The 56,073-nt window shown below is 66.6% G+C and carries 60 protein-coding genes (2 of these 60 running past the window's edge); 18 read left to right on the forward strand and 42 right to left on the reverse strand.

Annotation, left to right across the window (positions count from 1 at the left end):
- From V3G39_17285 to V3G39_17370, 18 genes are all read right to left on the reverse strand, one after another.
- On the reverse strand, positions 1-202 hold the 5' end (the start) of the coding sequence (locus V3G39_17285; protein XAS76374.1) for a lysophospholipid acyltransferase family protein. It extends 896 nt beyond the left edge of the window; the window shows 202 of its 1,098 coding nt (coding positions 1-202); the start codon lies at positions 200-202; the stop codon falls past the left edge of the window.
- Positions 195-1,184, reverse strand: a complete 990-nt coding sequence (locus V3G39_17290; GenBank protein XAS76375.1) for an NAD-dependent epimerase/dehydratase family protein — start codon at positions 1,182-1,184, stop codon at positions 195-197. The genes V3G39_17285 and V3G39_17290 overlap by 8 nt, the downstream gene beginning before the upstream one ends.
- Positions 1,185-1,282: 98 nt before the next feature.
- Positions 1,283-1,384, reverse strand: a complete 102-nt coding sequence (locus tag V3G39_17295) for an AURKAIP1/COX24 domain-containing protein (protein XAS76376.1) — start codon at positions 1,382-1,384, stop codon at positions 1,283-1,285.
- A gap of 136 nt (positions 1,385-1,520) precedes the next feature.
- Positions 1,521-1,721, reverse strand: coding sequence for a helix-turn-helix domain-containing protein (locus V3G39_17300; protein ID XAS76377.1), 201 nt, complete (start codon positions 1,719-1,721; stop codon positions 1,521-1,523).
- Between the two features lie 117 nt (positions 1,722-1,838).
- Complete coding sequence (locus tag V3G39_17305) at positions 1,839-2,966, reverse strand: acetoin utilization protein AcuC (GenBank protein ID XAS78269.1); 1,128 nt, start codon at positions 2,964-2,966, stop codon at positions 1,839-1,841.
- Between the two features lie 83 nt (positions 2,967-3,049).
- Positions 3,050-3,610 (reverse strand): GNAT family N-acetyltransferase, encoded by a 561-nt coding sequence (locus tag V3G39_17310; GenBank protein ID XAS76378.1) that lies wholly within the window; start codon positions 3,608-3,610, stop codon positions 3,050-3,052.
- A 58-nt stretch (positions 3,611-3,668) separates the two neighbouring features.
- The gene (gene proC, locus V3G39_17315) at positions 3,669-4,505 is read right to left on the reverse strand and encodes a pyrroline-5-carboxylate reductase (GenBank protein ID XAS76379.1); all 837 of its coding nucleotides are present in this window, start codon (positions 4,503-4,505) and stop codon (positions 3,669-3,671) included.
- A gap of 10 nt (positions 4,506-4,515) precedes the next feature.
- The gene (locus V3G39_17320; protein XAS78270.1) at positions 4,516-5,466 is read right to left on the reverse strand and encodes a proline dehydrogenase family protein; all 951 of its coding nucleotides are present in this window, start codon (positions 5,464-5,466) and stop codon (positions 4,516-4,518) included.
- Positions 5,467-5,570: 104 nt separating this feature from the next.
- Positions 5,571-6,506: an ABC transporter permease subunit gene (locus tag V3G39_17325; protein ID XAS76380.1), complete on the reverse strand. Its 936-nt coding sequence runs from the start codon at positions 6,504-6,506 to the stop codon at positions 5,571-5,573.
- Positions 6,499-9,120: an alpha/beta fold hydrolase gene (locus V3G39_17330; protein XAS76381.1), complete on the reverse strand. Its 2,622-nt coding sequence runs from the start codon at positions 9,118-9,120 to the stop codon at positions 6,499-6,501. The genes V3G39_17325 and V3G39_17330 overlap by 8 nt, the downstream gene beginning before the upstream one ends.
- Positions 9,121-9,174: 54 nt before the next feature.
- Positions 9,175-9,555 (reverse strand): hypothetical protein, encoded by a 381-nt coding sequence (locus V3G39_17335; protein XAS76382.1) that lies wholly within the window; start codon positions 9,553-9,555, stop codon positions 9,175-9,177.
- Positions 9,556-9,750: 195 nt separating this feature from the next.
- Positions 9,751-10,683 (reverse strand): NrfD/PsrC family molybdoenzyme membrane anchor subunit, encoded by a 933-nt coding sequence (gene nrfD / locus V3G39_17340; GenBank protein XAS76383.1) that lies wholly within the window; start codon positions 10,681-10,683, stop codon positions 9,751-9,753.
- Positions 10,680-11,531 (reverse strand): 4Fe-4S dicluster domain-containing protein, encoded by an 852-nt coding sequence (locus V3G39_17345; GenBank protein XAS76384.1) that lies wholly within the window; start codon positions 11,529-11,531, stop codon positions 10,680-10,682. Before V3G39_17345 ends, nrfD begins: the two co-directional genes overlap by 4 nt.
- The gene (gene fdh, locus V3G39_17350) at positions 11,528-14,782 is read right to left on the reverse strand and encodes a formate dehydrogenase (GenBank protein ID XAS76385.1); all 3,255 of its coding nucleotides are present in this window, start codon (positions 14,780-14,782) and stop codon (positions 11,528-11,530) included. The genes V3G39_17345 and fdh overlap by 4 nt, the downstream gene beginning before the upstream one ends.
- Positions 14,783-14,956: 174 nt before the next feature.
- Positions 14,957-15,463 carry a hypothetical protein gene (locus V3G39_17355; protein ID XAS76386.1) on the reverse strand — a complete coding sequence of 169 codons (507 nt, stop codon included), beginning with the start codon at positions 15,461-15,463 and terminating at the stop codon, positions 14,957-14,959.
- Between the two features lie 16 nt (positions 15,464-15,479).
- Entirely contained in the window at positions 15,480-16,295 is an 816-nt protein-coding gene (locus V3G39_17360) for a sugar phosphate isomerase/epimerase (protein XAS76387.1), read from the reverse strand.
- Positions 16,277-17,218, reverse strand: a complete 942-nt coding sequence (locus tag V3G39_17365; protein XAS76388.1) for a Ppx/GppA phosphatase family protein — start codon at positions 17,216-17,218, stop codon at positions 16,277-16,279. Before V3G39_17365 ends, V3G39_17360 begins: the two co-directional genes overlap by 19 nt.
- Positions 17,219-17,242: 24 nt before the next feature.
- Positions 17,243-17,743, reverse strand: a complete 501-nt coding sequence (locus V3G39_17370; GenBank protein ID XAS76389.1) for a DUF664 domain-containing protein — start codon at positions 17,741-17,743, stop codon at positions 17,243-17,245.
- A gap of 41 nt (positions 17,744-17,784) precedes the next feature.
- On the opposite strand from V3G39_17370, the gene V3G39_17375 reads away from it, so the two are divergent.
- The 4 genes from V3G39_17375 (at position 17,785) to V3G39_17390 (ending at position 21,999) form a co-directional block, all read left to right on the forward strand.
- Positions 17,785-18,579, forward strand: a complete 795-nt coding sequence (locus tag V3G39_17375) for a hypothetical protein (GenBank protein XAS76390.1) — start codon at positions 17,785-17,787, stop codon at positions 18,577-18,579.
- A gap of 20 nt (positions 18,580-18,599) precedes the next feature.
- Positions 18,600-19,997 carry a DNA repair protein RadA gene (radA, locus tag V3G39_17380; protein XAS76391.1) on the forward strand — a complete coding sequence of 466 codons (1,398 nt, stop codon included), beginning with the start codon at positions 18,600-18,602 and terminating at the stop codon, positions 19,995-19,997.
- Positions 19,998-20,062: 65 nt separating this feature from the next.
- Entirely contained in the window at positions 20,063-21,115 is a 1,053-nt protein-coding gene (gene disA / locus V3G39_17385) for a DNA integrity scanning diadenylate cyclase DisA (protein ID XAS78271.1), read from the forward strand.
- 8 nt (positions 21,116-21,123) lie between these two features.
- A complete protein-coding gene (locus V3G39_17390) occupies positions 21,124-21,999 on the forward strand; it encodes an A/G-specific adenine glycosylase (GenBank protein XAS76392.1) in 876 nt (291 codons plus the stop codon).
- Here the strand turns inward: V3G39_17390 and V3G39_17395 are convergent.
- On the reverse strand, positions 21,996-22,496 hold the full coding sequence (locus V3G39_17395) for a gluconokinase (GenBank protein ID XAS76393.1): 501 nt from the start codon (positions 22,494-22,496) through the stop codon (positions 21,996-21,998). The genes V3G39_17390 and V3G39_17395 overlap by 4 nt on opposite strands.
- Before the next feature lie 72 nt (positions 22,497-22,568).
- Here V3G39_17395 and V3G39_17400 point away from each other — a divergent pair, with 72 nt between their 5' ends.
- From V3G39_17400 to V3G39_17415, 4 genes are all read left to right on the forward strand, one after another.
- Positions 22,569-23,363 (forward strand): ABC-2 family transporter protein, encoded by a 795-nt coding sequence (locus tag V3G39_17400; protein XAS76394.1) that lies wholly within the window; start codon positions 22,569-22,571, stop codon positions 23,361-23,363.
- A complete protein-coding gene (locus V3G39_17405; GenBank protein ID XAS76395.1) occupies positions 23,356-24,189 on the forward strand; it encodes an ABC-2 family transporter protein in 834 nt (277 codons plus the stop codon). The genes V3G39_17400 and V3G39_17405 overlap by 8 nt, the downstream gene beginning before the upstream one ends.
- 64 nt (positions 24,190-24,253) lie before the next feature.
- Complete coding sequence (locus tag V3G39_17410; protein ID XAS76396.1) at positions 24,254-25,222, forward strand: ATP-binding cassette domain-containing protein; 969 nt, start codon at positions 24,254-24,256, stop codon at positions 25,220-25,222.
- 10 nt (positions 25,223-25,232) lie between these two features.
- Positions 25,233-25,586 (forward strand): MGMT family protein, encoded by a 354-nt coding sequence (locus tag V3G39_17415; GenBank protein ID XAS76397.1) that lies wholly within the window; start codon positions 25,233-25,235, stop codon positions 25,584-25,586.
- Positions 25,587-25,588: 2 nt separating this feature from the next.
- On the opposite strand, the gene V3G39_17420 is transcribed toward V3G39_17415, so the two are convergent.
- From V3G39_17420 to V3G39_17430, 3 genes are all read right to left on the reverse strand, one after another.
- Positions 25,589-25,894, reverse strand: coding sequence for an EthD family reductase (locus V3G39_17420; protein XAS76398.1), 306 nt, complete (start codon positions 25,892-25,894; stop codon positions 25,589-25,591).
- Positions 25,895-25,959: 65 nt separating this feature from the next.
- Entirely contained in the window at positions 25,960-26,496 is a 537-nt protein-coding gene (locus tag V3G39_17425; protein ID XAS76399.1) for an amino-acid N-acetyltransferase, read from the reverse strand.
- The gene (locus V3G39_17430; GenBank protein ID XAS76400.1) at positions 26,496-29,033 is read right to left on the reverse strand and encodes an ATP-dependent Clp protease ATP-binding subunit; all 2,538 of its coding nucleotides are present in this window, start codon (positions 29,031-29,033) and stop codon (positions 26,496-26,498) included. The genes V3G39_17425 and V3G39_17430 overlap by 1 nt, the downstream gene beginning before the upstream one ends.
- A 188-nt stretch (positions 29,034-29,221) precedes the next feature.
- Between V3G39_17430 and V3G39_17435 the strand changes: the two genes are divergently transcribed.
- The gene (locus V3G39_17435; GenBank protein XAS76401.1) at positions 29,222-30,307 is read left to right on the forward strand and encodes a hypothetical protein; all 1,086 of its coding nucleotides are present in this window, start codon (positions 29,222-29,224) and stop codon (positions 30,305-30,307) included.
- A gap of 15 nt (positions 30,308-30,322) precedes the next feature.
- Here V3G39_17435 and V3G39_17440 read toward each other — a convergent pair whose 3' ends face one another.
- Entirely contained in the window at positions 30,323-31,294 is a 972-nt protein-coding gene (locus V3G39_17440) for a Ku protein (GenBank protein XAS76402.1), read from the reverse strand.
- Between V3G39_17440 and ligD (V3G39_17445) the strand changes: the two genes are divergently transcribed.
- Both ligD (V3G39_17445) and ligD (V3G39_17450) read left to right on the forward strand, forming a co-directional pair.
- Positions 31,284-32,276: a non-homologous end-joining DNA ligase gene (gene ligD / locus V3G39_17445; GenBank protein XAS76403.1), complete on the forward strand. Its 993-nt coding sequence runs from the start codon at positions 31,284-31,286 to the stop codon at positions 32,274-32,276. The two genes, V3G39_17440 and ligD (V3G39_17445), sit on opposite strands and share 11 nt — an antisense overlap.
- Positions 32,269-33,165, forward strand: a complete 897-nt coding sequence (gene ligD, locus V3G39_17450) for a non-homologous end-joining DNA ligase (protein ID XAS76404.1) — start codon at positions 32,269-32,271, stop codon at positions 33,163-33,165. Before ligD (V3G39_17445) ends, ligD (V3G39_17450) begins: the two co-directional genes overlap by 8 nt.
- Positions 33,166-33,282: 117 nt before the next feature.
- Here the strand turns inward: ligD (V3G39_17450) and V3G39_17455 are convergent, their stop codons facing one another.
- The 6 genes from V3G39_17455 to V3G39_17480 form a co-directional block, all read right to left on the reverse strand.
- Complete coding sequence (locus tag V3G39_17455) at positions 33,283-33,618, reverse strand: Lsr2 family protein (GenBank protein XAS76405.1); 336 nt, start codon at positions 33,616-33,618, stop codon at positions 33,283-33,285.
- Positions 33,619-33,768: 150 nt separating this feature from the next.
- Entirely contained in the window at positions 33,769-33,951 is a 183-nt protein-coding gene (locus V3G39_17460) for a lysyl-tRNA synthetase (protein ID XAS76406.1), read from the reverse strand.
- Positions 33,935-34,456: a methylated-DNA--[protein]-cysteine S-methyltransferase gene (locus V3G39_17465; GenBank protein XAS76407.1), complete on the reverse strand. Its 522-nt coding sequence runs from the start codon at positions 34,454-34,456 to the stop codon at positions 33,935-33,937. Before V3G39_17465 ends, V3G39_17460 begins: the two co-directional genes overlap by 17 nt.
- Positions 34,453-35,949, reverse strand: a complete 1,497-nt coding sequence (locus V3G39_17470) for an AlkA N-terminal domain-containing protein (GenBank protein XAS76408.1) — start codon at positions 35,947-35,949, stop codon at positions 34,453-34,455. The genes V3G39_17465 and V3G39_17470 overlap by 4 nt, the downstream gene beginning before the upstream one ends.
- Before the next feature lie 75 nt (positions 35,950-36,024).
- Entirely contained in the window at positions 36,025-36,921 is an 897-nt protein-coding gene (gene panC / locus V3G39_17475; protein ID XAS76409.1) for a pantoate--beta-alanine ligase, read from the reverse strand.
- Positions 36,918-37,808 (reverse strand): DUF2520 domain-containing protein, encoded by an 891-nt coding sequence (locus tag V3G39_17480; GenBank protein ID XAS76410.1) that lies wholly within the window; start codon positions 37,806-37,808, stop codon positions 36,918-36,920. Before V3G39_17480 ends, panC begins: the two co-directional genes overlap by 4 nt.
- Positions 37,809-37,873: 65 nt before the next feature.
- On the opposite strand from V3G39_17480, the gene V3G39_17485 reads away from it, so the two are divergent.
- Positions 37,874-38,842, forward strand: coding sequence for an SAM-dependent methyltransferase (locus tag V3G39_17485; GenBank protein XAS76411.1), 969 nt, complete (start codon positions 37,874-37,876; stop codon positions 38,840-38,842).
- Here V3G39_17485 and V3G39_17490 read toward each other — a convergent pair.
- Both V3G39_17490 and V3G39_17495 read right to left on the reverse strand, forming a co-directional pair.
- Positions 38,814-39,719, reverse strand: coding sequence for a hypothetical protein (locus V3G39_17490; GenBank protein ID XAS76412.1), 906 nt, complete (start codon positions 39,717-39,719; stop codon positions 38,814-38,816). The genes V3G39_17485 and V3G39_17490 overlap by 29 nt on opposite strands.
- Positions 39,712-40,281: a CGNR zinc finger domain-containing protein gene (locus tag V3G39_17495; GenBank protein XAS76413.1), complete on the reverse strand. Its 570-nt coding sequence runs from the start codon at positions 40,279-40,281 to the stop codon at positions 39,712-39,714. The genes V3G39_17490 and V3G39_17495 overlap by 8 nt, the downstream gene beginning before the upstream one ends.
- 57 nt (positions 40,282-40,338) lie before the next feature.
- Between V3G39_17495 and V3G39_17500 the strand changes: the two genes are divergently transcribed.
- Positions 40,339-41,457, forward strand: a complete 1,119-nt coding sequence (locus V3G39_17500; protein XAS76414.1) for a DMT family transporter — start codon at positions 40,339-40,341, stop codon at positions 41,455-41,457.
- Between the two features lie 4 nt (positions 41,458-41,461).
- A complete protein-coding gene (locus tag V3G39_17505; GenBank protein XAS76415.1) occupies positions 41,462-42,622 on the forward strand; it encodes an NADH-quinone oxidoreductase subunit D in 1,161 nt (386 codons plus the stop codon).
- A gap of 16 nt (positions 42,623-42,638) precedes the next feature.
- Here the strand turns inward: V3G39_17505 and V3G39_17510 are convergent, their stop codons facing one another.
- The 9 genes from V3G39_17510 to dacB form a co-directional block, all read right to left on the reverse strand.
- Positions 42,639-43,142: a DUF3180 domain-containing protein gene (locus tag V3G39_17510; protein XAS76416.1), complete on the reverse strand. Its 504-nt coding sequence runs from the start codon at positions 43,140-43,142 to the stop codon at positions 42,639-42,641.
- Positions 43,142-44,044, reverse strand: coding sequence for a 2-amino-4-hydroxy-6-hydroxymethyldihydropteridine diphosphokinase (gene folK, locus V3G39_17515; GenBank protein ID XAS76417.1), 903 nt, complete (start codon positions 44,042-44,044; stop codon positions 43,142-43,144). The genes V3G39_17510 and folK overlap by 1 nt, the downstream gene beginning before the upstream one ends.
- Positions 44,045-44,050: 6 nt before the next feature.
- On the reverse strand, positions 44,051-44,863 hold the full coding sequence (gene folP / locus V3G39_17520; protein XAS78272.1) for a dihydropteroate synthase: 813 nt from the start codon (positions 44,861-44,863) through the stop codon (positions 44,051-44,053).
- 53 nt (positions 44,864-44,916) lie between these two features.
- Positions 44,917-45,504 (reverse strand): GTP cyclohydrolase I FolE, encoded by a 588-nt coding sequence (gene folE, locus V3G39_17525; GenBank protein XAS76418.1) that lies wholly within the window; start codon positions 45,502-45,504, stop codon positions 44,917-44,919.
- Positions 45,482-47,524, reverse strand: a complete 2,043-nt coding sequence (gene ftsH / locus V3G39_17530; GenBank protein XAS76419.1) for an ATP-dependent zinc metalloprotease FtsH — start codon at positions 47,522-47,524, stop codon at positions 45,482-45,484. The genes folE and ftsH overlap by 23 nt, the downstream gene beginning before the upstream one ends.
- A 172-nt stretch (positions 47,525-47,696) precedes the next feature.
- Positions 47,697-48,248 (reverse strand): hypoxanthine phosphoribosyltransferase, encoded by a 552-nt coding sequence (hpt, locus tag V3G39_17535; protein ID XAS76420.1) that lies wholly within the window; start codon positions 48,246-48,248, stop codon positions 47,697-47,699.
- Between the two features lie 4 nt (positions 48,249-48,252).
- Positions 48,253-49,239, reverse strand: a complete 987-nt coding sequence (gene tilS, locus V3G39_17540; protein XAS76421.1) for a tRNA lysidine(34) synthetase TilS — start codon at positions 49,237-49,239, stop codon at positions 48,253-48,255.
- Positions 49,240-49,249: 10 nt separating this feature from the next.
- The gene (locus tag V3G39_17545; GenBank protein ID XAS76422.1) at positions 49,250-50,302 is read right to left on the reverse strand and encodes a zinc-dependent metalloprotease; all 1,053 of its coding nucleotides are present in this window, start codon (positions 50,300-50,302) and stop codon (positions 49,250-49,252) included.
- A 137-nt stretch (positions 50,303-50,439) separates the two neighbouring features.
- Positions 50,440-51,858 (reverse strand): D-alanyl-D-alanine carboxypeptidase/D-alanyl-D-alanine-endopeptidase, encoded by a 1,419-nt coding sequence (gene dacB / locus V3G39_17550; GenBank protein ID XAS76423.1) that lies wholly within the window; start codon positions 51,856-51,858, stop codon positions 50,440-50,442.
- A gap of 103 nt (positions 51,859-51,961) precedes the next feature.
- On the opposite strand from dacB, the gene V3G39_17555 reads away from it, so the two are divergent.
- Positions 51,962-52,552, forward strand: a complete 591-nt coding sequence (locus V3G39_17555) for an inorganic diphosphatase (protein XAS76424.1) — start codon at positions 51,962-51,964, stop codon at positions 52,550-52,552.
- Between the two features lie 26 nt (positions 52,553-52,578).
- Here V3G39_17555 and V3G39_17560 read toward each other — a convergent pair whose 3' ends face one another.
- Complete coding sequence (locus V3G39_17560; protein ID XAS76425.1) at positions 52,579-53,898, reverse strand: MFS transporter; 1,320 nt, start codon at positions 53,896-53,898, stop codon at positions 52,579-52,581.
- 14 nt (positions 53,899-53,912) lie between these two features.
- On the opposite strand from V3G39_17560, the gene V3G39_17565 reads away from it, so the two are divergent.
- A complete protein-coding gene (locus V3G39_17565) occupies positions 53,913-54,824 on the forward strand; it encodes an alpha/beta hydrolase (protein ID XAS76426.1) in 912 nt (303 codons plus the stop codon).
- A 52-nt stretch (positions 54,825-54,876) separates the two neighbouring features.
- The gene (locus tag V3G39_17570) at positions 54,877-55,221 is read left to right on the forward strand and encodes a TraR/DksA family transcriptional regulator (GenBank protein XAS76427.1); all 345 of its coding nucleotides are present in this window, start codon (positions 54,877-54,879) and stop codon (positions 55,219-55,221) included.
- 55 nt (positions 55,222-55,276) lie between these two features.
- Here V3G39_17570 and V3G39_17575 read toward each other — a convergent pair whose 3' ends face one another.
- On the reverse strand, positions 55,277-55,516 hold the full coding sequence (locus V3G39_17575; protein XAS76428.1) for a hypothetical protein: 240 nt from the start codon (positions 55,514-55,516) through the stop codon (positions 55,277-55,279).
- Between the two features lie 68 nt (positions 55,517-55,584).
- Here V3G39_17575 and V3G39_17580 point away from each other — a divergent pair, with 68 nt between their 5' ends.
- Positions 55,585-56,073 carry the start of a LuxR C-terminal-related transcriptional regulator gene (locus tag V3G39_17580; GenBank protein ID XAS76429.1) on the forward strand. 501 nt of this gene lie beyond the right edge of the window, so 489 of the gene's 990 nt are visible here — the first part of the coding sequence; its start codon is at positions 55,585-55,587; the stop codon falls past the right edge of the window.

Genomic DNA, 56,073 nt, shown 5'->3' on the forward strand with positions numbered 1-56,073 from the left:
CGAGCCCGAGCCCGAGCCCGTTGCCGGAGCCGGTGGTAGCGGTGGAGGTGGAGACCGGCCCCGAATCGACGCGATCGACGTCCGGTACGACCTGTAACCGACGGTTGTTGCGCGCTCCGGCGAAGGCACTGCGCGCGGGCCTTCGCTCGGCAGCATTCGTGCCGGCGCTGTCGGACTCTGTGGTCGTGGGTTTGTCAGCCATCTGCTCTCCCTGCGTGGGCGAGCACCGGCAGCCAGGTGCTCGATCCGAATACTGCGGTGAATGCTTCGCGGGTGGTACGGGACGGCGAGAAACCGAATGTCGTGCGCATCGCGCGGGTGTCCATGCCGCGCCCGAACTTGAGCAGGTCCATCTGCCCGGCGTCGAAAGTGCCCACATGGGTTCGCGCGGTCAGCTGCGAGACGATCGGACCTGCCTGGGCGAGCACTGGAAGCGTGGGGCGGCGCGCGATGCGGGCGGCCTGGTGGATGGTCAGCACCCCGTCGCCGGCGATGTTGACGACGCCGGTGAAACCCTTGCCCACCGTCGCCACCCGGATTGCGCCGACGGCATCGTCCAGGTGCAGTACCTGGAAGCGCCCGTCGAAACCCAACGGCGTCGGAATCACGGGCAGTCGGAACAAGTCCGAGAAAGTCGTGCGCAACCTGGGACCGATGACGTTGGCCATTCGCATCACGACGATCTCGACCTCGGGACGGCGGCGACCGAAACCACGCACGTAGGACTCGACCTCGACGGAGTCCTTGGCAAAACCGCTGGGCGGGGTGCGCCGCGCAGTCATCTCCTCGGAGAACATCGCCGGGTCGCGGGGCGATGCGCCGTAGACGACCGAGGAGGACTTGATGACCAGGCGGCGCAGCGATGGAGCCCGCTGGCAGGCAGCAAGCAGCTGCATCGTGCCGATGACGTTGATGTCCTTCTGCGTCGTCCGCCCGCCTGCCTGGCGCTGGGTCGCGATAACGCCGAGATGCACCACGGTGTCGACGTGCTCCTGCTCGATGATCTTGCCGATCATCGGATTGCGAATGTCAGCGCGGACGAACTGCGCACTGCCGATGTCGTGAGCCGGTCGCACGACATCGACGGCCAGCACCCGGTCGATGCTGGGGTCGGTCGACAGCATCTGGGCTGCGAGACCACCTACGACCCGGGACACGCCGGTCACGAGCACGGTAGAAGCCATCCACTCAGCCTACGGGGCGGCGAAAACACTTCGCAGACGGCAAGACCCCCGCCCGCCACGGCTCGCGCCGGGCGTCAGGGGTCTGCGGTGGTGCGCTGCTACTTCTTCTTGTTGCGGCGCTGGTGACGCGTCTTACGAAGCAACTTGCGGTGCTTCTTCTTGGCCATCCGCTTGCGACGCTTCTTGACTACTGAACCCATGCGTAACCGCTGTCCTTCGATGATCGGGAAAGGTGCTTGAAAAAGGCTGTCCGTCAGGCTACGCCATGGATGCCCGCGGTCGTGCATCGAGCAGCGCTGCATCCAGCAGTCAGGGCATCGGGTGGCGGTGCTGCGATCATCCGGTGCCCAGGTAGGACTGGGTCAGGTATGCCGAGACGGCAGCCTCCGGGACCCGGAAGGACCGACCGACGCGTACGGCTTCGAGCTCGCCGCTGTGCACGAGCCGATAGACCGTCATCTTCGAGACCCGCATGATCGCTGCGACCTCCGCGACGGTCATGAAGGTCACCTCACCCACCTTGCCTACCTCCATCATGCTGGCCTCCCCTGTACCTTCCGACCTGGTCCGACACTGCTGCTCGCACCTTAAGGGCTGCATCGCCCGCTGGGAAGCTCGCGCTGCCGATGTCCAGTCGACACGCCGCAAACCGCCTCAGTCGAACCAGATATCGAGACCGTGATCGGGAAAGACCGCTTCCCGGGTCGCCTGTACACACCGGTCGACCGGATCGCTGGGGTCGGCGCCCGTGGCCCACGATTTCCACCAGACCCGCCCGTCCTTCGACCCTTCATCACCCATCCGCGGCGGTCCGGGTCGGCCGCACAGCCGGGTTGCCTCATCGCGCCAGGTCTGCGGGAGCTCGGCGTTGCAGGCAATGGGGCGGTGCGCTGCAATGGCCATCAGGTGGGTCCAGGTACGGGGCACGACATCGAGAATCTCGTATCCCCCGCCACCGAGCGCTACCCAACGGCCACCGGCGACCTCATGGGCCAGATCGTGCATGGACTCGGCCGCGGTCCGCTGACCGTCGACGGACAGCCGCATGTTGGCCAACGGATCCAGGAAGTGGGAGTCGCATCCGTGCTGACTGACCAGCACCTGCGGCTCGAAGGAGCGCAGCAGACTCGGTACGACGGCGTGCAGGGCACGCAGCCACCCGGCGTCACCCACGCCGGGAGGTAGCGCGATATTGACCGCGTATCCCTGCGCGTTCGGTCCCCCCACATCGCCGGCATGCCCCGTGCCAGGAAAAAGGGTGCGCGGACCTTCGTGGATGGAAATCGTCAGTACCCGGGGGTCGTCCCAGAAGATGCGCTCGACGCCGTCGCCGTGGTGCACGTCCAGATCGACGTACGCGACCCGCTCGGCCCCCGCAGCCAGCATCGAGGCAATGCCGACTGCCGCATCGTTGTACACGCAGAAACCTGAGGCCTTGTCGGGCATCGCATGGTGCATGCCCCCGGCGAAGTTCACGCCATGCTGTGCCTGCCCGGACCAGACGGCATCGCAGACGTGCCGGGTTCCGGAAGCCACCAACTCGGCAGCCTCGTGCATGCCTACGAACGCCGGATCATCCTCCGTACCGAGGCCGTAGGCACTGTCCGCCTTGTCCGGATCGGCCGAAGCGGCCTGAACTGCCTGGATATAGGCCCGACTGTGGACGGCATCGAGCAGATCCGCTGAGGGCGCCGGGGGCGTCTGGATCGACACACCGGGGGTATCGAAGACACCGAAATCGCGCGCCAGCGCGGCTGTCAGCGCGAGGCGGCGAGGATCCATCGGATGGTGGGACCCGAAGTCGTACCGCGTCAACCGCTCGTCCCACACGATCCAGGTGGATGCGGGTGCGGGCGGGTGAGTACTCACGAGAGCGAGCTCGGCACCCCGCTGGCGTCGCCTCCGACGGAGTAGACCATGGCCATTTCGTTCTCGGGGTCCTCCAGTTCGGCCGGCTCTACACCATCGGGAACCCCGGTGACCTCCATCGGACGACGAGCGTCCGTGGGGCGGAAACCAAAGCTGCTGGCGAAAGCAACGCCGCGGCCGTTGTCGGTGCCGACCCAGTAGACGACGAACTCGAAGGAGTCGGTGGCGGCCTGATCGACGCCCGCCTGCACCAGCTTCCAGGCCACGCCCTGGCCACGCAACTGTGGGGTGACCCACAATCCGAAGAGCTCGCAGGCGCGCGGGTCCTCTTCGCTGGCACGCCCCACTGAGACCACGCCGAGGACGTCTTCGCCGCGCTGAGCGACCATCCGTCGGGATCTGGTGAGCCGACGGCGCCAGAACGCGTCGTCGAACTGGCGCTCCTGGGCTGCGCTGGCGGCGAACGCATTGGGGCTGTCGGCGAGCGCGGCAAGCCGCACATCGCGGTAGATCTGCCAATCCTGCTCATCGAGGACCCGAACCGTGATGTCAGTCATGGCTGTACTGTCCCACGCTCGCCGCCCCCGTCGCGAACACAGATCGACGACGACAAAGTCATGAACCGCCGGCGAGTTCCGCGGACCGGTGAGCCGCAGACTCGATCGCTGTGAGGAACGCAGCCCGCACCTTGTTGTCGTCCAGTTGCCGCAGGGCAGCCATCGTCGTGCCACCCGGGCTGGAGACCTGCTCGCGCAGCACCGTTGGATGTTGACCGGTTTCCTTCAGCATGGTGGCGGCGCCGTACACCGTCTGGACGACGAGCTCGGTGGACGTGGCACGCGGTATCCCGAGCAGCACGCCCGCCTCGATCATCGCCTCGACGACATAGAAGATGTAGGCCGGTCCGCTACCGCTGATCGCTGTCACCGCGTCCAGATAATGCTCGGGCAGGGAGATGACCTTGCCGCAGTCACTCAACAGCCGGGTGGCCGTCGCGAGCTGGTCGGTATCGCAGTGTGCTCCCGGGCTGACCGCCGACATGCCCTGGTCGACCAACGCGGGCGTATTGGGCATTACCCGCGCGACACTCGTGCCGTCCGGCAGGTGAGACTCCAGGAACGCTGTGGTGATACCCGCCGCCAACGACACCACCAGGGTCTGCGCGCCGAGCCGTGGGCCGATCTGCTCCAGTAGGGCGCGCATGTCCTGCGGCTTCACCGCAATGACGAGCGTGCCTGCGGCTGCTGCGGCTTCCTCAGCGGGCAGTGCCTGCACGCCGTACCGCCCGGTCAATGCCTCGGTGCGCGCCTCGCTGCGATCACTGATCAGCACCGTGGCTGCGTCGCGGCCGCCACGCAACCACCCCGAGAGCAGCGCTTCGCCCATCACCCCCGCACCGAGGATCGCGATGGTGTCCGCGCGCGCAGGCACGCTCGATACCTGCTCACTCATCCGCGCTCATTCATCCGCGGCTGACCAGGGATCGCGCGAAGAAGGCGACGTTGGCGGGGCGCTCGGCGAGGCGACGCATGAAGTAGCCGTACCACTCGTCGCCGTACGGGATGTAGACGCGCATCTGATGTCCGGCGTCGGACAGTCGCTGCTGCTCGGCGGTGCGGATGCCGTAGAGCATCTGGTATTCGAAGGAGTCCGAAGCCCGCAGGTACCGGTCGGCGAGCGAGCCCGCGATCTGCACCAGTCGAGGGTCGTGGCTGGCCACCATCGGGTAACCGTCACCCTGCATCAGGATCTTCAGGCAGCGCACATAGGAAAGGTCGACCTGCGACTTACTCTGGTAGGCCACGCTGGACGGCTCGTCGTAGGCGCCCTTGCACAACCGGATCCGGCTACCGGCGGTCGCCAGGTCACGGCAGTCGGCCTCGGTACGGTGCAGATATGCCTGCAGCACCGCACCGACCCACGGGAAGTCCGCGCGTAGATCGCGCACCCCTTCCAGCGTGGCGTCTGTTGTGGTGTGGTCCTCCATGTCGATGGTGACCGTGGTGCCGGCAGCCTTCGCCGCAGTGCAGATCTGCTGCGCGTGCTCCAGGCCGATCTTGTGCCCGTCGTCAGGTAGTGACTGGCCGACCGCACTGAGCTTCACACTGACCTCGACACCGCCGTTCTCGGTGAGCCCGGCATCCTGCAGCGCCGCCAGCAGGGTCAGGTAGGCATCGCGGGTGCCGCGGGCCTGCTCCAGGTCGGTGCAATCCTCGCCGAGGAAGTCCAGGGTGCCCAGCAGCCCGTGATCCTGTAGCTCGAGGCTGGCCCGCACGGCTTCCTCGGTGCCCTCACCGGCAACGTAACGACGCACGACGTCACGGGTGACCGGCGCCTTTTGGACCGTCCGACGCATGGTGTCGTTGCGGGCCAGGCCCAACAAGCCAGCTCTCAGAGTGGCGCTCGGATCGATCACTGGGTGCTCCTAGCAGTCTCGCCACAAGGGCGGGCGGCGTCGCGCGCACTCCGCGCGACCATGCTCAATCTAGATGCTCGCAGTGACATGTGACACGGCGGTCAGCTCACGATGTCCTTGCGCCCGAAACGCCACCATGCGAGCGCGAAGAATACTGACGAGTAGACCAACGCGACGCCGGCGCCGCGGATCATTCCGTCCCAGTTCACGGCTGGTCCCAGCGCGTCCAGCCACGAGTATTGGAAGTGGGTCGGAAGGTAATCGCGGTAGGAGCCGAGCGCTGTGATCGCGTCCAGGATGTTGGACACCACCACGAGCAGCACCGACCCCCCGACCGCGCCCAGCGGTGCATCGGTGAGCACGCTGAGCAGGAATGCCAGCGCGGCCACCAACAGCGACTGCAAGCTGGCGTAGCCCACGACGATCAGTAGTCGCCAGATGCCCTCTGCGGTGCCGAAGCTTCCACCGAGCGGCGACTGGGCGGGCGCCCATCCGAAGAACACTCCACCGATCAGATAGGACCAGATCGGGATCAGCAGGTTGGCACCCAGGCTGAGCGAGAGGGCGACGATGAGTTTCTGGCGCAGTAGTCGCGGGCGCGGGACCGGTATCGCGAGCAGGTAACGCAGCGATGACCAGCTGGCTTCGCTGGCGACGGTGTCGCCGCAGAAGAGCGCCACGATGACTACGAGCAGAAATGCGGCAGAGGCGAATTCGCAGTAGAACGCGAAGTTGCCCGCACCCGCGCTACCGAGGTCGATGAGCGCCGAGCCGGAACCGCCGCCCGCCCCACCCCCAGAACCGCCGGAGCCACCACCGGAGCCGCCGCTTCCGTTGTTGACCTTGAGCGCGATCGCGATGATCACCGGCAGCACGAGGAGCAACAGGGCCGACAACTGGGTGCGTCGACGACGTAGTTGTCGCACGAATTCCACCCGCAGGGCAAGGGTGGCTCCCGGGCGGAAGGAGTCCGGCTGCACCGGAGGTAGGTGCGCAAGGCGGTCGCTGACCCCGCGCCGAGTGGCAGCGTCACTCATTGCTCATCACCCTTTCGTCGTCAGCTTTCCGCTCGTCGGTTCTTCCTTCGTCACCGACCAGTTGCATGAAGACCTCTTCCAGCGAGTGACGTGCGGAGATCGGCTCGGCACGGATACCGGCTGCGGCGAGCGCAGCCATCGCGCGTTCGGGCTCGTCCACCGCCAGCTGGGTTGGCCCGGCGACGGCGCCGACGATCTCGCTCACCGAGCCGCTGGTCACCAGCCGGCCCTTGTGCATCACCACGACATGGCTGCAGGTCTGCTCGACCTCGTCCAGCAGGTGACTGGACAGCAGCACCGTGCGCCCTGTCTCGGCGTACCGGCGCAGCACTTCGCGCATCTCGATGATCTGCGGCGGGTCCAGTCCGTTGGCCGGTTCGTCCAGGATGAGCAACTCGGGCAGGCCGAGCATTGCCTGAGCTATGGCTAGCCGCTGCCGCATGCCCTGGCTGTAGGTCTTGACCCGGCGTTCGATCGACGCGCCGAGACCCGCGATCTCCAGCGCTGTCTCGAAGTCGGCTTCGTCGTCCGGGCGACCGGTCGCAGCCCAGAACAGTCGCAGGTTCGCGCGGCCGGACAGGTGCGGAAGCAGACCCGGCCCTTCGACGAAGACGCCGGTGCGCGACAACACCGACGCGCCCGGCTCGATGAGCTCACCGAAGACCCGGATCGATCCCGACGTCGGGGCGATCAGACCCATCAGGGTGCGCAGCAGTGTCGTCTTGCCCGCGCCGTTCGGGCCGAGCAGGCCGACGATCTGGCCGGGTTCGACGCGGAAGGTGACATCGTCGACGGCCCGGTAGCCGTCGGCGTACTCCTTGCTCAGGCGTTCGACGCTGACCGGAATGTCAGTCAGCGCGGGGTCGACCACCCGACGGTGCCGACGTCGGTAGCCGGCGACGAAAGCGCCGATGAGGAACAGCGCCATCGCGAGCAGACCGGCGATCAGCCAACCCCACGGGTGCGCTGCGCTGCGGGTCTGCCCGGTCACGGTCGCGAGCTGCAGCTGCGAGTCGGCGAGCGCGATGTCGTACCCGCGGGCGGTCGCCGGCAGCTGGTAGGCGAGGTCGGTCGTGGCGACCCGCACGACAAGCCGATGCCCGGCGGGCACCTGCTGCACGATGCCGGGCAGCGTCACGGTGACGTCAGTGGGCGTGCCCGGTCGCAACCCGGTGAGACGGATCGGCGCGACCAGGCCCGAGGGCAGCGTGTCCTTGCCGTCGGGCGATATGTCGTGCAGCGAGGCGAAGAGCGTGGCGTCGGTCGTCGTTGTCGTAGTGATGCGCAGCCGCACCGTGGACGAACCCGCGACCAGCACACCCGCGCGCAGCGGCGCACTGGGGAAGGACGCGAACTGACCGGGGACGTTGCTCAGTCTGCCTGCTCCGGTCAGGGCAGCCGCCTGGCCCAGCAGACCGCCGATACCGGGGACCGCTGTGATGGCCGCGGGGCTGCCGCCGGCGGGTGCGTAGATCGTGGTGGACGCACCGGCGACGGTGACCGGCTGCTTCTTCGCCGCGCCGTAGCCACCTCGGACCCTGACGGTCTGGTCGATGCTCTGGCCGTTCTGCGCGGACAGCGCGGCGCCGGTGAGCGATACGTCGAACGAGCGGTCCAGGGTGCCCTTGCGCATCAGGACCGGGTCGAACCACTTCTCGAGGTATCCCACCAGGTCGCCGGTGTTCGTGCCGCCATCGTGGCCACCGCTGCGCCAGATCACCTTCACCGGGGTGCCGGTCCTGGCGATCCCTCTGGCATTCGCGTCAGCCTGGCCGAGCGGGAACAGCGAATCCTGCTCGCCCTGACTCAGCAACGTCGGGGCCTTGATCTTGTCCAGCACGGTGGCCGGGCTGGAGGCGCGCAGCAGCTTCAGGATCGCGGCATCGGGGACACCGCTGGCTGCGGCCTTCTGGTACGCAGAGCAGACGTCGGGTGCAAACCGGCCGCAACCGTTCTTACCGCCCACTGCGCCCGCACCGAAGAGCTGACCGGCCCACAGCTTCTTGAAGACACCCGGCGGCTGTCCCTGCGCCCCGTTCGGGAAGAGGGCCGTGCCCAGGTCGTTCCAGGTGATGTCGGCGCCGACCGCGTCGACCCGCTGGTCGTATCCGGCGAGCAGCAGCGCCAACCCGCCACCGTAGGACCCCCCTGCGACGCCGACCCGTGGGTCACCTGGCTTGTCCTTGATGACCTGCGGGAGGGTCGCGAGATAGGAAACCATCCGCTGCGCATCAGCGACCTCGTACTTCGGCGCATCCAGGTGGATGAAGCCACCCGAACGACCGAACCCCCTTGCTGTGTAGGCAAGTACGACATAGCCGTGCGCTGCGAGGGATTTCGCCTCGCCCGCCAGCTCGGTCTTGGAACCGCCGAAGCCGTGCGCTAGCAGGATCGCCGGCGCGGGTGTCTTGGCGGGCAGGTACAGGGTCGTGTCGAGCTTTACCGGCGTGTTGCCCTCAGGTGTGCCCGTCATGAACTGCGACCGGGTGGCGATCTGCGGGTCGCCGGGGCGGAGCGCGAGGAACGCCGCGGCTGCTACGACGAGCACCACCAGCGCCGCGAGCAGGGCACGGACAGTGCGCGATCGGGGCGGCCGGATGTGCGGCAGCTTCATCGAATAGCCACCGAAGTCATGGCCCCAGTAAAGACGGCGGGCCTGTGCCCGCGCTCAGCAGGTGTCGTTGTGCCAGAGCTCGCCGAGTTTGACCCACTTCTGACCGGTCTGGTCAAGCTGCGGGTTGTCGTAGGTGTAACTGGCGGAGCCGTGCGTTTCGTCGGTGATTGCGCCGATATAGGAACGGATCGTCTGTCTGCCGTGTTTCTTGGCCGCCGTCCGGAGTTTTGCTGCGAACCTCACGTGCCCGACCACCTTGCGACAGCGGGGGCTCACCGAATCCCATGCGCCGGCAACGTCACCCGCGTTGTATGCCAGCGCGTAGCTGAGAACGGAATTCTGCAGGTCCATCGGCGTGCGCTTGGCAGGCGCCGTCTTCGGCGCCACCGAGTTGGTCGGCACGGGTGCGCGATCACGACTCGGAGGAACGGCCATGGGTGCGCTGTTGCCCACCGCGCAGGCACTGAGCGCGGCAGTCACGGCTAGGCCTATGGAGATCTGACGAATCCGGTGACCGGTTGATCGGGCTGGCATGGGTATCCCCTCGGAGGTGGCATTCGATGCGATCCGAGGAAGCTACTGGCGAAAGGTACCCCCGTGCAGGAGCCCCTGTGGACAAACCAGTCGACGTCAGCCGGCGGCGTGCGCCGGTGTGCGGTCACCGGCCTCCATGCGCTCGCGCTGCGGCAGCACGACGTACTTGGGGTCCAGCGTCGAAGCCCGACCGGCCTCGAAGATACCGAAGCGCGTCAGGGCGGACCCGGCCAGCAATGCCGCCCCACTCACGGCACTGCCCCAGCGGCTTCGACGCCCGAAGACGGTGGCTCCGACGGCTCCCGCGATCGTCGCGATCTTCGCGGCCCGCATCAGCGCGCCCGCCCTGTCCTGGCCGAATGTCTCACTCACGAGGCCGGCGTTGCGAGTCATCGTCTCGGTCATCACAAGTTCGAGGGCCGCTCCGCCGAGCGCGAGGCGCTGGGCCGGGCCGGCCTGCGCAACGGGCGCCACGAGCAGCCCGAGTCCACCGGCAGCAGATGCAGCCGAACCGACGAAGAGGAACGGCAACTCGCGCCATACCTCGTGCCATGCGGGTACGGCGGTGTCAGCGATGAGTACTGCGGTATAGGACGCCACACCGGTCCCGAGGACCGCTGCGCCCACGCCGGACGCCTGCCCGATGCGCGGCACCCGACCGGTCACGTCGCTGAAGGCGGCGACAGCCGCGAGCGGCGTGTACCCGGACAACAACCACGAGCCCATGCTCATCGGCGAGGTCCACTTCGCGACCCGCAGCATGTTGACAAACCGCGCCGGCCGGCCGAGGTCATGCACGAGGGCACCCAGGGAGGCGCTGATGGCCACGACAGCACCGACCCGGCTCACCCGCGCGAGCGCCGGGCGGCCGGTCAGTGCGGCACCGGCAGCCAACCCTGAGGATGCACCCGCGAGTCCGCCCGCAAAGAGGTACCCCGCGATATCCGGTGCTTTCCAGGTGGGCTCTTTGAGGATCGGCCGCCCGTAGTACGACGTGAACTCCGGCTCCGGATCGCGACGCGGGCTCATCGGCGCCCGCCGATGAAGGACACAGCCACGCCGGCCAGGAGCGCGCCCGCAGCCAACCCGGCCTGCTTCCACATGGCAGGCAGGTCACGGGTGGTGACGACCGGGTCCGGTGGCAGTCCGTAGACCTCCGGCTCATCCAGCAGCAGGAAGAACGCACCCGTGCCACCGACCCCGTCGTCGGGTGAGTCGCCGTAGAGCCGCGCCTCGGGCACCCCCTGCTCATGCAGCTCCTCGACCCGTGCAGCGGCCGTCAGGCGCAACGTGTCCAGCTCGCCGTACTGGATCGACTGGGTGGGGCAGGCCTTCGCGCAGGCCGGCTCGCCGCCGTCGCCGAGCCGGTCGTAACACATCGTGCACTTGAAGACCCGACCGTCGTCCTTGCGCTGGTCGATGACGCCGTACGGGCACGCGGACACGCAGTAACCACACCCGTTGCAGATGTCCTCCTGCACCACCACGGTGCCGAATTCGGTGCGGAAGAGCGAGCCGGTCGGGCATACATCCAGGCAGGCGGCGTGGGTGCAGTGCTTGCAGACGTCCGAGGACATCAGCCACTTCATCCCACCGTGTGCGTCGGACTCGGGCACACCGGAGCCGGGCGGGCTGGTCTCGGTCGCCGGGATCGATTTCTCGATGAAGGCGACATGCCGCCAGGAGTTGGCGCTGAGGTCGGAGGTGTTGTCGAACGACTCCCCGGTCAGATCCAGGGCGCCGTCACTGGGTATGACATTCCACTCCTTGCACGCGACCTCGCACGCCTTGCAGCCGATGCAGACGGTGGTGTCGGTGAAGAACCCCATCCGTGGTTGTCCAGAGGTGCCCGGCATACCTAGATCTACAGCGGTCATTTCGGGGTCACGCCTTCCATTCCGGTGTGCTCAGTAATGCCTGCCCGCTGTCGGTAGGACTCGACCAGCTGCGGTAGCGCCGCACCGCGCGGTCGCCGCCCGGGCCGGATGTCGACCGTGAGCGCCTTCGTCTCCTGGATGTGCACGTTCGGGTCCAACGCGATCGAGGTCAGCTCGTTCATCGCGTCGCCAGTGGTCAGCCCGTTGCCACCCCAGTGGAACGGCATGCCGATCTGGTGCACGATCCGGCCCTGCACCTTCAGCGGCTGCATCCGCCGGGTCACCATCACCCGCGCCTCGACCGCCCCCCGCGCCGTCACGATGGTGGCCCAGTCGTGGTGCTTCAGCTTGCGCTCGGCAGCCAGCTCCGGCGAGACCTCGCAGAAGAACGCCGGTTGCAACTCCGCCAGGTAGGGCAGCCAGCGCGTCATACCGCCCGCCGTGAAGTGCTCGGTGAGGCGGTAGGTCGTTGCGACGTAGGGGAATACGTCGGCGCCCTTGTCCTTGCCGCTGGGGTGGTAGCGGTTGCCCTTGTGGGAGACGACCTGGCGGACCGGATTGCGCTGCTGGGTGTAGAGCGCATTCTCGAACGGGCTGTCCTGCGGCTCGTAGTGCGTCGGCATCGGCCCGTCGACCAGGCCGGTCGGCACGTAGAGCCAGCCCTTCCCGTCGGACTGCATGATGAACGGGTCGTCTCCGCGGATCGCCTCGACACCGGTCGCGCCGTCAGCGGGGCGATAGGTCGGCGCCTTGGTGGCCTCGAAGTCGGGCACGTCGTCGCCGACCCATTTCTCCTGCTGCGAATCCCACCAGATCAGCTTTTTGCGCTCGCTCCAGGGCTTGCCGTCCGGGTCGGCCGACGCGCGGTTGTAGAGCTCGCGCCGGTTCGCCGGCCACGCCCACCCCCACTCCAGCGACGAAATGCTCTGCTGCGTATGCGGCTTGCGGCGGGCCGTCTGGTTGACGCCATCGGCGTACGCGCCGGAGTAGATCCAGCACCCGCAACTGGTGCTGCCGTCGTCCTTGAGCTCGGTGTATCCCGACAGCAGATTGCCGTCGGCATCGCACCCGTTGATCTCGCGCAAGACGGCGGCCGCGCTGGGGTCGTTGTACTTGCCCTCGGTCGGGTAGTCCCAGGTCAGGTCCAGCACCGGGGCATCCATCTCATCGGTGGAGCCAGCCAGCTTCGCGCGGATCAGCCGACCCAACTCGTGGATGAACCACAGGTCACTGCGTCGGTCACCGGACGGCTCGATCGCCTGCTCGTGCCACTGCAGCAGCCGGTTGGTGTTGGTGAACGTGCCCTTCTTCTCGGTGTGCGCGGCGGCCGGGAAGAAGAACACCTCGGTGTCGATCTCGGCGGTCTTCAGCTCGCCGGTCTGGATCTCCGGGCCGTCCTTCCACCACGTCGCGCTCTCGATGAGCGAGAAGTCGCGCACCACGAGCCAGTCCAGATTGGCCATCCCACGTCGTTGCATGCCGGCGTTCGCGGATCCGACTGCGGGGTTCTCACCGAGCAGGAAGTAACCCTTGCAGGTGCCGGCGAGCTGGGCCTGCACCGTCTCGTAGGTGCCGTGGCTACCGGTCAGCCGGGGCAGATAGTCGAAGCGGAAGTCGTTGTCGGCGGTCGCCGCGTCTCCCCACCATGCCTTGAGGAGACTGACCATGTAAGCGGGCATATTGGCCCAGAAACCCTGCTGCCCGGCGTCCGCCTGCAGGAAGTCAGCCAAGTTCTCGTGCAGGTGCGCGTGCGGCATCGGGATGTATCCCGGCAACAGATCGAACAGGGTGGGAATGTCGCTGGAACCCTGGATGCTCGCGTGCCCGCGCAGCGCCATGATGCCGCCGCCCGGTCGGCCGATGTTACCCAGCAACAACTGCAGCACTGCCGCAGCACGGATGTACTGCACGCCCACCGTGTGATGGGTCCACCCGACGGCGTACGCGAACGCGGAGGTGCGCTCGCGCCCGGAATTCTCGGTCAGCAGGTCAGCCACCTGGTGGAACAGGTGCGGCGGCACGCCGCAGATCTCCTGCACCATCTCCGGGGTGTAGCGCGCGTAGTGGCGTCTGAGCACCTGGAAGACGCAATTCGGGTCTTCGAGCGTCTCGTCGCGCCGCCAGCTACCGCGCAGGTTGCTACCCGAGCTCTGTGACTCCGCACGGCCGGCTTCGGAGACGCTTGCGCCGCCGTTGGTGATGTCGTCGTATTGCTTGTCCCGCTCGCCGGAGGCCGCCGCGACCTCGGCGCCGTCGTACTGCCAGGTCTTGCCGTCGTAGACCCGCGAGTCGGCGTCCATCCCGGAGAAGAGCCCGTCGAGGTCCTCGGTGTCCTGGAAGTCATCCCGCAGGATTGTGGCCGCGTTGGTGTAGTTGACGACATAGTCGCGGAAATACCGCTCTTTTGTGAGCACATGGTTGATCAGCGCGCCCAGCCAGACGATGTCGGTGCCGGCCCGCAGCGGCACGAACACATCGGCCATCGCGCTGGTGCGCGAGAACCGCGGGTCGACGTGGATGATCTTGGCGCCGCGTGCTTTGGCCTCCATCACCCACTGGAAGCCGACCGGGTGCGCCTCGGCGAAGTTGGATCCCTCGATCAGGATGCAGTCGGACCGCTGCAGATCCTGCAGGTAGGTCGTGGACCCACCTCGGCCGAACGACGTGCCGAGGGCAGCGACGGTGGAGCTGTGGCAGATGCGGGCCTGGTTCTCGACCTGCACGATGCCCAGGGCGGTGAAGAGCTTCTTGATCAGGTAGTTCTCTTCGTTGTCCAGGGTCGCGCCACCCAGGCTGGCCACACCCATCGTGCGGCGGGTGCGCTTACCGTCGGACTCCCATTCCCAGCCGTCCTTGCGAGCGGCGATGACCTTGTCGGCGACCTTGTCCATCGCGACGTCGAGGTCCATCCGCTCCCAGTCGGTGCCGCCCGGGCGCCGGTAGAGCACGTGCTCCTCACGGGAGTCGCCGGTCGTCAGTTGCAGCGTGGCGGAACCCTTGGGGCAGAGCCGCCCCCGGCTGATCGGCGAATCGGGGTCACCCTCGATCTGGATGACCTTGTCGTCCTTGACGAAGACCTGCTGCCCACAACCGACCGCGCAGAACGGGCAGATCGATGGCACCACCTTGTCGGCGGTCGCTGTCCGGGGTTGCAGCTCTTCGGTCTTACGCGATTTCGCGGCGTCGCGACGCGCGCTGTGGTCGCGGGTCGTCAGTTGCCGCAGTGCCGGCCACGGAAGAGAAGAGGACATTCAGAGGGCTCCCATCGCATACAGAACTGCGGATTGGTCGAGACCCGGCCAGGACCGGAACACGACTTGATCTCACTGTGCCACAGGAATTCTCGCTATGGGTGAGCTGGGAATTCGGTGATAACGCCCACCGCGTGCGGCACCCTGCGCCGGATGAGGCTGAGCCCCTGGGTGCTAGATGGGGCTGCCGGTGATCGCCAATCGTGGCAGTCGCCCGGTTTTTGCCGACTTGCGGCGAAGGTCGACCGTGACCACCCACAGCAGGAATACGTGGTGTCGCAGGGGCACTGAGTCCACCAACCACAGCTGTCGCCGATCGGTCAGCCTGCCCGCACTCTCGCTGCGACCGAGCACCTGTTTGTCGAGAGAGACCTCGAGGGATCGACCGGACCCTTTGAGGACGTAGACCCCGGCGGCGGTCTGGACCTCCCAGCGAGGGAACAGCGCGCCGTGTTTCTCTGCGGCCATACTCGGTTCATCCGGCTCGCTGGACCCCGCGCAGGCCCTGGTCGCGAGGATGTCGCCACCGAACGCCTTGGTGAAGGCCCATTCCTGCCCGTCGAAGCGGGCGGTGGCGCGCTCGCGCATCATCGTCTCGTCGAAGTCGCCGATCTGCTTGCCGTTCAACAGCAGCCGGTTATCGCCCCATCCGCTGCCCCACGTCAGCACACGTTGATTCATGACGAAGACGGCGTCGTCAGGCGGGGGCAGCGAAGTTGAGACGGGCAAAGACAAGCGCCTCCGCCAGGTCCAGTTCGCGCTCGGCCTCGTCCAACTTGCGGGTGCTGACCTCCAGCACGATCGACCCCTCGTACCCCTGCCCCGCCAGCGTCTCCAGGAACTGGGCACACGGCTGAGTGCCGCGCCCCGGCACCAGATGCTCGTCCTTGAACGATCCCGAACCGTCCGCCAGGTGCACGTGCGCCAATCGCTGCCCCAACGCCTCCTGCATCGCCATCGCATCCGACCCGGACGTCGCCGTGTGCGACAGGTCGAGCGTCACGTGCGCGTAGTCCAGACCCACCGGATCCCACCCCGGCAGATACGCCTGCATCTCCCGCGCGCGCGCCCGCCACGGGAACATGTTCTCCACCGCCAGTTGGATATCTGTCTCTTCCTCCCGCTGCGCGACACCCTGCACGAATTGCGCCGCATAGTCCCGCTGCCACCTGAACGGCGGGTGCAGCACGACCGTGTCGGCGCCGACCTCCTGCGCCAACCGCACCGAGTTGTCGACCTTGTCCCATGGCTCGGTACCCCAGATTCGTTGCGTGAGTAGCAGCGTCGGCGCATGAATCGATACGACCGGCAGTTGGTAGTGATCGATGAGACGCAGCAGCGCGCCACCCTCCTGACTCACCGGGTCGTTCCAGACCATTATCTCGACCCCGTCGTATCCCAGCCGGTCGGCCAGATCGAAAGTGGCTGCGACGCCCAGCGGGTACACCGAGGCGCTGGACAGCGCGATCTTGGCGTTCGGAATCCGACTGATGCTCACTGCTCGGTGTCCCACCCGTTGATGGTGTCGAGGCGGCGCAGAATGACGCCCTCGCGCAGCGCCCACGGGCACAGGGTCAGTTGCGACACGTTGAGCAACTCCATCGCACCCTCGATCACCATCGCACCGGCCAGCATCTGGGCGGACCGACTCTGCGACACACCCGGCAGGTCGGACCGCTGCGCGGCGCTCATGGCGGCCAGCTTCGGCACCAGCGCGGTCAGGTCCGATCGGGTGAGCGTCCGCAGCACGTACGGGCCCTCCTCCTTCGGCGCAGCCCCGCAGATCCGCGCCAGCGACCGGATGGTCTTGCTGGTGCCGACCACCTGATCGGGACTACCCACCCGCGACACGTCACGCAGGTTGCGCGCGATCTGGGTGCGGATCCGTTTGCGCAACTCGCGAAGGTCTTGCGGCGACGGGGGATCCCCGTCCAGTGACCGGGTGAGACGTCCGGCACCCAACGGCAGGCTGATCGCGGCGTCCGGCACCTCATCCAGTCCGTTGGCCAATTCCAGCGATCCCCCGCCGATGTCGATCATCAACAACCGACCGGCCGACCACCCGAACCAACGGCGTACCGCGAGAAAGGTCACCGACGACTCCTCCTCACCGGTCAACACCCGAAGGTCCACCCCGGTCTGCTTCAGGACGGTCGCCACCACGTCCTCGGTGTTGGGTGCCTCACGGACAGCGCTGGTCGCGAACGCCAGCAACTCCTCGGCGCCCTGGTCCTCGGCGATCTCCTTGCACTCGGCGATGAATCCGACCAGCGCATCGACACCGTCGGGCGCAATGTTGCCGTCGGGGTTCGTGTGCTCGGACAGCCGCAGCTCGCGCTTGTGGGAGGCAGCCGGGATCGGGTGAGCGCCGTAGTGGGCATCCACCAGAAGCAGGTGAACCGTGTTCGAACCCACATCGATCACTCCGAGACGCATGTCGTAAAACTAGCCCGCCGCCGATCAGCCGGTGAGCACCATCCACTGTCGGCCGTCCAGGATCTCGCGCACAGCGTCCAGATGCCCCGCGTGGCACGATGTCTCGACCATCACGTGCAGCATGATCTCGCCGAGGTCATCCATCTGCCAGTCACCGAACAACTCCGTTGGCCACCATGCCGGGCCGGCACCGACCGGCGTGCGTGCGATGACCGCGTCGGAGCGGGCGATTGCCGCCCGGTACCGATCGACCATCCGCACAGCGGGCACGTCCAGCGGCACGACCCAGGCATTCGGCGCGTTCGCGAGGTCATAGTTCTGCCCGGCAACGACCGCGGTGAACCAGAAATCCTCCACATCCATCGCGAGATGCGACAGCATCGACGCCGCTGACCATCCGGACGCCAGCACCGGCTGCCGCAGCTGTTGTTCGGTCAGCCCGTCGACGATGCCGAGCACGTGTCGCCGCTGCGCGTGCAGGTAGTCCAACAGCAGGTCACGTCGCTCGTCCGCTGCTCGGGTCATGGCGACAGTGTGCCCGTCATCACACCCATTAACATCCCTATGTGAGCGAAACGGGTCCGGACATCGCGCGGAGCTGGGTCGAATTCGACAATCCGGACGAGCCCAACGAGCGGTTCCGCTGCGACCTGACGTGGCTCACCTCGGACTGGACCTGTATCTACGGCCGTGGCTGCGAGGGGATCTACGCCGGTCGACCCGACGACGGGTGCTGCACCCTCGGCGCGCATTTCTCCGACAAGGCAGATATCAAGAACGTGCGCCGCGCCGTCAAGGAGCTCGGCCCCGACGAGTGGCAGTTCCACGATGCGGGCCACAGCGATCTCGGGTGGCGCGAGAAGGAGGACGGGGCCACCAAGACCCGCGTCGTCGACGGTGCCTGCATCTTCCTGAACAGGCCCGGATTCCCGGCCGGGGACGGCTGCGCACTGCACCAGCACGCCGTGCTGACCGGTGTACCGCCCCACACGATCAAACCGGACGTGTGCTGGCAGCTGCCCCTGCGACGTACCTTCCGTACCGTCGAACGCACCGATGACACGTCCTACCTGGAGGTCTCCATCGGCGAGTACGAGCGCAGCGGGTGGGGCCCGGGCGGGCATGACCTGGACTGGTACTGCTCCTCCAATCCGCAGGCGCACGTCGGCACCGAGCCGGTCTACGTGTCCGAATCGGGTGAGCTGCGGCATCTGATGGGTGATGCGGGATATGACCTGCTGGCCACCCACTGCGAGGCGCATCTGGCGCTCGTGGCAGCCGCCTCGGCAATGCCCGGCCACCGCTCGCTGCTACCCCTGCTGATGCACCCGGCGACGCTGGCTGCGCGCGGCTGTCGGTAGCAGCACCTACCGTCCTGCGTATGCCGTCCGCCACGACCCGTCGCAAACCGCCCGCGCCGAGCTACCGCTGCACCGAGTGCGGCTGGACGGCGATCAAGTGGGTCGGGCGGTGCGGGGAATGTCAGGCCTGGGGCACGGTGGAGGAAGTCGGCCAGGCCGGGGTCCACACCACCGCGGCAAGCGTGCTCGATCGGCCCGCTGTACCCATCGGTGAGGTCGACGGGTCGCAGGCGACTGCCCGGCCCACCGGAGTCAGCGAATTCGACCGGGTGCTGGGCGGCGGGCTGGTCCCCGGCGCCGTCGTCCTGGTTGCCGGCGAGCCCGGCATCGGCAAATCCACCCTGCTGCTGGATGTCGCCGCGCGCGCCGCGCGCACCCCGCGCAAGGTGCTCTACGTCAGCGGCGAGGAATCCGCAGCCCAGGTGCGGGTACGCGCCGAGCGCATCGAAGCGCTGGCCCGCACGCTCTACCTCGCCAGCGAGACCGACCTCGCGACTGTTCTCGCGCAGGTCGACCAGGTCGCTCCCGAGCTGCTCATCATCGACTCCGTGCAGACGATCGGGTCCGCCGATCTACCCGGCGCCCCCGGCAATGTCGCGCAGGTCCGCGAGGTCGCGGCAGCGATCATCCAGGTCGCCAAGCAACGCGGTATCAGCGTGCTGCTCGTCGGGCACGTCACCAAGGACGGCTCGATCGCCGGGCCTCGCGTGCTGGAGCACCTGGTCGACGTCGTCATCCAGTTCGAGGGCGAACGGCACTCCCGCCTGCGCCTCGTACGCGCCGCCAAGAACCGTTACGGGCCCACCGACGAGGTGGGGTGCTTCGACCTGTCCGACGTCGGCATCGTCGGGCTGCCGGATCCGAGCGGGCTGTTCCTGACGCGCCGCGAGCAACCCGTCCCGGGTACCTGCGTCACCGTCACGCTCGAGGGCCGCCGGCCGCTGGTGACCGAAGTGCAGGCCCTGATGGTCGAGGGATCGCCGGGTAACCCGCGCCGCACGACCAGCGGCATCGACTCTTCGCGGGCGGCGATGATCCTGGCAGTGCTGGACCGCCGCGCCGGTCTGCCGGTATCCCGCAGCGACTGCTACCTGTCCACTGTCGGCGGGGTGCGCCTGAGCGAACCGGCCGCAGACCTGGCGATTGCGCTCGCCATTGCCAGCGGTGTCATCGACCGCCCGGTCGGCAACGACACCCTCGCTGTCGGCGAGGTCGGCCTGGCCGGTGAGATACGCGCCGTGTCCGGGGTCGCCCGACGGCTCGCCGAGGCCTGGCGCATCGGTTTTCGCAACGCCGTCATCCCGGCTGGTTCGCTCGCGGGTGAAGCCGCGCCGGAGGGTATGCGGGTATTCGAAGTGAACGACGTCTCAGAGGCCGTCCGCCTCATCGGAAACGCTGACCTTCGCGCGAAGCAATAGATCGCGCGAAGCAGTGGAAATACTGCAATAGAATTCGGCCTGTGCCATCCCCCGAGGAACAGCTGATGCGCGAAACGCTGGCTGACGCTGCCCCCGGCACTCAACTACGCGACGCCCTGGAGCGCATCCTGCGCGGTCGCACCGGTGCATTGATCGTGGTCGGTAACGACGAGGTCGTCGAATCCATCAGTACCGGCGGCTTCCCCATCGACATCCCGTTCTCCTCGACCCGGGTACGCGAGTTGGCCAAGATGGACGGCGCGATCGTGCTGGACTCCAACGTCAGCCGGATCATCAGTGCGGCCGTCCAACTCGTGCCCGACCCGACCATCCAGACGCGCGAATCCGGCACCCGGCACCGCACGGCGGAGCGGGTAGCGAAGCAGACCGGCCTACCCGTCATCTCGGTCAGTCAGTCGATGCAGACCATCGCGCTCTACGTCGGCTCGTTGCGGCATGTCATGGAAGGCTCCAACGCGATCCTGTCGCGTGCCGGCCAGGCCCTGCAAACCCTCGAGCGCTACAAATCCCGCCTCGACGAGGTGGCCCGCACGCTGTCCGCGCTGGAGATCGAAGACCTCGTCACCGTCCGTGATGTGGCGACCGTGCTGCAACGCCTGGAGATGGTGCGCCGGATCAGCGAAGAGATCGCGGAGTACGTCGTCGAGCTCGGTGTCGACGGCCGGCTGATGTCACTGCAGTTGGACGAGCTGGTCGGCACCCTCGCGCACGACCGGGAGCTCATCGTGCGTGACTACCTCGAAGTCGCCGGCGAAGAGGGCGCGATGGATGCCGCCCTGGAGCGGCTGGCCGACATCACTTCGGTCGACCTGTTGGACCTGCAGGCCGCCGCTGGGGCGCTGGGTTACGCACGAATGGCGGACCTGCTCGATTCGGCGGCTTCCCCACGCGGCTACCGGCTGTTGAGCAAGATCCCTCGCCTCCCCGGGCCGATCGTCGACGGTCTGGTCGAGCACTTCGGCAGTTTGCAGAAGCTACTCGCAGCCGATTTCGAGAACCTGAGAGCCGTCGACGGAGTCGGAGAGCTACGCGCCCGCTCGGTGCGTGAGGGGCTGTCCCGACTGGCCGAGAACAGCATCCTTGAGCGCTATGTCTGATTCAAGCGGTGCCTGAAACTCTGCACGAGCCGATCCTGGCCTGGTACGCCGAGCATCAACGCGACCTGCCCTGGCGCACGGCCGGCGCATCACCGTGGAGCATCTTCGTCTCCGAGATCATGCTGCAACAGACCCCGGTAATACGGGTGCTCCCGGTGTGGACCGACTGGATGACCCGCTGGCCCACCCCTGCCCACCTCGCCGCTGCGGCGCCCGGTGATGCCGTGCGGCACTGGGGCCGCCTCGGCTATCCCCGTCGTGCCCTGCGGCTGCACGCCGCCGCCACCGTCATGGTGAGCCGCCACGACGGCGCCGTTCCGGCAGACCTGGATCAGTTGCGTGCCCTGCCCGGAGTCGGGTCGTACACCGCTGCTGCCGTCGGGTCGTTCGCCTTCGGCATTCGCTGCGCGGTCGTCGACACCAACGTGCGACGTGTACATGCCCGCGCAATGACCGCATCCGCGCAGGCCGCGCCCGCGCTGACGGCGGCCGAGTCCCGACTCGCGGAGGCCCTCCTGCCCCGGGAGGACAGCAAGGCAGCGATCTGGAATGTTGCGGTGATGGAGCTGGGCGCGCTCATCTGCACCGCCGGTTCACCTGACTGCGAGCGCTGCCCTGTCGCAGATCGGTGCGCGTGGGTGAGCGCCGGGCGACCGGAATACGACGGGCCGGTAAAACGATCGCAGCGGTGGAAGGGCACCGATCGGCAGGTGCGCGGCCTGCTGCTGCAGGCGCTGCGCGACGCGGACGGCCCGGTGCACCAGACACGCCTGGATCTGGTCTGGGCCGACCCGGCCCAGCGCGGCCGCTGCCTGGTCGGCCTGATCGAGGACGGCCTCGTCGAGCCGTTGCCCGATCGGACCTACGCCTTACCTGGCTTCTAGGCCAGGGCCACCAACGCGCGTTGCACCGTCTCCTGCGGCGTGTCCGCCGCGTGCACCACGATGCCCGGTTCGTCATCCTGCAGCGGCTCCAAGGTCGCCAACTGCGACGGCAACAAGGAGGGCGACATGTAGTGGTCGGTGCGCGCGACCAATCGACGCTCCAGCTCCTGCACCGGCACGTCGATCAACACGAACTGCACGCCCGACCGGCCTTCCCGCAGTAGGTCACGGTAGGTACGTTTGAGCGCCGAGCAGGTGATGACCGCGCTCTGTCCGGCCTGCTCTCGCGCAGAGATCCAGGCGCCGATCTCGCGTAGCCACGGCCAGCGGTCGTCGTCGGTGAGCGCGACCCCGCGAGCCATCTTCGCCACGTTCTCCTCGGAGTGGAAGTCGTCGCCCTCTGCGAACGTCCACCCCATCTCCTGCGCGATTCCCCTGGCAACCGTTGTCTTGCCGGAACCCGAAACCCCCATGACGATGACACAGCGCGATGACATAAACCTGGACTGTAGTCACTGGTAGCACTTGGTCGCTCCCACACACGTCGTCCCTGGTAGGTTCTTGCGATTGTGTCTGTCGCGCTCGCCCCGTACGGGCGCATCTTCCTCGCGGGCATCCGACAGCAGGCGACCTACCGACTCGCGATCCTCGGCGGACTGGTCGCCAACATCACCTTCGGCCTGCTCAAGACGGCAATTCTGCTCGCGACGGTGCGCGCCGGTGGTGGATCACTGCAGGGGTACACCGCGGCCACGATGGCCTCCTACGTATGGCTCTCTCAGGGCCTGCTCGGCTCGATCAACCTCAACGGCCGCACCGATCTGGCCGACCGCATCAAGTCCGGCGCGGTCATCACCGACTTCCTGCGACCCATCTCGGTGCAGTGGGCGGCCATCGCCGGCGACGTCGGCAAGGCCGCCTGTGCACTGCTGCCACGAGGTCTGCCCAGCGTGCTGGTCGGGATCGGGGTGGTCGGGATGGCGGCTCCCCCGACCGGGCTGGCGTGGGTGCTGGGCCTTTTCAGTCTGCTGCTGGGCATCACCATCTCCTGGGCGAGTGTCTACGCGCTGGCGTGCGCAGGGTTCTGGCTGGTCGAGACCCGGGGTCTGCAGACCCTCTACATGATGATCTCCGGCTTTTTCGCCGGACTTTTCGTGCCGATCTCGCTCTTTCCGCACTGGTTGCTGATTATTGCCACAGCCACGCCGTTCCCCTCGATGCTGCAGTACCCGGTGGATGTGCTGATCGGGCGTGGCGGAGCCGGCCTCGTGCTCGCCCAGCTCGGCTGGCTCGTGGTCGTGGGCGGCACAGGTCACCTGCTGACCGAGTCCGGTCGGCGCCGACTGGAGGTGCAGGGTGGCTAGCGCCAGGGTGCTGAGTGCCGGCCTCTCCCGCGCGGCCGAGCCATACCGTGCCGTGCTGGCCTCCCGACTGCGCGCGCAACGCAGCTACCGCAGCAATTTCGTGTTGGACTGTGCCAGCTCGTTCCTGGTCAGCTTCGTGGAACTCGCCGAGGTGTGGGTGCTCTTCCACGCGGTCCACTCACTCGGCGGTTTCGACTTCCGCGAGGTGCTCCTCGTCTTCGGACTCGCCGATTTCGCCTTCAGCCTGACGGACATGGTCTTCGGACACTGTGACAACTTGGCGCAGTTCGTCCGCGAAGGCACCCTGGACACGTTCTATCTGCGCCCCCAGCCGCTGTTGTTGCAACTGATCACCAGTGACATCTCGCTACGCCGTCTGGCCCGCGCCGCCGTGGGTCTGCTCTGCATCGTGATCGCGCTGGAGTTGAACGACATTGCCTGGACGCCGGCCCACGTCGGGTTGCTGGTGCTCACCCTCGTCAGCAGTTTCGCGATCTTCTCGGCAACCTTCGTCTGGGCCGCAGGCATCCAGTTCTTCGTGATCAACGGCGCCGAGCTGACGAACTCCTTCGTGTACGGCGGTCGGTATGCCGCCACTCAGGTCGCCTCGGTGTGGAGTCGCCCGATCAAGGTGGCCTTCGGTTTCGTCATACCGATGGCATTCACCGCATACCTACCTGCGTTGTTACTGCTGGGCAAGACCGGCCCGGAATGGCTGCCCGCGTGGCTCGGCTGGTGTACCCCCGTCGCAGCTCTCGTAGCCTGGGCAATCGGGATGCTGCTCTGGCGCACTGGTGTACGCCACTACCAGGGAGGCGGCGGATGAGAACCCCACGAAGTTTTCCTCCCCCGCTATGCTCCCCCGAAAATACTTCGCGAGGCCCCCGGAAATGACAGTGCGCAATCCGATCATCGAGACCCACGGACTGACCAGAACTTTCACCCGTCGCGGCCGCGGGCTGACCCGCACCACGCTGACCGCCGTCGATCAGCTGAGCGTCAGCGTGCAACCGGGTGAGTCGGTGGGCTACATCGGCGCGAACGGCGCGGGAAAGTCCACCACCATCAAGATGCTCGTCGGCATCCTGGTGCCGACGTCGGGCACGGTGGCTACCTGCGGCCTGAACCCGCTGCGCGAGCGCCGGGCGCTGGCCCGGCGTATCGGCGTGGTCTTCGGTCAGCGATCTCAGTTGTGGTGGGACCTGCCCGTCCGCGAGTCCTTCGCGATCCTCGCCTCGATCCACGGGCTGTCTGCGCAGCAGCGGTCGGCCCGCACCGCTGAGCTGGTCGACCAGCTGGAAATGGACGAGTTCCTGGGCGCGCCCGTACGTCAGCTCTCGCTCGGTCAACGGATGCGCGCCGAAGTCGCTGCCGCGCTGCTGCATTCACCGGAGCTGGTGATTCTGGACGAGCCGACCATCGGCCTGGACGTGTTGTCCAAGCAGCGGTTGAGGGAGTTCCTGATCCGCGAACGCGCGGAGCACGGCACCACCCTGCTGCTGACCACCCACGACATGGGCGATATCGAGCGGTTGTGCGAGCGCGTGCTGGTGGTCGATCACGGCGCGCTCGCCTTCGACGGCAGCCTCGCCGGCCTGTCCGCCACGGTGGACGCCCGTCGGGTGCTGGTCGTCGACCTTGCCGAGCCGACGAAACCCCTGACCGACATCGCGGGCACCACGCATCTGGACGCGCAGAGTGGCGGACTGCGACAACGGTTGTCCTTCGACTCCGCCACCACGACCGCCGCACAGGTCCTTTCAGCGGTGTCGCAGCGGGCTGAAGTCCGTGACCTGGCTATCGAAGAACCGGACATCGAGGACGTCGTCCGCCAGCTGTACCAACAGTCACGCCGATGAGTGGGAACCGATGAATCTGCGCACCAGCGTCTACGTGATCGTCGCGCTGATCCCACCCGGGCGCGTCGTGAGTTACGGGGACATCGCCGGGATGCTCGGTATGTCGCCGCGGATGGTGGGGCGTTACCTGGCCCTGTCACAAGGCGCGGACCTGCCCTGGTGGCGGGTGGTCAATGCCGGTGGCGAGCTGCCCGCCCACGTACGCGAACAGGCACTGCAACATTGGCGGGACGAAGACATCGAGCTGAAGCCCAACGGCTGCGGGGTGCCGATCAGGCGGTACCGCGCCGATCTTGCTCAGCTCGCCGATGCCGCCGAGGCAGCGCTCGGCCCACTCACCGGCATCGACGACTTCACCGGGTGAACTCAGTCAACGGTCGCGACGAACATCCTCGAACCCGGCGGGGCGATCTGCTGGTAGTCCGCAGCCGTCGCCTTGCCCTCATCCGAGGCCAGCGCGGCCTGCATTGCGGCGTCGTCGGTGAAATAAAGTTCGGCCATCCGGTGATAGGTCTGCTCGCCTCCGTCAGCCGCCCCCACGAAGAGGGCGCCCTCCCAACGTTGCAGGCCAGGGACGGTGTCCACGAGCGGCCCGTGCTTGCCGAGGTAGTGCTCGTCGAACGCTTCGGCGTCGTCGGGCTGGGTGTAGAGGACAACTAGTTTCACCGTCATACATGGCACCCTAGGCCGCTGGACGCGGGCACGTCTCGCACCTTCGCGATCCGGCCGAACCCTCCTCAGAGGGTGAGCAGCATCCGGGTGTTGCCGAGGGTGTTGGGTTTGACCCGATCCAGGTCCAGGAATTCGGCAACGCCCTCGTCGTAGGACTGCAACAACTCCAGGTAAACGGCTGGATCGACCGGATCGCCGTCGATCTCGACGAAGCCGTGCCGAGCGAAGAAGTCCACCTCGAAGGTCAGACAGAAGACCCTGCTCACCCCCAGCTCACGCGCCTGAGCGATCAGGTTGCCGAGCATCAGGTGACCGACACCCCGGCCCTTCATCGACGGGTGTACGGCAATGGTGCGTACTTCCGCGACGTTCTCCCAGATCACGTGCAATGCGCCGCACCCGAGGACCTCGCTGCCGCTCTCGGCGACGACGAATTCCTGCAGACTCTCAAAATATGCCACGGGCGGCTTCGAAACGATCGCGCGCGTCGCGACGTACGGCTCGATCAGCGCGCGGATGGCGCCTACATCGCGGACGCGCGCCGCGCGCAACACCATTGGTGTTGCGCGCGGCGCGGTCGTCGGTGGGTCGGCCTGACTCATCAGTCCTTGTCGAGGTCGACGGAGTGACCGCCTGGGGCGGCACCGGCCGGTTCTGGCGGAGCATCCGGAGCCTTCGGCTTGGGCGAACCGGCGAAGGTGAACTTCGCTTCCTTACCCTCACCTTCGACATCCACCAGGATGATCTCGCCGGATCCGATCTCCCCGTAGAGGATTTTCTCGGACATCATGTCCTCGATCTCGCGCTGGATCGTGCGACGCAACGGCCGGGCGCCCATCGCGGGGTCGTATCCACGCTTGGCCAGCAGGTCCTTGGCGGGCTGGGTCAGCTCGATGGCCATGTCCTTGTCCTTCAGGCGGACATCGAGCTTCTCCACCATCAGGTCGACGATCTGGACGATCTCCTCCGGGCTCAGCTGCGGGAAGACAATGGTGTCGTCAACGCGGTTGAGGAACTCCGGGCGGAAGTGCTGCTTGAGCTCGTCCTGCACCTTCGCGCGCATCCGGTCGTAGTTGGAGGCGTGGTCGTTGCCGGAAGAGAATCCGAGCGAGACGCCCTTGGAGATGTCCCTGGTGCCCAGGTTGGTGGTCATGATGATCACCGTGTTCTTGAAGTCCACGGCCCGACCCTGGGAGTCGGTCAACCGGCCGTCCTCCAGGATCTGCAGCAGGCTGTTGAAGATATCGGCGTGTGCCTTCTCGACCTCGTCGAACAGCACCACCGAGAACGGCTTGCGACGCACCTTCTCGGTCAGCTGGCCACCTTCTTCGTAGCCGACGTAACCGGGAGGTGAACCGAACAGCCGCGACACGGTGTGCTTCTCGGCGAACTCGGACATGTCGAGGGTGATCAACGCGTCCTCGTCGCCGAACAGGAACTCCGCGAGCGCCTTCGCGAGCTCGGTCTTACCGACACCGGTGGGACCGGCGAAGATGAACGAACCACCGGGACGGCGGGGATCCTTCAGACCGGCGCGGGTACGCCGGATTGCCTGGGACAGGGCCGTGATCGCGTCGTCGTTGCCGACGACCCGCTTGTGCAGCTCGTCTTCCATCCGCAGCAGCCGCGAGGATTCTTCCTCGGTCAGCTTGAAGACGGGGATGCCGGTGGAGGCCGCGAGCACCTCGGCGATCAACTCTTCGTCGACCTCCGCAACGACGTCCTGGTCGCCGGACTTCCATTCCTTCTCGCGCTGTGCCTTGGCGTTGATGAGGTTCTTCTCATCGTCGCGCAACGACGCGGCCTTCTCGAAGTCCTGCCCGTCGATCGCCGATTCCTTCTCCCGACGTACGTGGGAGATCTTCTCGTCGAACTCGCGTAGATCCGCGGGGGCGGTCATCCGGCGGATACGCAACCGGGCGCCGGCCTCGTCGATCAGGTCGATGGCCTTGTCCGGCAGGTGCCGGTCATTGATGTAGCGGTCGGCCATGTTGACGGCAGCTACCAGCGCGGCATCGGTGATCGTGACGCGGTGGTGCGCCTCGTAGCGGTCGCGCAGACCCTTCAGGATCTCGATGGCGTGCGGGATCGAGGGCTCCATGACCTGGATCGGCTGGAAGCGCCGCTCCAACGCGGCATCCTTCTCGATGTGCTTGCGGTATTCATCCAGCGTGGTCGCGCCGATGGTCTGCAGCTCACCACGAGCCAACATCGGCTTCAGAATCGAAGCTGCGTCGATGGCGCCCTCGGCGGCACCCGCACCGACGAGGGTGTGGATCTCGTCGATGAACAAGATGATGTCGCCGCGGGTGCGGATCTCCTTCAGGACCTTCTTCAGGCGCTCTTCGAAGTCACCGCGGTAACGCGAACCGGCCACCAGCGAACCGAGGTCGAGGGTGTAGAGCTGCTTGTCCTTCAGCGTCTCGGGCACGTCACCGCGCACGATGTCTGCTGCGAGGCCTTCCACGACGGCGGTCTTGCCGACGCCGGGCTCACCGATCAGGACGGGATTGTTCTTGGTACGCCGCGACAAGACCTGCATGACGCGCTCGATTTCCTTCTCCCGGCCGATGACCGGATCGAGCTTGCCGTCGCGGGCCGCCTGCGTGAGGTTGCGGCCGAACTGGTCCAGCACGAGCGAACCGGCAGGGGTGCCTTCGGCAGCACCCTGGCCCACGCCCGCACCCTGGGGCTCTTTGCCCTGGTAGCCAGATACGAGCTGGATGACCTGCTGGCGGACCCGCGCCAGGTCTGCGCCCATCTTGACGAGCACCTGGGCCGCGACGCCTTCGCCTTCGCGGATCAGACCGAGCAGGATGTGCTCGGTGCCGATGTAGCTGTGGCCCAGTTGCAGACCCTCACGCAGCGAGAGCTCCAGTACCTTCTTGGCGCGCGGGGTGAAGGGGATGTGGCCGGGCTGGGTCTGCTGGCTGGGTCCGATGATCTCCTGGACCTGCTCGCGGACGGCCTCCAGGGAAATCCCGAGGCTCTCCAGGGCCTTGGCCGCAACGCCTTCACCCTCGTGGATCAGACCGAGCAGAATGTGCTCGGTGCCGATGTAGTTGTGGTTGAGCATGCGCGCCTCTTCTTGGGCGAGCACCACCACACGCCGTGCGCGGTCGGTGAACCGTTCGAACATGTTTACTCCCTTAGGGCTGCTGCCGAAGTACTTCGATGCTATCCGCTGACAATGCCGCGTTGATCAACGCCATAGCGGATGTGTCTGCTCATCACAACGCCACCTACGGGCGACGTGTTCCTCGCAGGCGATGTTCGGGCGCCACGTTCGCCATGAGCGGAACACTTACCTGCCCTTACCATCGTCCCGTGACCGCTCCCGTACTCGTGCGTGCTCTCGAGCGCACTGTCGCCATTGACGCCCCTGACAGCCTCGCCGATGCCCGGTTGCGTCAGCAGTGGTCGCGCTGCCTGGTCGAAGGTGGAGAGCCCGCGCGGGGACATGTTCCCTACCTCGGGAAGTCGGGCGAGAATTCCACCGAATACACCGTGACCTCCGGTGTCACCTTGCAGCTCATCGAGATGCGGGCAGGCGAACTGCTGATGCTGCACGCGGCGGGCATCGCCGATCCGCAGACCGGGGCGGTGACGGCCCTGATCGCGAACTCCGGCACCGGCAAGACCACCGCAGCCCAGCGACTGTGCGCAACCGACTTCGGGTACATCACCGACGAGACCGTTGCCGTCACCGCTTCAGGGGCTGTGCTGCCCTTCCCCAAACCGCTGTCGGTGATCGTCGACGGGGAGGAACACAAGCATCAACACGGACCCGACGAGCTCGGGTTACTGCCTGCTCCCCCCCACCCCACCTTGCGTCGCCTGGTGCTGTTGAGCCGCGACAATGCCCATGAGGGTCCGCCTCAACTGCGACAGGTCGACCTGCTCGACGGCATCCTGGAGATGCTCCCCCAGCTGTCCTACCTCACGAGATTGCCGGACCCGCTGGCGCTGATCGTGTCCCACGTGCGCTCCTGCGGCGGTATCCACCACCTGCTCTACCGCGACATCCAGGACTGTGTCCGGGTCTTGACCGAGCTGGCCGAGGCCGATCCGCAGGTCGAGGCCGATATCGAGCACTTCCCCGGGACAGGTGACGCGGCGGCCGAGGGGTCCGCATCCGCGTCCGCGTCCGCGCAGCAGACGGGACGAATTCGGCGAGGTCACTACGTCGATGCGATCCGTATCGACGACGAGGTGCTGCTCGTCAACGATGAGCGCCCCATCCGATGCACTGGCCTGGGCGCCACGGTGTGGCTGGAAACGCAGACCCCACGGTTGATGCAGGAGTTGCTCCAGGCCTGTATCGAGCAACACGGCGATCACCCGGACGCGGCCGAACTGGTGCAGCGCACCGTCGATGAGCTCACCGATGCGGGAGTACTGACGCGCAGCTGAGCCGGCCGCGCGTTTTCAGCTGGCTTTTTTCACCGTGGCCTTCTTCGCGGTGGCCTTCTTGGCAGTGGCTTTCTTCGCCGTGGCCTTCTTCGCGGTGGCTTTTTTTGCTGTGGTCTTTTTCGCCGTGTTCTGCTCGGCAGTTTCCTTCGTCACGGGCACTTTCTTGGCGGGCGCCTCTCCGCGAGCCGCGCGCGCCCGGTCCACGCTCTGCTGCAGTGCAGCCAGCAGGTCGACCACCTGAGCGGAATCACCGTCATCGGTCTCGGCCGGGGCCGTGACCTCGCCGTCGCTGAGTTTGGCCCGCACCACGTCCTTGACAGCCTGCTCGTAGTCATCGACATAATCTGCCGGCTCGTAGTCACCCGTGAGGGATTCAACGAGCATCTGCGCCATCGCCAGCTCGGCGGGTTTGGTCTCGGCGCCCTCGTCCAGGACCGCGAACTGGGCCTGCCTGATCTCATCGGGCCACAGCATCGTCTGCAGGGCAATCACATTGCCGCGAACCCGCAGCAGAGCGACCGTCATCCTGGTTCGGATCGAAATGGTGACGATCGCCACCCGGTCGGTTTCCTGCAGTGCCGCGCGCAGCAACTCATACGGTTTGACCGCTGACTTGTCAGGCTCGAGGTAGTAGCACTTGTCCAGGAACATCGGGTCGATCTGGTTGCTGGGCACGAACTTGTCGACAGCGATCTCGCGGCTGCTGCTGGTCGGCAGTGCCGCCAGATCTTCGTCGGTCAGCACGACCATCTGACCGTCTTCGGTCTCGTACCCCTTGGCGATGTCGTCGTAGGCCACCTGCTCGCCGTCGACCGAACAGACCCGTTGGTATCTGATCCGACCGCCGTCCTCGCGGTGGACCTGCCGGAACTGCACATCGTGGTTCTCAGTCGCCGAATACAACCGAACCGGCACGTTGACCAGGCCGAATGACACGGCACCTCTCCAGATCGCTCTCACCAGGCAAGATTGCCCCATGCGCCCCATGCTCGCCACCCCTGCGGACCAAGTGCCGCGCGGACCCGCCTGGCAGCATGAGGTCAAATGGGACGGGATGCGGGTCCTCGCGGACGTCAGCTCGGGTGCGTTGCGTCTCACGTCCCGTACCGAACGTGACGTCTCGAGCGCCTTTCCCGAGCTGCTGACCCCCGCCGCGGGCCTGACCGATCTGAGCGATGTCCTGCTGGATGGGGAAGTCGTGAGCCTGCGGGAAGGCCGCCCGTCGTTCGCGGCTCTGGCAACGCGGTTCAACGTAGGTGACACCGCTGCTGCAGCCGCGTTGGCGGTGCAGGCGCCGGTGACCTTGATGGTCTTCGACGTGCTGCGGGCGGCGGGCCGATCCGTCGTCTCGATGCCGCTGGCACAACGGCGCGAGATATTGGACGGCTTGATGCTGCACGGTGCCCGCGTCCAGGTACCGCCGAGCTTTGCCGACGGCGAGGATCTGCTGCGCGCAACCGTCGACCAACGCCTGGAGGGCATCGTCTCCAAACACCTGGGTTCGGCCTACCTGCCCGGCTCGCGAAGTGCGATGTGGCGCAAGATCGTGCATCGCAGCACCGGTTCGTACGTCATCGGCGGCTGGCGTCCGGAGAAGGATTCCCAACGGCTGGGGGCTCTCCTGGTCGGAACTCCCAGCGGTTCGCGGCTGATCTTCCGGGGCCGGGTCGGATCGGGTCTGGCAGGCAACGCGGGCGCCGCGTTACTCGAACAGCTCACCCGACGATCGCAGCTGCACAGTCCGTTCCTGGACCGGTTGCCGAGCGCCGACTCCCGCGACACGCAGTGGGTGGTCCCAGACCTGGTCGCCGATCTGAGCTACCACGGACTGTCCGAGGGCGGCCGGCTGCGGCAGCCTGTGTGGCGGGGTATCCGCGCCGATCTACGCCCGGTCGACCTGGTCGACACCAACACGACTGATATCAACACGACCGATACCGACACCTCACAGGTAGGCGCCGATGGCTGAAACTCAACAGGTGCTGGTGGCCGGACGTCAGTTGAGCATCAGCAACCTGGACAAGGTGTTGTATCCGGCGACCGAGACCACCAAGGGCGAGGTTCTGCACTACTACGCGAGCGTCGCCGACGTCCTGCTGCCCGGCCTGCGTGGTCGTCCGGTGACCCGCGTCCGGTGGCCACACGGGATCGGGGGCACGTCGTTCTTCGAGAAGAACCTGCCCGCGGGCGCGCCTTCCTGGTTACCCAGGATCACGATGAGATCCACCGGCTCGCGCGGCGGTACGGACGAGGTGACCTATCCGCTCGTCGACGATCTCGCGGCCCTGACATATCTCGCGAATCTCGCTGCCTTGGAACTACACGTGCCGCAGTGGCGGCAGATCGACGGTGAGGCCGCGAACCCCGATCGGCTGGTGATCGACCTGGATCCCGGCTCACCCGCAGGCCTGAGGGAGTGCGCCGAAGTTGCGCTGTCGGTGCGGGCGAGATTGGCTCGTCTAGGGATCACCCGCACGGTGCCGGTGACCTCGGGCAGTAAAGGAATGCAGATATATGCGGCCCTGGACGGCACCGCCACCAGTGACGAACTACGTGGGATAGCACGGGAAATGGCGCAGGCGATGACCCGAGAGCACCCTGATCTGGTTGTCTGGCGAATGACCACGTCGATCCGCGCGGGAAAGGTGCTCTTCGACTGGTCGCAGAATACTGCTGCGAAAACTACTATCGCGCCGTACTCGTTGCGCGGTCGAGAGCGTCCAATGGTTGCAGCACCTCGTTACTGGTCAGAGATCTCCCGTCCCGCATCACTTGAACAACTGGACTTCGAGCAGGTTCTGCAACGACTCGAAACAGATGGAGATCTTTTTACATCAGAACTACTTACTAAACCGTAGATATTCCACTCACTGGCCAACGCTGCAATTAATAGCAGAACGACCCGACCCGAAGAATCGGGTCGGGTCGGTAGCTCCGCATCAATCGCGTGGACTCAGCTCAAGCGAGGGGGCTGATCAGGAGTTCGCGCGTGCGTACGCTTCCTGCAACTCACCGGAGACACGACCACGGTCGCTGACCGTGAAGCCGTTCGCACGTCCCCATTCACGCATCTTGTTTAGGTCTTCACGACCGGCTGTCGACGCCGGACGCGCAGGCGCACCGGCGCGTCGCGTTCCGCGCACCTTGCGGGCATGCCCGGTCCACGTCGCCAGGTCGTCACGCAACTTAGTGGCGTTGGCCGTGGAGAGGTCGATTTCGTAATTCACACCATCAAGTGCGAATGTCACTGTCTCTGCTGCTTCGGAATGGTCTAGGTCATCTTCGAGCAGGATCTGCACACGCTGCGCCATTTGGATCTCCTAACGATCACCATGGAGGTCTCATCGACCGCAATTTTCAAAACGACCGATTGTCTTTCAGTCGTTACACAACCATGGTAAACAGCTATTCAGCGATTTTCAAACTTCGCCTGACTTGCACTTCAAATGCACAGTGTGCAGTCAGTTTTTTTCGACACTCTTCGCGTCTTCGGGCGCCACCTGATTCGAGGCCGCGTGCTCTTGATCCCATTTGGCCTGCGCGATACGTTCGCGGCGGTCGCCCTCCATCATGTACTTCAGCACCAGGTACAGCATGAAGAGCAACCCGATCGAGGGTATGAGGGTTTCAACGGCGGGCCACATACTCCAAGGATAGAGCGCCCTCCATTTCGTGCTGCAGCAGCCATATCTTCCGCTCGACGCCACCCCCGAACCCGGTCATCGCGCCGTTCGCGCCGATGACCCGGTGACAGGGCACGACGATCGACAGCGGGTTGCGCCCATTGGCCATACCCACCGCGCGGCTGCTCCTCGGCGCACCCAGCTCACGTGCCACCTGGCCGTAGCTGCGGGTCTGACCGTAGGGAATGGCCCGTAGCCGAGCCCAGACGCCGTGCTGGAATTCCGTACCGGCAGGCTCCAGCATGAGATCGAACTCACGCCGACCATCGTGGAAGTATTCGTTCAGCTGCTCAGCGGCTCGGCGCAGCACACCCCGCGCACTCTCCTGGCGCGTCCCGAACAGTGCCGCATCCGGCTGGTGGCGGTGCTCCTGCATGTAGACGCCGGTCACCGCGCGCCCGTTCGCCACGAGGGTCACGTCACCGATCGGTGTGCCGGTGAGCACGAAATGAGTGGTCGTATTCATGAGATGTCCTTGTCCGGCAGTCGATTCACTTCATGGTCCCCGGTCGCCCACAGATGTTGCACGGCGTACGCACGCCACGGTCGCCATCGACCCGATGCCTGCTCGATGGCACGCGGTCGGTCTTCTATCCCCATCGACCGGCAGGCGACCCGTACCCCGAGATCAGTGCCGGGGAAGGCATCGGGATCACCGAGCGCGCGCATGGCGTAGCACTGCACAGTCCACGGACCGATACCCCGCACCTCGCCCAACGCCTCCAGGGCACCGCTTCGATCGGCACCAACGGTCGTGTCGAGGTCGCCTGCATGCAGGGCCGCGCACAATCTACGGATCGTCTCCCGGCGTGCCGTCGGCATTGCGTACGCCGTGTCGGGTGCCGCCAGGAGCGCTTCGGGGCGCGGGAAGAGCCTGGTCAACCCGCCGACCGGATCGACCAGATGGGCTCCGTACGCCGCTGCGAGCCGCCCTGCGTGGGTGCGCGCGGCCTTGGTGGACACCTGTTGACCAATGACGATGCGGATGGCCATCTCCTGCGGATCAACGGTGCGCGGCACCCGTCTGCCTGGAACCCGACGCACCATGGGAGCCAACAACGCATCCTCGATGAGCGCCGCGTCGATTGCCTCGGGGTCCGCATCGAGATCAAGCAACCATCGGCAACGCGACACAGCGACGCTCAGGTCGCTGAGATCACTGAGCAGCAGTTCGGCCCGCACGTGGTCCGCCTCGGGGCGCAGGCCGACGATCGCCGGCCCGGCGGGTAGATCGAGGGTTCGACGGTAGACCCCGTCGCGCCATTCCTCCACCCCGGACACTCCCGTGGTCGCGAGATGGCCGAAGAGGTTGTCCGGATGGAACGGCCGACGAAAAGGCAACCGCAGAGTCAACCGGTGCCACGGGTCAGAGCCTGACCCGGAGACCTTCGGCCGACTCCCGGCCCGAACCCGCAACGCCGACGGAGTCATGGCGAACACTTCCCGGACAGCGTCGTTGAATGCCCGGATGCTGCCGAAACCGGCCGCGTGCGCCACCTGCGACAACGGCAGATCGGTGGTCTCGATCAGGATGCGGGCGGTTTGTGCGCGGTCGGCCCGCGCGATGGCGAGCGGGCCCGCGCCGACTTCGGCCTGCATCGCGCGTTCCACCTGACGCACGGAGTAACCCAGGCGGCCGGCCAGGCCCGGCACACCGTCACGAGCCACCACCCCGTCGTTGATCAACCGCATCGCGCGGGCTACGAGGTCGGCACGGACATTCCACTCCGGGGAGCCCGGGCTGGTATCGGGTCGACACCGTTTACACGCCCTGAACCCGGCCGCCTGAGCCGCCGCGGCTGTCGGGAGGAAGGTGATATTCCGGGCCATCGGCGTCGTTGCAGGACAGCTCGGACGACAGTAGATGCCGGTGCTCCGGACACCTGTGACGAACCATCCGTCGAACCGTGCATCGCGGGAACGGACGGCACGTAGGCATGCGTCGGTATCGGTCAGCATGTACCCATTCTGCGCGCGATAAAGCCAGATCACTAGCCAGAAAACGACATGTCGTATTTCTGCCAGCGCAGTGAATCAGGCCGTTGGCCGAGCGCCGCCGTCCGGTCCGAGCTCCAGGGGCAGGTTGTCGATCAGCCGTGTCGTGCCGACCCGCCCCGCCACTGCGAGCAGCGCCGGTCCTCGGTACCACTCGGGCACCTCGGTGAGATCAGTCGGATGCACCAGGACCAGATAGTCGATCAACGCGAGCGGTTCGCGTACGAGCACGTCACGGGCCGCCCGCCGTACTGCGGCGGGTCCGATCTGCGCCAGTTGCGCACCGGTATGCAATGCTCTGGACAGGCAGGCAGCGATCTCGCGGTCGGCGGCGGTGAGGTAGCGGTTGCGGCTGCTGAGTGCCAGCCCGTCCGATTCGCGCACCGTCTCCACAGCCACGACCTCGACGGGGAAGTCCAGATCACCGGCCATCCGCTTGATCAGCAACAACTGTTGAGCATCCTTCTGGCCGTAGTAGGCCCGCGACGGACGAACCAGGTGCAGCAGCTTGGCGACGACGGTCAGCACCCCGTCGAAATGACCCGGCCGCGAAGCGCCTTCCAGAACGGCACCCAGGGCGCCTGCCGCCACTCGAACCGCCGGCTCACCGTCGGGGTAGATGACATCCGGTGACGGAGCAAAGACGAGGTCGACCCCTTCGCGGGCACAGATCTGCAGATCGGACTCGACGGTACGCGGATATCGCGAGAGGTCTTCACCGACCGCGAACTGCAGCGGATTGAGGAAGATCGTGACCACAACGTGCTCCACCTCGGCGCGTGCCTGCCGGATGAGCTGAGCGTGACCTTCATGCAGTGCCCCCATCGTCATGACAACGCCGACACCGTCGCCCAGCGCCGCCCGTGCGTGACGTAACTGTTCGCGGGTGTGAGCGACCGCGGGAGCGGTCGGGTGGGTGTCCGACATCATCGTCATTCGCTGGATCCCTCCGGTTCGAGCAACTCCAGCAACGGCTGGATCGATTGCGACGGGGTCAGGCGGACCCGGGCGGCTCGAAGAGTAGTGGCTCGCGCCATTGCGCGGTACGCCACCTGCACGTCCGGTGTCTCATCGGCCAGCACCCTGAGGTGGGTGCGTATCGTCTCGACGTCACCCCGGGCGACCGGACCGGTCAACGCCCGGTCCCCATGCTCCAGCGCGTTGGCCAGCGATGCGCCGAGCAGACCGTGCAGCACCGTGGCGGGCTCATCTATCCCCGCATGTCGCAGCAGCTGCGCGCTCTGGGCCACCAACGTGATGAGATGGTTCGCGCCATGCGTGAGCGCAGCGTGGTAGAGCGGGCGCTGTTGTGCCGTGAGGACCAGAGGCTGCGCGCCCAGGTCGAGGGTGAGGGCCTCCGCGATCAGACTCGCCCCAGGCGAGGCAGTGATCGCCATCGGGATACCGATAAGACGCTCGAAGTCGCGGACGGTCCCGGTGAAGGTCATGGCCGGATGCATCGCGACGGCATCACCACCGGCGTACACCACCGGAGCCAGTATCTCCGGTCCGTGCGCACCGCTGGTGTGGATGACCAGGCGCCCGCCGTCCCAGACACCTGCGGTGGCGAGGGAGGCCACCAGAGGCCCCAGCTCGTCATCCGGGACGGCGACCAGGACGACCTCGGCGCTGCGGGCAACCTGCTCGGGAAGTACCACCGGCACCCCCGGCAGCAGCTCGGCCGCCCGCGCCAACGAGGCAGCACTGACGCCGCTCGTTGCGGTGATCTCGTGGCCCCCGGCGCGTAATGCAGCGCCGAGTACAGCACCGACCCGGCCACAGCCGATGACGCCGATACGCAGGCTGGGCGGAGGCCCCGACATGGTCACGCCACCTGACGTTAGCCGTCCGAGGGCGCAATGTAACGCGCGACCCGTACCGTTGCCGGATGACCTGGCCTGCGTGGGAGACCGCCTGGCAGCAGGCGTTGTACGGCCCTGAGGGCTTCTACCGCAGCCCGGGCGGGCCGGCCCGGCACTTTGCGACCTCGGCACAGGGCATACCCGGCGGCGGCGCACTGCTGGCGCGCGCAGTCGTCAGTCTCGCCCGCTCACACAACGCCTGCACTGTCGTCGATTTCGGTTGCGGCAGAGGCGAACTGGCGGTCGAGATAGCGTCGGTGGCGCCGGATCTACAGGTGGTCGCAGTGGACGTGGTCGACCGGCCGCCCGGCCTTCCTGCCGCCGTCGACTGGGTACGCGCGCCGGGCGGTACCGGCATGTCGTCGGAACTTCGTGCGATTCCCGATGCGCTGGTCATTGCGCACGAATATCTGGATGTCGTCCCGTGTCCTGTCCTGGTGCACGACGGGTCCCAGTTGCGGGTGCTCGAAGTCGACCGGCACGGAGCAGAACGCGTCGGTGCGGCGGCGGATCCTCTGGACGTGGCGTGGTGCGCGGCCCACTGGCCCGGTTGGGAGCGGCCGGGCACTCGCCTGGAGGTCGGTCGACCTCGCGACGCCGTATACGCCGCCTTACGGACGATGGTTGCCAGCGGCGCTCTGATCACCGTCGATTACGGACATCTGCGGGATGCCCGACCGACCGGGGGCACGTTGAGGGGTTACCGGGACGGTGTTGAATGTCGGCCCGTTCCGGATGGCAGTACCGACATCACCGCCCACGTCGCCATGGACACCCTCGGCGCACCGCAACTGCTGCGCCAACTCGACCTGTTCGACCGGCTGGGCCTGCGTCCCCCACCGGTGGCGCATGCGCTCGCCGGCACGGACCCGCCGGCTTACCTCCGCGCGCTGAGCGAACGCGGCGCCTACAGCGCGCTGACCGCGAAGGGTGGTCTCGGCGACTTCTGGTGGACGCTGGAACCGGTCAGCCCGATACCGGCCGCAGCGAGCTGAAGATCTTGTCGATGGTGGCTGTCGGTGGAGTCACCTGCCCTGGCCAGGTGGCCACCGAAATGAGCAGGAACACGGACGTGTCGTTCGCTGAGAAGGCCACCCCCTGAAGAAGCATTGACTTTCCCACTCCGCAATCGTCGCCCAAGGTGCCCTCTGTCACCTTCAGATCACCACGCACCGCCGGTATGTTGCCACCGACGGTGACGGTCTTGGTGGCGAGATCGCCCTGACTGGCATGGGTTGTCTTGTCCTTGTTCAAGCTCGCCGCCGACCCGAATTGCGCCATGATCGAAGTGACGGCCTCAACCGGGTCACGTTTGCCGATATCGATGAAACTCGCGCTTGCCTGAATTCCCCTCGGGTGGCCTGGACACTTACCGGCGTTGTACGCCGCCAGACCCCAGGTGGTCGCCTTACCGAAGACCGTCTCGTTCTTGAAGACGATCGAACCGTCCTGGGTCACCTTCCAGTTCGGCGGAGCATCGTAGGCAGCCTTAATCGTGTTGCGATCGTTCACGAGACCGCCGACGGCCTGCCAACCTGGCACCACCGGGCGCACTTTCAGGGCGCCCGCGACGGTAGTGGTCCCGCTGCTTCCAGATCCCGTTCTGGTCCCATCTGTAGACGGGGTGCTCGAGGCCGTGCCCGCGGTCGATGACGGGCTCGCTTCACCGGAGGAGGACCCCCACGTGGTCGCGATGACAGCCACCACGATCGCCACCACGACGGCAACAATCGCCACGAGGATCTTCACCATCCGCGTGGGGCCTCTGCCGGGTCCGCCGTCCGAGCTGCCGGAAGATCCGGACATCTCGGTGTACCGCTGGTAGTACCGGTCCTGCGGGGACCCGTCCCCTGCGCTGCTGGAATCACTCATCCCCGGCATCCTCCTCTGCTCTGCGACGCGCGCGATACGCCGCCACGTTGGTGCGGTTGCCACACCCATTTTCACAGAATCTGCGCGAGCGGTTCTTCGACAGATCGACCAGCACCCCGTCGCAGTCCTCTGCTGCGCAGAACCGCAACCGCGACAGTTCGCCGGCGCGGACCACGTCCACCATCGCCATGGCCACCTCGACCATCCATCGAGTGGCGAGCGGAGCGTCGGGAGACGTCGCATGCAGGTGATATCCCCATCCGTCGTGCCGGACCAGTTGCGGCAGCGCCCGACCGGCCAGCAGCCAGGTGTTGACCAGCAGCACCACCTCATCCTCCGTGCTGCATTCCCATAGCGCAGCCAGGGTCGGGCGCAGTGCGCGAACAGCGCGCCGTTCATCCTCGTCGTACCCACGCGACCCGGTCCATTGCCACCGCTGGACGAACTGCTCGAACTGCTCTGCATCGAGTAGTTCATCGCTGCCGTCGCCGGCGGATGCGGTTGTGCAGACGAGCGCGGCACCCGACAGGAGTGCCTCTTCAGTGTCATGGCTGAAGATCATGTTGACTCGTGACTCCTCCCACTTGTATCCTGCATCTGGTCATCAGCATAGATGCGTATGACTCATTACAAAAGCTACCTATCCCCGAAGGGGGGCATCACCATGTCCGTCGACGTCGAGACCGCCATCCTGAGCACACCAGACCTCCCCGCAGCCACCGTGCACACAGCGCCCGAGGCGTCGACATCGATGTCCCGCGCGATGGTGGTCGCCCTGGCTTCCGCCGCAGCGTTCGGCGCCGCCGGACCCTTCGCCAAAATGCTCTTCGTCGTCGGGTGGTCACCGGCGGCCGCCGTCACCATGCGTATCGGCATCGCCGTTCTCGTGTTGGCGATTCCCACGGTGCGCGAACTACGCGGCAGGTGGCACGTGTTGCGCGCCAACATGCGAGCGGTACTGCTCTACGGACTCTTCGGTGTCGCGGGCTGTCAGCTGGCCTACTTCATCGCTGTGGAGCACCTCAGCGTCGGTGTCGCGCTACTGCTGGAGTATCTCTCCCCGACCCTGCTGGTGCTGTTGGCCTGGGCACGCACCCGTCGCGCACCGTCGCGGATGACGATGCTGGGGGCCCTCAGCGCGCTGGGCGGACTCGCGTTGGTGTTGAACATCTTCGGGTCCATCACCATCAGCACCATCGGGGTGGCCTTCGGGCTCGCCGCAGCGGTCTGCTCGGCGATCTATTTCCTGGTGGCCTCCGACGTGCCCGAGGACGGACTGTCCCCCCTCGCGCTGTCCGGTGCCGGCATGGCGGTCGGCGTGCTCCCGCTGGTGGTGTTCGGGTCAGTGGGCCTGCTACCGATGCACGCCTCGCTGCACCCGGTGACCATCGGTGGCACCCAGGTCAGCGTCTTCGTGCCGATTATCGGCATCTCGGTGATCTCAGCAGCGTTCGCCTACGTCTCCGGTTGCACGGCCGCACGACTGCTGGGCAGCCGGGTCGCATCCTTCGTGGCGCTCGCCGAAGTGCTCTTCGCGGTGCTGTTCGCGTGGCTGTTCCTCGGTGAGCTGCCGTTGCCCATCCAGCTCGGCGGCGGCGCACTGATCGTGCTCGGTGTCGTACTGGTGCGGATGGCCGACCGCGAGACGATCACACCCGACACCACCACATCCGAGACCGCCACACCCGACACGGTGGCGGACGTGCACGAGGTAGCCGGCGCAGTCCTGCCAAACTGAGGGCATGGCGACCCGCGAACTGACTGTCGGCGTCGGCGCAGGAGATCTGGCCACCGCCGACATGGTCTTGAACATCGGCCCGCAGCACCCCGCCACGCACGGGGTGCTGCGGTTGCGGGTGACCCTCGACGGCGAGCTGATCTCGCGCGCCGAACCCATCGTCGGATACATGCACCGCGGCGCCGAGAAACTCTTCGAGGTACGCGACTACCGCCAGATCATGGTGCTTGCGAACAGGCATGACTGGCTGTCGGCATTCAGCAGCGAGATCGGCCTGGCGCTCACGGTCGAGCGGATGCTCGGCATGGAGGTGCCGGTGCGCGCCACCTGGGCCCGGACGCTGCTCGCGGAGTTGAACCGGGTGCTGAATCACCTCATGTTCCTGGGCTCCTATCCGCTCGAACTCGGGGCCATCACGCCGATCTTCTACTCCTTCCGTGAGCGCGAGGAGCTGCAGGCGGTCATGGAGGAGATGTCCGGCGGCCGGATGCACTACATGGTCGGCCGGGTCGGCGGACTGCGTGATGACCTCCCGGCGGGGTGGTTGGGACGGGTACAGATCGCCATCGACGCCGTCCGGGCACGGCTGCCCGAGCTGGAGAGCCTGCTCGTCGGAAACGAGATCCTGAATGCCCGCACCCGCGGCGTCGGCGTGCTCAGTGCTGCCGACGTGTCCTCGTACGGGGTGTCCGGCCCCATCGCCCGGGCCAGCGGCGTCGATCTCGACCTACGCAGGGACCATCCCTATCTGGCCTACGGGGAGTTGTTCGCAGCGGGCGGCCCCGGGCGCGTCGTCACCCGCCAGGCGGGAGACTGCCTGGCCCGCCTGGAGGTCCTGCTGGAGCAGACCCACGTGAGTCTTGACCTCGCGCAGGCATGCGTCGAGCGTCTACTCGCGATGCCCGGCGGACCCATCAACGTCAAGCTGCCCAAAGTACTGAAAGTACCCGAGGGCGCCGACTACGTGGCGACCGAGAATCCGTTGGGCTTCAACGGCTACTACCTTGTCTCCCGAGGAGAGAAAACCCCCTGGCGACTCGCGCTGCGGTCCGCGTCGTTCAACAACGTTGCAGTCCTCGCCGAGCTGCTGCCGGGCAACCTGCTCGCCGACATGGTCGCCATCCTCGGCTCGATGTTCTTCGTCGTGGGAGATATCGACAAATAGCGACAGGCTGAGCCGGTCAGGCGCGTTCCCCTTCCCCATCCCCGGGTGTCTGCTCACGCCGACGCCTGTCGTCCTCTTCGTCCTCCGGAAGCGTGCACCACCACTGCACGATGAGACCGGTGGCCACCAGACCGATGCAGGCCAGTGTGAGCACCAGGGCCAGAGCGAACGCGCCCGGACCCGTGGTCGTCTGCAACCGGTCGGCATAGATCGCGACGGCTGACGCATACCAGCCGGCGAACGCTGCCCCGGCCAGGATGCACGCCTGCGCCGCGACGAGGGTGCTGCGGGCCCGCTGCGGCGGCAACAGCCGCAGCGACAGACCTTTGAGGTAGGTGCGGACCTCGTTGCCCAGGTAGAGCACGAACGCGGCCATCACAGCGATGACGCCGACGGCGACCCAGGAGTTCTGCGGCAGTGAATTCCCGTGTGAGCTCCACACCTGCAACGCCGCGTATGACAGCACGAACAGCACGGCGGCAGTAACGAGGGCGTGTTTCCACGTCAGCCGCCCGCCCATCACCACGGAGCCCAGTCCGGACCGGGTCGTACCCCGTTCATCGCCTCGGGCGGCAACTTCTCGATCAGCGCGCGTACCCCGACGACACCGTCCGCGGTGGACAGCATCGCCGTCGGGTCGGCCCGCGACCACGGCATCAGCACGAAAGCACGCTCCTGCGCACGGGGATGCGGAAGAATGAGGTCGGGCGTTGCGGATGTCAGGTCGTTCTGCTCGGCGGGATCACCGACCTGGATCAGGTCCAGATCCAACGTCCGCGCATCCCACCGCACCGCGCGCACTCGGCCGTGATGGTGTTCGATCCGGTGCAGTTCGTGCAGGAGCGTGCGAGGCGCCAGCTTGCTGCGCGCAACCACCACCGCGTTGAGATAGTCCGGTTGGGTAGGACCACCCACCGCAGCGGTCTCCAGCAGCGGGGAGCACGACACGATCTGCAGACCGTCGAGCTGCGCCAACTGGCGCACTGCCGACGACAGCGTTCCCACCCGATCACCCATGTTCGAGCCCAGCGCGATGACCACCTCGCGGTCGCGTACCCGCCGGACGCTCACGTACGGGCCACCGAGTACCTCGTCGACGAACGGGACCCCAGCGGGGGCCTGCGGCTTGCGGATCGTGACGTCGACGGCTTCGACCGCATCCGGCGCCATCGCAATCTCCGCGATGCGCTGCGCAAGCGTCTCGATGAGGTCGACGCTGTCGCCGGTGAGAATCGCGTAGGCACCTTGGGCGATGTCTGCATAGCTGACGGTTGCGTCCAGGTCGTCGCTCTCGCCCGCCGCACGCACGTCGAACTCCAACACGATGTCGGCGATGAACCGTTGCGGTTCACGCTTCTCGTGCGGCAGCACCCCGTGGCAGGCCGTCGCGACGATCCCGCTCAATCCGATCCGGTCGGTCATGACATCTCACCCATCGTGTTCGGCGCGGCTCGGAACAGCCACGGCCATCGTCTCCAGTACACCCAACGCGGTGCGCGCCGCGAGCACATCGTGCACCCGCACTCCCCACACACCCGATTGGGCCAACATGACGGTCAGTGCCGTCGTCGCGCCTTCGCGCCGATCCGCAGGCACCGGAGTCAGTGGGCCGAGGTGCGCGAGGAAACCTTTGCGTGACGCGCCGACCAGGACCGGTAGTCCGAGGGACTGCAGCTGCGACAACCCCCGCAGTACCGTCCAGTTCTGAGCTGCGGTCTTGGCAAAGCCGAGCCCCGGGTCCAGCACCAGGGCATCGCGGGCGATCCCCGCGCCCACCAGCGCTGCCACGCGATCGGCGAGTTCCGCGCACACCTCGGACACGACGTCGTCGTAGGTGGCCCGGTTCACCATGTCGTGGCTGTGCCCGCGCCAGTGCATGGCGACCATGGCAACCCCGAGGTCAGCCACCAGGCCCGCCATCAGCGGATCCGCCAACCCCCCGCTCACATCGTTCACAATGCTCGCGCCGACGCCGACCGCGGCGGCGGCCACCTCCGACCGCATCGTGTCGATCGACACGACGACCCCGTGCTCGGTCAGTTGCCGTACCACCGGCACCACGCGCGCCAGCTCCTGCGCGTGATCGGTGCGTGCTGCTCCCGGCCGGGTCGACTCACCGCCTACATCCACGATGTCTGCACCCTGGTCGCGTAGCTCCAGGCCGTGCCGCACGGCGTCCTGCACCCCGAGCCATTTTCCGCCGTCGGAGAAGGAGTCGGGCGTAACGTTAAGGACCCCCATCACCAGCGGCCGGTTCACCGGCCTTCGGGGAAGTGCACTCGTGGGGAGTGCCGTCACCGACGGTCGCCGGCGGCCAACAGGCTGATCGCCTCGGCCCGGGTCGTGGGGTCCCGTAACTGCCCACGAACAGCCGAGGTCATCGTCGTCGCGCCCGGCTTGCGGACACCGCGCATCGACATACACAGATGCTCGCAGGAGATCACCACGATGACGCCCTCCGCGTGCAGATGCTCGACGAGCGCGTCGGCGATCTGCGTGGTCAGACGCTCCTGGACCTGCGGCCTGCGGGCATACAGATCGACGAGCCGCGCAATCTTCGACAACCCGGCGACCCGACCGTCCTTGGCGGGGATGTAGCCCACGTGGGCCACGCCGTGGAACGGCAGCAGGTGGTGCTCACACGTGCTGTAGACCTCGATGTCGCGGATCAGCACCATCTCGTCGTGACAGACGTCGAAGGTGCGACTCAGGATTTCCGCAGGGTCCTGACCCAGTCCCGCGAACGTTTCTGCGTACGCACGGGCCACTCTGCCCGGGGTGTCGAGCAGCCCCTCGCGGTCGGGATCTTCCCCGACCGCGATGAGCAGCTCACGCACCGCGGCTGCGGCGCGTTCCAGGTCAACTGCCGGTGGGGTCGACATAACCACCGTCCGGTACCTCGATGATCGCCTCGGGGGGCCGCGGCTCGGCGTGCATCAGTTCCTGCTTGTCCAGGTCGACGCCACGTGCCACTGCCGCCTGCTCAGCGGGCGTGAGGACCGGCGGGCGGTCACTGACGTTGCGGGCATCGCTGGACAACCACACGCGACGGTGGGGACGCTTGTTCACCTTGGCGAAGATGACCGCGAGGGCCTTCTCGTTCAACGTCTCCTTCTCCAGCAGTTCCAGCACCAACTCATCCAGCAGGTCGCGGTTGTCGTTCAACGCATGCCAGGCCTCGTCGTGCGCAGCCTCGATCAGGCGGCGCACCTCTTCGTCCACGACACCGGCGAGGTCCTCGGAGTAGTCGCGCTCGCGGCCCATGTCGCGGCCCATGAAGGGCTCACCGCCACCGGAGCCGAGCTTGATCGCGCCGACCCGCTCGCTCATCCCGAACTGGGTGACCATCTTGCGTGCCAGCCCGGATGCCTTCTCGATGTCATTGGACGCACCGGTGCTCGGGTCGTGGAAGACGATCTCCTCCGCGACACGCCCGCCCAGGGCGTACGCCAACTGATCCAGCAACTCGTTCCGAGTCGTCGAGTACTTGTCGTCCTGCGGAAGGACCATCGTGTAACCCAGTGCCCGGCCACGCGGCAGGATGGTGATCTTGCTGACCGGGTCCAGGTAGTTCATCGCGGAGGCCACCATCGCGTGCCCACCCTCGTGGTACGCGGTGATCTTGCGCTCTTTGGCGCTCATCATCCGGGTCCGCTTCTGCGGTCCGGCGATCACGCGGTCAATGGCCTCGTCCAACGCACGGTTGTCGATGATCTGCGCATTGCTACGGGCAGTCAGCAACGCCGCCTCGTTCAGCACGTTGGCAAGATCCGCACCGGAGAATCCCGGGGTACGACGCGCCACCGTGAGCAGGTCGATGTCGTCTGCCATCGGCTTGCCCTTGGAGTGCACCTGCAGGATGTGGTGACGCCCGGCCATGTCCGGGGCTTCCACCGCGATCTGCCGGTCGAACCGGCCCGGGCGCAGCAGCGCCGGGTCGAGGATGTCGGGACGGTTGGTCGCAGCGATCAGGATCACATTGGTCTTGACGTCGAACCCGTCCATCTCGACCAGTAGCTGGTTGAGGGTCTGCTCACGCTCGTCGTGACCGCCGCCCATACCGGCACCGCGGTGTCGACCGACGGCGTCGATCTCATCGACGAAGATGATGGCCGGCGCATTCGTCTTGGCCTGCTCGAACAGGTCACGAACACGGGAGGCACCGACACCGACGAACATCTCGACGAAGTCCGAGCCGGAGATCGAGTAGAACGGCACACCCGCCTCACCCGCAACCGCGCGGGCCAGCAGTGTCTTACCGGTACCGGGTGGCCCGTAGAGCAGGACCCCCTTGGGGATCTTTGCGCCGACATCGAGGAACTTCTTCGGAGCCTGGAGGAATTCTTTGATCTCCTCCAACTCTTCGACGGCCTCGTCCGCGCCAGCGACATCGTGGAAGGTGACCTTCGGCATGTCCTTGGTCGCGAGCTTGGCTTTGGACTTGCCGAACTGCATCACCTTCGAACCGCCGCCCTGCATCTGGCTCAGAATGAACCAGAACAGACCGAGCACCAGCAGGAACGGCAGGATCGACAACAGCAGACTGACAAAGACATTCTGACGACCGGGGTCATCGGTGTAGCCCTTGGTCGGCGGGTACTTGGTCAACAGGTTGACCAGTTGGTCACCGCGGGCGTTGACATAGCTGGCCTGGACCTGGGTGGCGTCCTTGATCTTCTGATCGGTGTTGTTGTAGACCTGACCTGGTTTGAGCGTCAGGTTGATGCCGTCGGGAGTCAGCTTGGCCGACTCGACCTTGCTCTGGCTGATCAGAGTCTCGGCCGCAGAGGTGTCGACCTTCTGATATCCGCCGACCTTGCCGAACGAATAGATCATGAAGCCGAATATCACGACGAGAACGACGATAATGGCGGGGTTTTTGACAAGGCGTTTCATAGTCAACGTGTGCCGGGGTGCTCCCCGTTCCTCCTGCTCATGGTTCCCAGTGGGCAACGAGCCCGACGACTGAGATCCGAACGATCGTAAACCGCGCCCGCTTGCTGCAACGACCCGGCGTGGGATTCAACGTCCGCTGGTCGCCATACGTTCCACGGCGCGCGCGGGGTGTCGGCGGTCAGGAATAGACGTGCGGGGCGAGCGTGCCGATGTCGCGCAGGTTGCGGTAACGCTCGTTGTAGTCCAGCCCGTATCCGACGACGAACTCGTTGGGGATGTCGAAGCCGACGTAGCGGCAGTCGATCGCGACCTTTGCGGCGTCCGGCTTACGCAGCAGTGTGCAGATCTCCAACGACGCGGGGTCGCGGGAGAGCAGGTTGCTGCGGATCCAGTTCAGCGTCAGCCCGGAGTCGATGATGTCCTCGACGATCAGTACGTGCTTGCCGGAGATGTCGGTGTCCAGATCCTTCAGGATGCGAACGACGCCGGAGGATTTGGTACCCGACCCGTAGGACGAGACCGCCATCCAGTCCATCGGCACGGAGCCGGGCAGGGTGCGCATGAGGTCGGCCATGACCAGCACGGCGCCCTTCAACACACCGACCAGCAGGACCTCTTTGTCCTTGTAGTCGGCCCAGATGAGATCACCGAGCTCCTGCAGTCGCGCCAGGATCTGGGCCTCGGTGAAGAGCACGTGGTCCAGGTCATCGCCGGCATCGGAGGAATCCATGACTCTATTGAACCGGACGGGCGACGGTCTCGATGACGCCGTCGTGTCGACGGACCTGCAGACCACCGGGAATGTCGACCGGGCCCTGACCCCGCCAGCGCGTGAGTAGCGCCTCCAGCGAGGTGACCTGGACGAAGGCGACATCCGCAGATCCGCCATTGGCCCTGGCCATCAATACGCGCCACACCCGGGCCCGGACCGCGATCGGAATCTCCCGCAGCTGGGCCACCGCCCAGGGAGCCGGTCCCAGTCGGGCGGCCACCGCTGCGGCCTGCGCATCGAGGTGATCCGCGTCCTGACGGGCCAGGGCCGCGGTGCGAGCCAGGCCCTCGACCAGGCCGGGCCCGAGGTCCGCGGTCAACGCTGCCAGCGCCCGACGGGTCCGCACCCGGGTGAACCGCGCGTCCTCGTTGTGCGGATCGTCCCACCACTTCAGCCCCTGTGCGGCGCAGGCCGCACGGGTGTCGGCCCGCGCGATATCGAGCAGGAACGGCCGCCGGATGATGCCGGGGCCGTCCGGCGACATGGCCGCGAGTGCCCGTAGGCCCGAACCACGAGCCATCCGCAGCAGCACCGTCTCGGCCTGGTCATCACGGGTGTGCCCGAGCAGCAGACACGCGGCACCCGCAGCTGAGACCGCTTCGGTGAAGGCCCGGTGACGGGCCTGGCGCGCAGCGGCCTCCGGGCCGAGTGGGCTGTCCTGGTCCACATCGACGGCCGACACCACGACCGGATCGATGCCCAGGGTGCGGCAGCAGTCGGCGGCGGTGGCGGCGACCTGCGCCGACTCGCGCTGCAATCGGTGATCGACGATGACCGCGCCCACCCGGATCGCGCGCTTCGGTAGTTCGAAGGCGGCGGCTGCTGCGAGGGCAAGCGAATCCGCGCCACCGGAGACCGCGACGAGGACCAGCGTGCCGGACTCCAGCTGCGCGAGTGAGCGGCGCAGGGCTACCCGAGTCGCTGCGACGGCGGGATGCGGACCGGGCATCGCGGCGGGTTCAGCCGTGGACCCGGCTGACCCAGTCCTTCGGGGTTGCGATCTCGCGGGCCGTGGGCAGGGTCTGCACAGAGGTCCAGATCTCGTTGAACCCATCGACGCCGACCGTGTCGATCACGCTGCGACAGAACACTGCCCCGTCGCGGTACTGCCGCATCTTGGCCTCCAGCCCGAGTAGTCGTCGCAACAGCCGATCGACTCCGCCCCCGCCCTTGCGACGCGCGTTGAACTTGCGTCGGATGTCGTCCACGGTCGGGACCACCTTGGGGCCCACGTCGTCCATGACGACATCCGCATGCCCTTCCAGCAACGACATCACAGCCGTCAACGCGGCGAGCTGGTCGCGTTGCTCGGAGGTCGTGAACAAATCCATCAAGCCGTTGCCGCCACCACGTAGGGCCTCGGGTAATGCGGTCAGCGCGCGGGCGAGGCGCTCCTGCAGTGCATCCGGGTCGGGCATCAGGTCGCTCATCAACGCGCGCGAGGAGTCGATGACATGCTGGCGCAGCCACGGCACTGCGGTGAACTGCACGCGGTGCGTTTCTTCGTGCAGACAGACCCAGGTGCGGAAGTCCGTCGGATCCACCTCCAGCTCACGCTCGACAGTGACGATATTGGGCGCCACCAACAGCAGGCTCGGGCGACCCCCGGGTGCGAGATCGAACTGGCCGAGGATCTTCGGCGCGACGAATCCGAGCAACGCACCCACCTGGGCGCCGGTGACCTTGGCTCCGATCGCGAGCGCAACGGGTCCGGCGGCCTTCTTGGAAGTGACCTTGTCGAGCACCGGCTCCATGAGCCGTGACGTGGAGGCCACGTTGACGTCGATCCAACCGCCGCGGTCGACGATGTGCACGTCGGACCCGGCGCCGCCTGCTGCGTCCATCCGGGCGGTGTCGGCGACGGGTTGCAACGCGTTCGCGGCTGCCTGGCGCAGATCTGCCACAACTGCGGCCGCGTTCTTCTGGGTCGTCTCGGGCCCGTCGGACACCAACCGCCGCGCGGTGGTGCGTGCAAGGTCCCAATCGACATACGAACGTCCGGTGCCAGCCATGCGGATCACCGTACGGCGCAGCGCGCCATGGCCATCAATCCAGGTCCGGTCGACGGGTCCGCGTCGAGGAGGTAACCGGGAAGTTGTATGAACGGGTGCGCTCTATAGGGCGCACCCGTTCATACAACTTCGGTCAATCAATGACATCCGCAGCCGCGCACGGCGGCCACAACGGCATCGATGGCGGCGCGCGCTCCGAGCGGGCCCTGCGGCTGATTTCCGTTGGCGATGATCGCGAAGTCGATCAGTCGGCCATCGACATCCAGCACGCTTCCTGCCAGCGACGCCACCCCAGGCAGGCTGCCGGTCTTGGCCCGCACCCATCCAGCGGCCGGCGCGGAGGCAGTGGTGCCGAACCGTTGCGCGAGAGTGCCGTTCCAACCCCCCACCGCCAGCCGGGTGAGCGCGTCGGCGAACTTCGGGTCCTTGCCCGTGCTGGCCCGGCTCACCAGATCACTCAGCAGTCGAGTGGTGAGCGTGGTGCCGTCGGACAGCCCGCAGACGTCGGCCAGTTTCAGCCCGGAGACATCAAGTCCGGCAGTAACCAGTTCCTTGCGCAACCAACCGGTCACTGCGGCTTCGGTATTCGCGGTAACACCCGATCGGTACGCAGCCTGCCGCGCAAGCGATTCGATCATCGAGTTGTCGCTCTCCTGCAACGCATACCCGAGCTGGTCGATGATCGGCGCCGACTGCACCGATGCGAGAGTTTGGGCGCCCACAGGTGCCTTGACCTGGCCGCCGACGGTCACCTTGATCCCCTTGGCTGCCAGCGCCGCGGCGAGCGCGTCGGTCGTACTCGCGTCCGGGCTGGCCACCGCCGGGCCGGTCTCCGCGTGCTGCGTCGACAACCCGAGCATCGCTATCCGCGTGGTGTATCCGGCCGTCAGCAGATCAGCGCCCCAGCCGGGCGCCGTCGCGGGCCCCGGATCGTAGGAGGCGTCGTACCCCAGGCGCACCGTGTTGCGGCCCTGCTTCTTCAGCCCGGCTGCGACCCGGGCGGCGAGGTCACCGACACCGGCCCGCCCACAGACGGCCAGCGGATCGCCGGCTTTCGGGTTCAGGCAGGTGTCCCCGCCCGCGACCAGGATGACCGAGCCGGTGGCACCGGAGACGACCTTCGTGGTGAACGTGCCGTCCAGCGGAAGCGCGTGGGAGATGGCCCAGGCGGTAAGCAGTTTGGTGACCGATGCAGGCGTCACCGGCGTGGTGTCCGCCCTGTTGTACAGGACAGTGCCGGTACTCGCGTCGCGGAAGACCATCGACACCTTCGAGGGCATCCCCGGGTTCTTGCGCGCCGCGTCGATCCGTTGTGCCAGGGCGACCGCGGTCGGGATCGGCGCGGTCGGCGGCGACGGCACCACGAGCGCAACGGGTTGCGGCGGGTTGACCTTCGGACCGGCGACCGTGCGTCCCGGCTGCGGTACAGCGGGCTGCGGGGCGTGGGCGAGAGTCAGCACCCCGGGCACGACGTCGTACACGTCGAGGGTGCCGTAGGTCCCGAGCGCGACCACGACAGCCCCCGCTGAGATAGCCACCTTGCCCCAACGCCGCACCCTGCCCCTCCCCGGCGGCAGGGGTTCGCGATCGGCCCGCGGGTGCGGGAGACTACCTGCCGCAGGTAATCATCACATCACCCCCGAATACGAAGGAAGTTCCATGGAGTTCGACGTCACCATCGAGATCCCTCGCGGCACCCGTAACAAGTACGAGGTCGACCACGAGACCGGACGGATCCGCCTGGACCGCTTCCTGTTCACCGCGATGAGCTACCCGTCGGACTACGGCTACATCGAGGACACCCTCGGTGAGGACGGCGACCCGCTGGACGCGATGGTGCTGCTGACCCAACCGACCTTCCCGGGCTGTGTCGTGCGCGCGCGGGCCGTCGGCGTCTTCCGGATGGTCGACGAAGCCGGCGGCGACGACAAGATCCTCTGCGTGCCCGCTGGTGACCCCCGCCAGGACGGCATCCAGGACATCTCTGATGTCAACGAATTCCTGCAGAAGGAAATCCAGCACTTCTTCGAGACCTACAAGGTTCTGGAGCCCGGTAAGAGTGTCGAGGAGGGCGCGCACTGGCTCGACGCCGCCGAGGCCGAGACGGTTGTGCAGGGTGCGCTGGACAAGGCCAGAGCCGAGGGCGTGACGACCGCACGTTGGGCAATGCCGCATCACGACGCCGATGAGACCGCAACCGACATCGACCACACCGGGAACGGGTCACAGGCCGAGCAGCCCGAGGACTGATCCCCGCCCTCATCCTCAGCGGCTTGTCATCCTCGGTGACCCTTCACCTTCGGCAGTAGATGGCCGAAGGTGTCGGTGTCACCGAGCACCAGTTTCCGGGTGATGCGCCGGTATCGCAGGATCATCGCGACGCCGAGCGCCCACCCGGCGTACTGCACGGTGAGCGCCGCCCGAAATCCGCCGAGCGTGTACTGCGTCGGCCCGCCCGGGCAGACCCGGTCCAGCACCAACCCGACGGCGAAGACCGCGACCAGTGATGCGGTAAATCCGCCGACATTGACGATCCCGGTGGCGCTGCCGATCCGGTCCAACGGGTTGAAGGTGCGCGCGAGGTCGAAACCGATCATCGACCCCGGCCCACCGACGGCCGTCACGGAGACCAGCAGGACCAGCAGCCACAGCGGCGCCGGTCCACGCCAGAGCAGTACGACGGTCCAGACCGCCACCATCAACGACAACGCGGCCAGCACGAGCGTGGAGCGTGAGTAGGGAAAGCGGCCCAGGTACAGGCCGAGCAGCGGACTGGTCACCACGGAGACCCCGACCATCAGGGACAGCAGGATCCCGGCGGTGCCCGCGCTCAAGCCCTGCCCCCTGGTCAGGAACGGGTAGCCCCAGATCAAGGTGAACACATTGGAGGAGAAGGGCAGTGCGAAGTGGCACCACAGTCCGAGGCGCGTGCCCGGCTCGCGCCAGGAAAGTCGCACCGCACGAGCGACAGCCCGCAGCTTCAGCTCGGTGCGCTCCGGCGCTGTGTACGGCGTGTCTTTGACGACCAGCACCATCACGACACCCAGCACGATCCCGATGACCGAGGAGATCACGAAACTGGTCTGCCAACCGAAGCGCTGCAGCAGCGCCACCAGTGGTGCTGCAGCGGCGAGTGCTCCCAGTTGACCGGCTACCCCGGTCATCTGGGTGACCAGCGGGGTGCGGGCGGGCGGGATCCACAGGGCGACCAGCCGGAGCACCGATACGAACGTCATGGCGTCGCCGATCCCGACGAAGACCCGCGCCAGGATGCCGATCGCGAACGAATGCGCGAACGCGAAGGCCAGCTGCGCCAGGCTCATCAGCACCACGCCGGTGGACAGCAGCACCTTGGAGCCGACCCGGTCCAGTAGGGCGCCGACAGGCACCTGCATGGCGGCGTACACCCCGAGCTGCACCATCACGAACGTCGCGAGTTGGGCGGAACTGATGTGGAACCGCTGCGCTGCGATCAATCCTGCGACGCCCAGCGAGCTGCGGTTGAAGACGGCCAGAACATAGACCGCGAGCCCGCCGGCCCAGACTGTGTAGGCGCGCCGTCCGCCGAGCGGATAGCGCAGTGTCGGGTCCGTCACGAGACAATCAGAGCATGGAAACCTTCACCCACGACGGGTTGACCTTCGACGTCACCGATTCCGGCCCTGATGGCGGTGACGTCGTGGTGCTCCTGCACGGCTTCCCGCAGGACAGCACGGCATGGGCCGACGTGACCCCGATACTGAACGCCGCGGGACTGCGGACACTCGCACCGGACCAGCGCGGCTACTCCCCCGGCGCGACGCCGAGTGGTCGGGCGGCGTATTCGATGCAGGCCCTGGTCGGCGACATCGTGGCGCTGATCGACGCGAGCGGCGCGGCGAAGGTGCACCTGGTCGGGCATGACTGGGGCGGCGCGGTCGCGTGGGGCCTGGCCCGCGCACATCCGGACCGGCTGAAGACGTTGACGGTGTGCTCGACCCCGCATCCACGGGCCATGGCCTGGGCGTTCACGCACGGCGACCAGGCCAGGAAGAGCCTGTACATGCTCGGTTTCCAGGTGCCATGGGTTGCCGAGCAGGTGGTGCACCGCCGCCTGCTCGGGCTGTACCGCTCACTTGGGATGCCCGAGGACCGCGCTGCGGAATACGCCCGACGTTTCGCCACGCCGCAGAGCCTCACCGGGCCGTTGAACTGGTACCGCGGGATGCCGGCGAGCAGCGCGATGTTCTCCAGCGCGCGCAAACTTCTGCCGGGTGGCGCGGCGCCCGTCCCGAATGCTGCCGTCCCGCATGCTGCCGTCCCGCATGCTGCGGCACCGAAGAAGCCGCGCGCCGACGTGCCCACGACGTACGTCTGGGGCAGCCGCGACTCGGCCCTCGGTCGGGCGGCCGCGGAGAAGACCGCCGAGTTCGTGCGAGGCGACTACCGCTTCGTGGAGTTGGACGAGAATCACTGGCTGCCCGAGGTCAAACCGCAGGAAGTCGCCGATGCCATCCTGGAACGCGTCCACAGCGTGAGCTGAAGAACGCGCGGGAACGGGTGCTGACCCGCCCCTGTTGATCTAGTCTCCGACGATGGATCCGGAGTTCGCGCGAGGAGTGCTGCGCAGCGAGCGAAATGAGGCAATGCATCGACTGAATGATCTCGGCAGATCATTCGACGACATCGTCGAGGCCGCCCTGGACAGTAACGGGGACGACGAACACGACGTCGAAGGGGTGTCCGTCGCCGTCATCCGCGCACAGGTTGCGGGGCTGATGGCCGCCGATCGATCCAAGATCGAGCAGATCGAAGAAGCCGTCCGCCGGTTGGACGCGGGAACCTACGGGCAGTGTCTGCGCTGCGGGATGGCAATCCCGCGCGATCGCCTTGTCGCGCGGCCGTTCACGCCCTGGTGTGTGGGCTGCGCAGGGGCCTGAGCGCTGCCGGATCACCCTTGAAAGAGCAGGCAGAACTCATTGGCCGTCGTGGTGCCTACTTCTTGATCTTCTTCTTCTTGACGGGCGGACCATCCTCGGGATGTCCGAGGATGGGGAAGGTCGGAGCCGGGCGGGGCCCGCCGCGCCGACGATCGCGGACGTTGCCCACCCAGACAATCAGCAGAAACAAGATGACGAAGAACGCAGCCATTCCGTAGAAGGCCACACCCATCCCGATGGGGTGGGTGGACGGTGCGTCGAGAGCAGTGCTCAGGCCGGACAACTGAATATGCACCGTTACATTCTTGCGCATCCTCCTGTGAGCCGTTAGGCCAGGGACACTCGCCCTGCCACTATCAGGGAGTGACCCCCGGAACGCCTTCGCCGTTCTCGCAGTTCTCGCCCTCCGTGGCGCAGGCGCTACACCGCTGCGGGCAGGTCATGCGGCAGACCGAGCAGGGTGACGTCCACGGTCTCTACCAGGCGTGCCGGGCAGCGTTGACGCATGTTGCAGACGTCGACACCTGTTACATCGGCCACTATCGCACCGAGAATCGGCTCGTCATCCCCTACTTCTACGACCGTGGCCAGTCGGGGGCGCCCGACGTCACCACGTTCGGGGAGTTCGGGTTGTCGCACTGGCTACGGACCTGGGCCTCGACCTACACCTACGGCCAGGACCAGGGGCGGCTCATCCACGCCGGTCGGCCGTCGGAGGAATCACCGGTGCGGGACGCCGTCGTTGCCCCACTGTTCGAGGTCGACGGCACCGTCAGCGGCATGCTCGCGGCATTGAGTAGTTCGCCCGGGCACTTCAATCCCGAACGCGTCGCTGCCGTGCAGTGGGTGGCG

Source organism: Dermatophilaceae bacterium Sec6.4, assembly GCA_039636865.1.
Taxonomy (GTDB): Bacteria; Actinomycetota; Actinomycetes; order Actinomycetales; family Dermatophilaceae; genus Allobranchiibius.

Coding starts and splice junctions, on each gene's coding strand:
- V3G39_17290 (XAS76375.1), bottom strand. CDS start 1,184: ATGGCTTCTACCGTGCTCGTGACCGGCGTGTCCCGGGTCGTAGGTGGT.
- V3G39_17295 (XAS76376.1), bottom strand. CDS start 1,384: ATGGGTTCAGTAGTCAAGAAGCGTCGCAAGCGGATGGCCAAGAAGAAG.
- V3G39_17300 (XAS76377.1), bottom strand. CDS start 1,721: ATGATGGAGGTAGGCAAGGTGGGTGAGGTGACCTTCATGACCGTCGCG.
- V3G39_17305 (XAS78269.1), bottom strand. CDS start 2,966: ATGGATCCTCGCCGCCTCGCGCTGACAGCCGCGCTGGCGCGCGATTTC.
- V3G39_17310 (XAS76378.1), bottom strand. CDS start 3,610: ATGACTGACATCACGGTTCGGGTCCTCGATGAGCAGGATTGGCAGATC.
- proC (XAS76379.1), bottom strand. CDS start 4,505: ATGAGTGAGCAGGTATCGAGCGTGCCTGCGCGCGCGGACACCATCGCG.
- V3G39_17325 (XAS76380.1), bottom strand. CDS start 6,506: ATGAGTGACGCTGCCACTCGGCGCGGGGTCAGCGACCGCCTTGCGCAC.
- V3G39_17330 (XAS76381.1), bottom strand. CDS start 9,120: ATGAAGCTGCCGCACATCCGGCCGCCCCGATCGCGCACTGTCCGTGCC.
- V3G39_17335 (XAS76382.1), bottom strand. CDS start 9,555: ATGGCCGTTCCTCCGAGTCGTGATCGCGCACCCGTGCCGACCAACTCG.
- nrfD (XAS76383.1), bottom strand. CDS start 10,683: ATGAGCCCGCGTCGCGATCCGGAGCCGGAGTTCACGTCGTACTACGGG.
- V3G39_17345 (XAS76384.1), bottom strand. CDS start 11,531: ATGACCGCTGTAGATCTAGGTATGCCGGGCACCTCTGGACAACCACGG.
- fdh (XAS76385.1), bottom strand. CDS start 14,782: ATGTCCTCTTCTCTTCCGTGGCCGGCACTGCGGCAACTGACGACCCGC.
- V3G39_17355 (XAS76386.1), bottom strand. CDS start 15,463: ATGAATCAACGTGTGCTGACGTGGGGCAGCGGATGGGGCGATAACCGG.
- V3G39_17365 (XAS76388.1), bottom strand. CDS start 17,218: ATGCGTCTCGGAGTGATCGATGTGGGTTCGAACACGGTTCACCTGCTT.
- V3G39_17370 (XAS76389.1), bottom strand. CDS start 17,743: ATGACCCGAGCAGCGGACGAGCGACGTGACCTGCTGTTGGACTACCTG.
- radA (XAS76391.1), top strand. CDS start 18,600: ATGCCGTCCGCCACGACCCGTCGCAAACCGCCCGCGCCGAGCTACCGC.
- disA (XAS78271.1), top strand. CDS start 20,063: ATGCGCGAAACGCTGGCTGACGCTGCCCCCGGCACTCAACTACGCGAC.
- V3G39_17395 (XAS76393.1), bottom strand. CDS start 22,496: ATGTCATCGCGCTGTGTCATCGTCATGGGGGTTTCGGGTTCCGGCAAG.
- V3G39_17410 (XAS76396.1), top strand. CDS start 24,254: ATGACAGTGCGCAATCCGATCATCGAGACCCACGGACTGACCAGAACT.
- V3G39_17415 (XAS76397.1), top strand. CDS start 25,233: ATGAATCTGCGCACCAGCGTCTACGTGATCGTCGCGCTGATCCCACCC.
- V3G39_17420 (XAS76398.1), bottom strand. CDS start 25,894: ATGACGGTGAAACTAGTTGTCCTCTACACCCAGCCCGACGACGCCGAA.
- V3G39_17425 (XAS76399.1), bottom strand. CDS start 26,496: ATGAGTCAGGCCGACCCACCGACGACCGCGCCGCGCGCAACACCAATG.
- V3G39_17430 (XAS76400.1), bottom strand. CDS start 29,033: ATGTTCGAACGGTTCACCGACCGCGCACGGCGTGTGGTGGTGCTCGCC.
- ligD (XAS76403.1), top strand. CDS start 31,284: ATGCGCCCCATGCTCGCCACCCCTGCGGACCAAGTGCCGCGCGGACCC.
- V3G39_17440 (XAS76402.1), bottom strand. CDS start 31,294: ATGGGGCGCATGGGGCAATCTTGCCTGGTGAGAGCGATCTGGAGAGGT.
- ligD (XAS76404.1), top strand. CDS start 32,269: ATGGCTGAAACTCAACAGGTGCTGGTGGCCGGACGTCAGTTGAGCATC.
- V3G39_17455 (XAS76405.1), bottom strand. CDS start 33,618: ATGGCGCAGCGTGTGCAGATCCTGCTCGAAGATGACCTAGACCATTCC.
- V3G39_17460 (XAS76406.1), bottom strand. CDS start 33,951: ATGTGGCCCGCCGTTGAAACCCTCATACCCTCGATCGGGTTGCTCTTC.
- V3G39_17465 (XAS76407.1), bottom strand. CDS start 34,456: ATGAATACGACCACTCATTTCGTGCTCACCGGCACACCGATCGGTGAC.
- V3G39_17470 (XAS76408.1), bottom strand. CDS start 35,949: ATGCTGACCGATACCGACGCATGCCTACGTGCCGTCCGTTCCCGCGAT.
- panC (XAS76409.1), bottom strand. CDS start 36,921: ATGACGATGATGTCGGACACCCACCCGACCGCTCCCGCGGTCGCTCAC.
- V3G39_17480 (XAS76410.1), bottom strand. CDS start 37,808: ATGTCGGGGCCTCCGCCCAGCCTGCGTATCGGCGTCATCGGCTGTGGC.
- V3G39_17485 (XAS76411.1), top strand. CDS start 37,874: ATGACCTGGCCTGCGTGGGAGACCGCCTGGCAGCAGGCGTTGTACGGC.
- V3G39_17490 (XAS76412.1), bottom strand. CDS start 39,719: ATGAGTGATTCCAGCAGCGCAGGGGACGGGTCCCCGCAGGACCGGTAC.
- V3G39_17495 (XAS76413.1), bottom strand. CDS start 40,281: ATGATCTTCAGCCATGACACTGAAGAGGCACTCCTGTCGGGTGCCGCG.
- V3G39_17500 (XAS76414.1), top strand. CDS start 40,339: ATGACTCATTACAAAAGCTACCTATCCCCGAAGGGGGGCATCACCATG.
- V3G39_17505 (XAS76415.1), top strand. CDS start 41,462: ATGGCGACCCGCGAACTGACTGTCGGCGTCGGCGCAGGAGATCTGGCC.
- V3G39_17510 (XAS76416.1), bottom strand. CDS start 43,142: ATGGGCGGGCGGCTGACGTGGAAACACGCCCTCGTTACTGCCGCCGTG.
- folK (XAS76417.1), bottom strand. CDS start 44,044: ATGACCGACCGGATCGGATTGAGCGGGATCGTCGCGACGGCCTGCCAC.
- folP (XAS78272.1), bottom strand. CDS start 44,863: ATGGGGGTCCTTAACGTTACGCCCGACTCCTTCTCCGACGGCGGAAAA.
- folE (XAS76418.1), bottom strand. CDS start 45,504: ATGTCGACCCCACCGGCAGTTGACCTGGAACGCGCCGCAGCCGCGGTG.
- hpt (XAS76420.1), bottom strand. CDS start 48,248: ATGGATTCCTCCGATGCCGGCGATGACCTGGACCACGTGCTCTTCACC.
- tilS (XAS76421.1), bottom strand. CDS start 49,239: ATGCCCGGTCCGCATCCCGCCGTCGCAGCGACTCGGGTAGCCCTGCGC.
- V3G39_17545 (XAS76422.1), bottom strand. CDS start 50,302: ATGGCTGGCACCGGACGTTCGTATGTCGATTGGGACCTTGCACGCACC.
- V3G39_17555 (XAS76424.1), top strand. CDS start 51,962: ATGGAGTTCGACGTCACCATCGAGATCCCTCGCGGCACCCGTAACAAG.
- V3G39_17565 (XAS76426.1), top strand. CDS start 53,913: ATGGAAACCTTCACCCACGACGGGTTGACCTTCGACGTCACCGATTCC.
- V3G39_17570 (XAS76427.1), top strand. CDS start 54,877: ATGGATCCGGAGTTCGCGCGAGGAGTGCTGCGCAGCGAGCGAAATGAG.